Source organism: Candidatus Proelusimicrobium excrementi, from assembly GCF_937881865.1.
Lineage (GTDB): Bacteria > Elusimicrobiota > Elusimicrobia > Elusimicrobiales > Elusimicrobiaceae > Proelusimicrobium > Proelusimicrobium excrementi.
The window spans coordinates 1-55,549 of record NZ_CALGEO010000007.1; the positions used below are offsets into that span (position 1 = coordinate 1).

The 55,549-nt window shown below is 45.6% G+C and carries 56 protein-coding genes and 2 tRNA genes (1 of these 58 cut by a window edge); 21 read left to right on the forward strand and 37 right to left on the reverse strand.

The genetic code is table 11. The features are described from left to right. Positions 1–207: 207 nt before the first annotated feature. From jag to rpmH, 5 genes are read right to left on the reverse strand one after another with little or no spacing between them, the layout of a single operon-like run. Positions 208–1,587, reverse strand: coding sequence for an RNA-binding cell elongation regulator Jag/EloR (gene jag / locus ACQY26_RS00120; protein ID WP_428047054.1), 1,380 nt, complete (start codon positions 1,585–1,587; stop codon positions 208–210). 9 nt (positions 1,588–1,596) lie between these two features. Next, positions 1,597–3,204, reverse strand: coding sequence for a membrane protein insertase YidC (gene yidC, locus ACQY26_RS00125; protein WP_428047055.1), 1,608 nt, complete (start codon positions 3,202–3,204; stop codon positions 1,597–1,599). 56 nt (positions 3,205–3,260) lie between these two features. Further along, the gene (gene yidD, locus ACQY26_RS00130; RefSeq protein ID WP_428047056.1) at positions 3,261–3,476 is read right to left on the reverse strand and encodes a membrane protein insertion efficiency factor YidD; all 216 of its coding nucleotides are present in this window, start codon (positions 3,474–3,476) and stop codon (positions 3,261–3,263) included. A 45-nt stretch (positions 3,477–3,521) separates the two neighbouring features. Beyond that, on the reverse strand, positions 3,522–3,983 hold the full coding sequence (rnpA, locus tag ACQY26_RS00135) for a ribonuclease P protein component (protein WP_428047057.1): 462 nt from the start codon (positions 3,981–3,983) through the stop codon (positions 3,522–3,524). Continuing rightward, a complete protein-coding gene (gene rpmH, locus ACQY26_RS00140) occupies positions 3,922–4,059 on the reverse strand; it encodes a 50S ribosomal protein L34 (protein ID WP_428047058.1) in 138 nt (45 codons plus the stop codon). The genes rnpA and rpmH overlap by 62 nt, the downstream gene beginning before the upstream one ends. 437 nt (positions 4,060–4,496) lie before the next feature. Here rpmH and recO point away from each other — a divergent pair, with 437 nt between their 5' ends. Then, positions 4,497–5,192, forward strand: a complete 696-nt coding sequence (gene recO, locus ACQY26_RS00145; RefSeq protein WP_428047059.1) for a DNA repair protein RecO — start codon at positions 4,497–4,499, stop codon at positions 5,190–5,192. Between the two features lie 50 nt (positions 5,193–5,242). Beyond that, complete coding sequence (locus ACQY26_RS00150) at positions 5,243–6,151, forward strand: alpha/beta hydrolase (protein WP_428047060.1); 909 nt, start codon at positions 5,243–5,245, stop codon at positions 6,149–6,151. Here the strand turns inward: ACQY26_RS00150 and ACQY26_RS00155 are convergent. Genes ACQY26_RS00155 through ACQY26_RS00165 form a run of 3 tightly spaced genes read right to left on the reverse strand, consistent with a single transcriptional unit; the run spans position 6,052 to position 7,766 of the window. Next, the gene (locus tag ACQY26_RS00155) at positions 6,052–6,738 is read right to left on the reverse strand and encodes a hypothetical protein (RefSeq protein WP_428047061.1); all 687 of its coding nucleotides are present in this window, start codon (positions 6,736–6,738) and stop codon (positions 6,052–6,054) included. The genes ACQY26_RS00150 and ACQY26_RS00155 overlap by 100 nt on opposite strands. Beyond that, a complete protein-coding gene (locus ACQY26_RS00160) occupies positions 6,725–7,102 on the reverse strand; it encodes a DUF805 domain-containing protein (protein WP_428047062.1) in 378 nt (125 codons plus the stop codon). Before ACQY26_RS00160 ends, ACQY26_RS00155 begins: the two co-directional genes overlap by 14 nt. Before the next feature lie 13 nt (positions 7,103–7,115). Further along, on the reverse strand, positions 7,116–7,766 hold the full coding sequence (locus ACQY26_RS00165) for an HAD family hydrolase (protein ID WP_428047063.1): 651 nt from the start codon (positions 7,764–7,766) through the stop codon (positions 7,116–7,118). A gap of 32 nt (positions 7,767–7,798) precedes the next feature. On the opposite strand from ACQY26_RS00165, the gene ACQY26_RS00170 reads away from it, so the two are divergent. From ACQY26_RS00170 to ACQY26_RS00180, 3 genes are all read left to right on the forward strand, one after another. Further along, positions 7,799–8,248 (forward strand): C-GCAxxG-C-C family protein, encoded by a 450-nt coding sequence (locus tag ACQY26_RS00170; RefSeq protein ID WP_428047064.1) that lies wholly within the window; start codon positions 7,799–7,801, stop codon positions 8,246–8,248. 109 nt (positions 8,249–8,357) lie between these two features. Beyond that, a complete protein-coding gene (locus tag ACQY26_RS00175) occupies positions 8,358–10,610 on the forward strand; it encodes a ribonucleoside-diphosphate reductase subunit alpha (protein WP_428047065.1) in 2,253 nt (750 codons plus the stop codon). Between the two features lie 12 nt (positions 10,611–10,622). After that, positions 10,623–11,657: a ribonucleotide-diphosphate reductase subunit beta gene (locus tag ACQY26_RS00180; RefSeq protein ID WP_428047066.1), complete on the forward strand. Its 1,035-nt coding sequence runs from the start codon at positions 10,623–10,625 to the stop codon at positions 11,655–11,657. A 133-nt stretch (positions 11,658–11,790) separates the two neighbouring features. On the opposite strand, the gene ACQY26_RS00185 is transcribed toward ACQY26_RS00180, so the two are convergent. From ACQY26_RS00185 to ileS, 6 genes are read right to left on the reverse strand one after another with little or no spacing between them, the layout of a single operon-like run. Further along, positions 11,791–12,525 (reverse strand): hypothetical protein, encoded by a 735-nt coding sequence (locus ACQY26_RS00185; RefSeq protein WP_428047067.1) that lies wholly within the window; start codon positions 12,523–12,525, stop codon positions 11,791–11,793. Then, positions 12,522–12,932: a preQ(1) synthase gene (gene queF / locus ACQY26_RS00190; RefSeq protein ID WP_428047068.1), complete on the reverse strand. Its 411-nt coding sequence runs from the start codon at positions 12,930–12,932 to the stop codon at positions 12,522–12,524. The genes ACQY26_RS00185 and queF overlap by 4 nt, the downstream gene beginning before the upstream one ends. After that, positions 12,916–14,841, reverse strand: a complete 1,926-nt coding sequence (locus tag ACQY26_RS00195) for an HAD-IC family P-type ATPase (RefSeq protein ID WP_428047069.1) — start codon at positions 14,839–14,841, stop codon at positions 12,916–12,918. Before ACQY26_RS00195 ends, queF begins: the two co-directional genes overlap by 17 nt. A 12-nt stretch (positions 14,842–14,853) precedes the next feature. After that, positions 14,854–15,810 carry a tetratricopeptide repeat protein gene (locus tag ACQY26_RS00200; protein ID WP_428047070.1) on the reverse strand — a complete coding sequence of 319 codons (957 nt, stop codon included), beginning with the start codon at positions 15,808–15,810 and terminating at the stop codon, positions 14,854–14,856. Continuing rightward, positions 15,807–16,298 carry a signal peptidase II gene (lspA, locus tag ACQY26_RS00205; RefSeq protein WP_428047071.1) on the reverse strand — a complete coding sequence of 164 codons (492 nt, stop codon included), beginning with the start codon at positions 16,296–16,298 and terminating at the stop codon, positions 15,807–15,809. Before lspA ends, ACQY26_RS00200 begins: the two co-directional genes overlap by 4 nt. Continuing rightward, a complete protein-coding gene (ileS, locus tag ACQY26_RS00210) occupies positions 16,279–19,095 on the reverse strand; it encodes an isoleucine--tRNA ligase (protein WP_428047072.1) in 2,817 nt (938 codons plus the stop codon). Before ileS ends, lspA begins: the two co-directional genes overlap by 20 nt. A 43-nt stretch (positions 19,096–19,138) precedes the next feature. Between ileS and ACQY26_RS00215 the strand changes: the two genes are divergently transcribed. Beyond that, complete coding sequence (locus ACQY26_RS00215) at positions 19,139–19,594, forward strand: metal-dependent transcriptional regulator (protein ID WP_428047073.1); 456 nt, start codon at positions 19,139–19,141, stop codon at positions 19,592–19,594. 81 nt (positions 19,595–19,675) lie between these two features. On the opposite strand, the gene ACQY26_RS00220 is transcribed toward ACQY26_RS00215, so the two are convergent. Further along, complete coding sequence (locus ACQY26_RS00220; protein ID WP_428047074.1) at positions 19,676–19,924, reverse strand: TM2 domain-containing protein; 249 nt, start codon at positions 19,922–19,924, stop codon at positions 19,676–19,678. A 116-nt stretch (positions 19,925–20,040) separates the two neighbouring features. Between ACQY26_RS00220 and gdhA the strand changes: the two genes are divergently transcribed. Then, positions 20,041–21,390, forward strand: a complete 1,350-nt coding sequence (gene gdhA, locus ACQY26_RS00225; protein ID WP_428047075.1) for an NADP-specific glutamate dehydrogenase — start codon at positions 20,041–20,043, stop codon at positions 21,388–21,390. 269 nt (positions 21,391–21,659) lie between these two features. On the opposite strand, the gene ACQY26_RS00230 is transcribed toward gdhA, so the two are convergent. From ACQY26_RS00230 to rsmI, 3 genes are read right to left on the reverse strand one after another with little or no spacing between them, the layout of a single operon-like run. Next, positions 21,660–22,547, reverse strand: a complete 888-nt coding sequence (locus tag ACQY26_RS00230; RefSeq protein WP_428047076.1) for a sensor histidine kinase — start codon at positions 22,545–22,547, stop codon at positions 21,660–21,662. Between the two features lie 20 nt (positions 22,548–22,567). After that, a complete protein-coding gene (locus ACQY26_RS00235) occupies positions 22,568–23,185 on the reverse strand; it encodes an L-threonylcarbamoyladenylate synthase (RefSeq protein ID WP_428047077.1) in 618 nt (205 codons plus the stop codon). Next, positions 23,172–23,876, reverse strand: coding sequence for a 16S rRNA (cytidine(1402)-2'-O)-methyltransferase (gene rsmI / locus ACQY26_RS00240; RefSeq protein ID WP_428047078.1), 705 nt, complete (start codon positions 23,874–23,876; stop codon positions 23,172–23,174). Before rsmI ends, ACQY26_RS00235 begins: the two co-directional genes overlap by 14 nt. An 85-nt stretch (positions 23,877–23,961) precedes the next feature. Between rsmI and ACQY26_RS00245 the strand changes: the two genes are divergently transcribed. Genes ACQY26_RS00245 through ACQY26_RS00255 form a run of 3 tightly spaced genes read left to right on the forward strand, consistent with a single transcriptional unit; the run spans position 23,962 to position 27,405 of the window. Further along, a complete protein-coding gene (locus ACQY26_RS00245; RefSeq protein ID WP_428047079.1) occupies positions 23,962–25,353 on the forward strand; it encodes a YfcC family protein in 1,392 nt (463 codons plus the stop codon). Between the two features lie 32 nt (positions 25,354–25,385). After that, positions 25,386–26,816, forward strand: a complete 1,431-nt coding sequence (locus ACQY26_RS00250; protein ID WP_428047080.1) for a sodium:solute symporter family protein — start codon at positions 25,386–25,388, stop codon at positions 26,814–26,816. Then, a complete protein-coding gene (locus tag ACQY26_RS00255; protein ID WP_428047081.1) occupies positions 26,776–27,405 on the forward strand; it encodes a thiamine diphosphokinase in 630 nt (209 codons plus the stop codon). Before ACQY26_RS00250 ends, ACQY26_RS00255 begins: the two co-directional genes overlap by 41 nt. A 234-nt stretch (positions 27,406–27,639) precedes the next feature. Here the strand turns inward: ACQY26_RS00255 and ACQY26_RS00260 are convergent, their stop codons facing one another. The 6 genes from ACQY26_RS00260 to ACQY26_RS00285 form a co-directional block, all read right to left on the reverse strand. Then, positions 27,640–28,290: an ankyrin repeat domain-containing protein gene (locus ACQY26_RS00260; RefSeq protein ID WP_428047082.1), complete on the reverse strand. Its 651-nt coding sequence runs from the start codon at positions 28,288–28,290 to the stop codon at positions 27,640–27,642. Between the two features lie 100 nt (positions 28,291–28,390). After that, positions 28,391–30,079 carry a hypothetical protein gene (locus ACQY26_RS00265; protein ID WP_428047083.1) on the reverse strand — a complete coding sequence of 563 codons (1,689 nt, stop codon included), beginning with the start codon at positions 30,077–30,079 and terminating at the stop codon, positions 28,391–28,393. A 90-nt stretch (positions 30,080–30,169) separates the two neighbouring features. Then, positions 30,170–31,747 carry a 4-alpha-glucanotransferase gene (gene malQ, locus ACQY26_RS00270; RefSeq protein WP_428047084.1) on the reverse strand — a complete coding sequence of 526 codons (1,578 nt, stop codon included), beginning with the start codon at positions 31,745–31,747 and terminating at the stop codon, positions 30,170–30,172. 55 nt (positions 31,748–31,802) lie between these two features. Next, positions 31,803–32,183 (reverse strand): RidA family protein, encoded by a 381-nt coding sequence (locus ACQY26_RS00275; RefSeq protein ID WP_428047085.1) that lies wholly within the window; start codon positions 32,181–32,183, stop codon positions 31,803–31,805. 323 nt (positions 32,184–32,506) lie between these two features. After that, a tRNA-Glu gene (locus tag ACQY26_RS00280) sits at positions 32,507–32,578 on the reverse strand. 34 nt (positions 32,579–32,612) lie between these two features. Further along, a tRNA-Lys gene (locus tag ACQY26_RS00285) sits at positions 32,613–32,684 on the reverse strand. Between the two features lie 302 nt (positions 32,685–32,986). On the opposite strand from ACQY26_RS00285, the gene ACQY26_RS00290 reads away from it, so the two are divergent. The 7 genes from ACQY26_RS00290 to ACQY26_RS00320 all read left to right on the forward strand — a co-directional run bounded on the left by ACQY26_RS00290 (position 32,987) and on the right by ACQY26_RS00320 (position 39,812). Further along, positions 32,987–33,454: a type IV pilin protein gene (locus ACQY26_RS00290; protein WP_428047086.1), complete on the forward strand. Its 468-nt coding sequence runs from the start codon at positions 32,987–32,989 to the stop codon at positions 33,452–33,454. A gap of 81 nt (positions 33,455–33,535) precedes the next feature. Continuing rightward, positions 33,536–34,141 carry a MarC family protein gene (locus tag ACQY26_RS00295; protein WP_428047087.1) on the forward strand — a complete coding sequence of 202 codons (606 nt, stop codon included), beginning with the start codon at positions 33,536–33,538 and terminating at the stop codon, positions 34,139–34,141. Beyond that, the gene (locus ACQY26_RS00300; RefSeq protein ID WP_428047088.1) at positions 34,141–35,700 is read left to right on the forward strand and encodes a chloride channel protein; all 1,560 of its coding nucleotides are present in this window, start codon (positions 34,141–34,143) and stop codon (positions 35,698–35,700) included. The genes ACQY26_RS00295 and ACQY26_RS00300 overlap by 1 nt, the downstream gene beginning before the upstream one ends. Next, entirely contained in the window at positions 35,693–36,154 is a 462-nt protein-coding gene (locus tag ACQY26_RS00305) for a GtrA family protein (RefSeq protein ID WP_428047089.1), read from the forward strand. Before ACQY26_RS00300 ends, ACQY26_RS00305 begins: the two co-directional genes overlap by 8 nt. Continuing rightward, the gene (locus ACQY26_RS00310; protein ID WP_428047090.1) at positions 36,151–37,080 is read left to right on the forward strand and encodes a glycosyltransferase family 2 protein; all 930 of its coding nucleotides are present in this window, start codon (positions 36,151–36,153) and stop codon (positions 37,078–37,080) included. Before ACQY26_RS00305 ends, ACQY26_RS00310 begins: the two co-directional genes overlap by 4 nt. Next, positions 37,073–38,458, forward strand: a complete 1,386-nt coding sequence (locus ACQY26_RS00315) for a DUF6056 family protein (protein ID WP_428047091.1) — start codon at positions 37,073–37,075, stop codon at positions 38,456–38,458. The genes ACQY26_RS00310 and ACQY26_RS00315 overlap by 8 nt, the downstream gene beginning before the upstream one ends. Position 38,459: 1 nt before the next feature. Then, positions 38,460–39,812 carry a DUF6056 family protein gene (locus ACQY26_RS00320; protein WP_428047092.1) on the forward strand — a complete coding sequence of 451 codons (1,353 nt, stop codon included), beginning with the start codon at positions 38,460–38,462 and terminating at the stop codon, positions 39,810–39,812. Between the two features lie 116 nt (positions 39,813–39,928). On the opposite strand, the gene ACQY26_RS00325 is transcribed toward ACQY26_RS00320, so the two are convergent. The 10 genes from ACQY26_RS00325 to ACQY26_RS00370 form a co-directional block, all read right to left on the reverse strand. Next, positions 39,929–41,140, reverse strand: coding sequence for an adenosine deaminase family protein (locus ACQY26_RS00325; RefSeq protein ID WP_428047093.1), 1,212 nt, complete (start codon positions 41,138–41,140; stop codon positions 39,929–39,931). Continuing rightward, on the reverse strand, positions 41,140–42,531 hold the full coding sequence (cysS, locus tag ACQY26_RS00330; protein ID WP_428047094.1) for a cysteine--tRNA ligase: 1,392 nt from the start codon (positions 42,529–42,531) through the stop codon (positions 41,140–41,142). Before cysS ends, ACQY26_RS00325 begins: the two co-directional genes overlap by 1 nt. Then, on the reverse strand, positions 42,515–43,078 hold the full coding sequence (locus ACQY26_RS00335) for a hypothetical protein (protein ID WP_428047095.1): 564 nt from the start codon (positions 43,076–43,078) through the stop codon (positions 42,515–42,517). Before ACQY26_RS00335 ends, cysS begins: the two co-directional genes overlap by 17 nt. Next, the gene (gene ispF / locus ACQY26_RS00340; RefSeq protein ID WP_428047096.1) at positions 43,078–43,572 is read right to left on the reverse strand and encodes a 2-C-methyl-D-erythritol 2,4-cyclodiphosphate synthase; all 495 of its coding nucleotides are present in this window, start codon (positions 43,570–43,572) and stop codon (positions 43,078–43,080) included. The genes ACQY26_RS00335 and ispF overlap by 1 nt, the downstream gene beginning before the upstream one ends. Continuing rightward, on the reverse strand, positions 43,557–44,213 hold the full coding sequence (ispD, locus tag ACQY26_RS00345; protein ID WP_428047097.1) for a 2-C-methyl-D-erythritol 4-phosphate cytidylyltransferase: 657 nt from the start codon (positions 44,211–44,213) through the stop codon (positions 43,557–43,559). The genes ispF and ispD overlap by 16 nt, the downstream gene beginning before the upstream one ends. 1 nt (position 44,214) lies before the next feature. Then, positions 44,215–45,168: a PIN/TRAM domain-containing protein gene (locus ACQY26_RS00350; protein ID WP_428047098.1), complete on the reverse strand. Its 954-nt coding sequence runs from the start codon at positions 45,166–45,168 to the stop codon at positions 44,215–44,217. A gap of 291 nt (positions 45,169–45,459) precedes the next feature. Continuing rightward, positions 45,460–45,642, reverse strand: a complete 183-nt coding sequence (locus ACQY26_RS00355; protein ID WP_428047099.1) for a hypothetical protein — start codon at positions 45,640–45,642, stop codon at positions 45,460–45,462. A 59-nt stretch (positions 45,643–45,701) separates the two neighbouring features. Continuing rightward, a complete protein-coding gene (gene pyrR / locus ACQY26_RS00360) occupies positions 45,702–46,244 on the reverse strand; it encodes a bifunctional pyr operon transcriptional regulator/uracil phosphoribosyltransferase PyrR (RefSeq protein ID WP_428047100.1) in 543 nt (180 codons plus the stop codon). Positions 46,245–46,381: 137 nt separating this feature from the next. Then, on the reverse strand, positions 46,382–47,866 hold the full coding sequence (gene dacB, locus ACQY26_RS00365; protein WP_428047101.1) for a D-alanyl-D-alanine carboxypeptidase/D-alanyl-D-alanine endopeptidase: 1,485 nt from the start codon (positions 47,864–47,866) through the stop codon (positions 46,382–46,384). 16 nt (positions 47,867–47,882) lie between these two features. Further along, positions 47,883–49,448, reverse strand: coding sequence for a hypothetical protein (locus ACQY26_RS00370; protein ID WP_428047102.1), 1,566 nt, complete (start codon positions 49,446–49,448; stop codon positions 47,883–47,885). A 57-nt stretch (positions 49,449–49,505) separates the two neighbouring features. Here ACQY26_RS00370 and ACQY26_RS00375 point away from each other — a divergent pair, with 57 nt between their 5' ends. Next, on the forward strand, positions 49,506–50,012 hold the full coding sequence (locus tag ACQY26_RS00375) for a biotin transporter BioY (RefSeq protein ID WP_428047103.1): 507 nt from the start codon (positions 49,506–49,508) through the stop codon (positions 50,010–50,012). A 70-nt stretch (positions 50,013–50,082) separates the two neighbouring features. Here the strand turns inward: ACQY26_RS00375 and ACQY26_RS00380 are convergent, their stop codons facing one another. After that, a complete protein-coding gene (locus tag ACQY26_RS00380; RefSeq protein ID WP_428047104.1) occupies positions 50,083–51,462 on the reverse strand; it encodes an MATE family efflux transporter in 1,380 nt (459 codons plus the stop codon). A gap of 74 nt (positions 51,463–51,536) precedes the next feature. Beyond that, on the reverse strand, positions 51,537–51,740 hold the full coding sequence (locus ACQY26_RS00385; protein ID WP_428047105.1) for a cold-shock protein: 204 nt from the start codon (positions 51,738–51,740) through the stop codon (positions 51,537–51,539). Positions 51,741–51,850: 110 nt separating this feature from the next. Here ACQY26_RS00385 and ACQY26_RS00390 point away from each other — a divergent pair, with 110 nt between their 5' ends. The 3 genes from ACQY26_RS00390 to ACQY26_RS00400 are packed head-to-tail and all read left to right on the forward strand — an operon-like array spanning position 51,851 to position 54,953. Further along, complete coding sequence (locus tag ACQY26_RS00390; protein ID WP_428047106.1) at positions 51,851–52,747, forward strand: class I SAM-dependent methyltransferase; 897 nt, start codon at positions 51,851–51,853, stop codon at positions 52,745–52,747. Positions 52,748–52,792: 45 nt separating this feature from the next. Beyond that, entirely contained in the window at positions 52,793–53,797 is a 1,005-nt protein-coding gene (ftcD, locus tag ACQY26_RS00395; RefSeq protein WP_428047107.1) for a glutamate formimidoyltransferase, read from the forward strand. A gap of 1 nt (position 53,798) precedes the next feature. Next, complete coding sequence (locus ACQY26_RS00400) at positions 53,799–54,953, forward strand: aminotransferase class V-fold PLP-dependent enzyme (protein ID WP_428047108.1); 1,155 nt, start codon at positions 53,799–53,801, stop codon at positions 54,951–54,953. Here the strand turns inward: ACQY26_RS00400 and rsmA are convergent. Then, positions 54,943–55,549 carry the 3' portion of a 16S rRNA (adenine(1518)-N(6)/adenine(1519)-N(6))-dimethyltransferase RsmA gene (rsmA, locus tag ACQY26_RS00405; protein ID WP_428047109.1) on the reverse strand. It continues 182 nt past the right edge of the window, so 607 of the gene's 789 nt are visible here — the last part of the coding sequence; its start codon lies beyond the right edge, outside the window; it ends in the stop codon at positions 54,943–54,945. The genes ACQY26_RS00400 and rsmA overlap by 11 nt on opposite strands.

A 55,549-nucleotide genomic window follows, 5' to 3' on the forward strand; every position in this document is an offset into this window, starting at 1 on the left:
ATGGCGGCTTTGCCGCCGCGGTATTTAAGCGAAGAAAAAATTAAAAGACGCCCAAAAGCGGCAAAGTGCTAGCTATGAGAATTTAACAACTCGCGAGCAAAAAAGACGAGCTCTTAACTTAGACCGAGTAAAAATATCAAAACAAAACCCCCGTAAATATTATACGGGGGTTTTTAATCGCTTTATTATAAAGTTTTATTTGTTTTATTAAGCGTTCGTTTTTGCTTCGTCAGCCGTAGTTTGCTGGGCATAAGCGCATTTGCCGCAAGAAGCGTTCGCATTGGAAGCAAAAGCGCAACTTTCTTCCGCTTTAACCGTATCGGCCACGCAAGTGCAAGAAGTGCTCTCCGCCGTTAATACGCAAGAGCAGGCGGCGTTATCGGCTGATACCGCACAAACCGCTTCTTCTTTTGCTTCTACCGCTTTAGGTTCCTCGGCTTTTACTTCCGCTTCGGGAGCGGCACTCGCGCTTTCCGCCGGGGCTTCCACGGGCAAAGCTTCGGCTTTAGCGTTAACTTCGGCGTTTTCAATCTGTTCTTTGCATTCGGCATTGGTATCGGCCACGCAAGCGCAGGAGGTGCTTTCCGCAGTCAGCACGCAGTCGCAGGAGGCGTTATCGGCGGAAACAACAGCGCATTCTTCCGGCTTTGAAGCGTCGGAGGAATGTTTGGCGATATCGCACGCGCTGGCTTCCTGTTCCACAAAAGTCTGAACCGGTTTCGTTTCCGCTTGTACGGCGGGGCGGGCTTCGGGTTTAATTACAACTTTTCTCCATTTGCCTTCGCCTTCGGAAACCGTGGTAATTTCCAAATTATCGGCGAGGAAGCGGTGTATGTATCTCCTCATCTGCGCGGACATCGGGCGGAAGCGGTAAACGCGTTTGGTCCTCTTTACCATGCTGAGGGCTTTGCCGATTTCATTATTGATTTTGTCTTCAAGCTTTCTCCAGTAATTCTGCGTATCGGCCATTACGGAAATGGGCGTATTAAAACGCCTGCTGACGACCAAAGTTACTATATACTGCATAGATTCAAGCGTTTTGCCCTCTTTGCCGATTACTATCGCGGGGTGATCGCAATCAAAGGTAAGCAAAATTCTCTGCTGTTTGTCGTCCCACCAAACATTTAAGTTTTCGGCTTTGACGCCCATGGAAGATATCATGGTGTCCAAAGTTTCTTTGGCGCACTGCAAAGCGGGTTTCATATCTTCCGGGACGACGGCGTTTTGTATCTCGGCAGAGGGGAGCTTTTGCGGTTCGTTCTCTTTAGGGGTTTTGATTCTTTCGGCTTTGGCTTTTCTGCCGCCTTTTTTAAAGTCTTTGCCGCCCTTTCTTCCGCCGCGGCCTTTGCCGGAGGAGGAAGCTTTAACCGCGCTTCTGGGCTTCATGGGGGTGGAATGCTCGCTGTCCCATTTCTTTTCTATAATCCTGACTATGGCAGGCCTGCCGCCTATACCCAAAAAGCCGGATTTTTCTTCTTGGATGACGGTTACTTCGACTTGGTCGCGTCTGCGGCCGAGTTCGTTTAAACCGCGTATTATTGCGGTTGCTACGTCTTTACCTTCTGATTGAATTTCTCTTCTTGACATACAAATCTCCTAAAAAGCTTTTGCAAGCCTTTTCTTTAAAATTAAATTTATAACAAAACTGATACAGTTGCTGACGAACCAATACAGCGTAAGACCGGCCGGGAAGTTTAAGAATATCAAAGTCATGAATATCGGCATCCACTTCATCATAGCCATGGAAGGGTTATCCTTGGCGATGTCGGGCATGGTCATTTTCTGCTGGACGAACATCATCGCGCCCATGGCCAAAGGCAGTACATAATAAGGGTCTTTGGCGGAAAGATCTTGTATCCACCATATAAACGGCGCGCCGTGCAAAGCCCAAGAAGTTCTTAAAGCGTTGAACAAAGCCAAGAATATCGGCAGCTGGATAAACAAAGGCAGGCAGCCGCTTAACGGGTTTGCGCCGTACTTTTTATAAAGCGACATCATTTCGCGCTGGGCGGTCATCGGGTCGTTTTTATACTTTTCCTGAATACGTTTCATTTCCGGCTGGATCTTTTGCATAACCGCGGAAGATTTAAGCTGTTTATACGTAAGCGGGAACATAACGGCCTGAATCATTACGGTCATTATGATTATCGCCCAGCCGTAGTTATGGGTATAGCCGTTCAGCCATTCAAGCAAATTTCTGGCCCATTTGCCGAACTGGCCGAAAAAGCCGAACTGTATGGAACGCTGTAAATCAAAAGGAAGTTCCAAAAGGCGGTTGTAATCTTTGGGGCCGATATAGAAATCGGCGTCAAAGGAAATTTCCCCGCCGGCTTCCACCGCCATAGGCAGTTTTACGGCAAGATTGGGGCCCATTACGGCCTTTTCGCCGAAAAGCCCGTAAAAGCTGGGCTGATTGTAAATAAATTGTTTGGTAAACTTCAAATCGGAAGCTTCGGGCTTCCAGCTGCGCGGAATAAAAGCGGTAAGGAAGTAGCGGTTATCAATACCGGCCCATTCCCAGCCGCCGCATTCGGCTTCCAGCTTTGCGGGCTTGGACATCATCTTTTCCGTGACGGAATTTACGGTGGCCTTCTTTTTGCCTTCTTCCCTTATAAGGCATACGGCGCGCAAATTGGCGGAATTTTCGCTCATTTCGCTCTTAACGGTGGCCAAACCGGGCCCCATATTGACGAAAACGTCGGAAATTTCAAGGTTTTTATCGCTTAAGTTCTTTACCTTAAGGCTCATTTGGTTCAGCCCGCCGTCCCTGCTGAAAGTATACTCTTTGCGAACTTTAAGAGATCCGGGAACGGAAGCTTCAAAAACCATATCGGCGGAAGCGTCGTCCACGCGTTTAAAGTTAAGTTCCGGCATCGTGGCGAAATAACCTTCCCGCCCGTAAGGCATAAGATTAAGCGGTGCAACGACGTCTTTATAATCAAAAGTTTTAATCGCCGCGCCTTTGGAAGAAAAAGTTATATCCGCGTCTTTTACGGAAAGAGTATAAAAACGTTCCTCTTCCTGAGCCGCGTTTTCTTTTACTGAAGTTTTTACTTTTATTTTCGGAGCCGGGGAAGAGGCCTGCTCTTCAACTGCGGCTGTTTCCTGCTGGGGTATCGGGTGCTGATTTTGGGGGAAAAAGTAGGAATAACCGACATAAACTAAAGCGGTTATGCCTAATGCTATAAAAAAATCCTTATTCATCTGTCTCCTTCGGCAATGCGAAAAATCCGCCAAAGCCGAGGCCTTCAGCAAACAGACTACGGAACAGGGTCAAATCCGCCCGGATGAAAAGGGTGGCATTTAAGCACTCTTTTCACGGCCAAATAAGAGCCTTTAAAAGCTCCGTACTTATTAATGGCCTCAAAAGCGTAAGCCGTACAAGTAGGATAAAACCGGCAAACGCCCATGGGCCCCAAAAACGGCCTTACGTAACGGCTGAAGAGCCGCAACAAGCAAAGCAAAAACGTTTTCATCAAAATTTAATGAAACCTAAGGTAAGGGTATAAGAAAAAGGGTCCTTATGGTTCTTTAAAAATTCCAGCTTTTTTTGCCAACCGCAAAAAAGCCGCACCGGCCGCTTCCATATCGGGGAATTTATCCGCGTTCTTTACGGAAACCAAGCAATCGGCGCCGTCTGTCAATAAATGTCTGTTAAGCCGAAAGGCCTCTCTGAAAAGCCTTTTACAGCGGTTTCTTACAACCGCATTGCCTAACTTTTTTGAAACTATCACGCCTATCCGCCCTTTAACTTTCTCGCCGGAGGGTTTTTGTTCCCCCCCGGCGGTTAAATGGGGATTGGGCCTATGCCATAAGACGCAACCGTCACCGTATATCTTGACGCCTTCTTTTAAGATATACTTAAAATCATTTTCAAGATAGACTCTGTCCGTCTTAGCAAGGCCGAATTTCTTCACAATATTACTTGCGAATAAGCTCTTTGCGCCCTTTAGCCCTTCTGGCACTAAGCACTTTTCTGCCACCCGCGGTGGCCATTCTAGCCCTAAAACCAATGGTTTTAGCTCTTTTTCTGTTGTTTGGTCTATATGTAGGTAACATAGTGATAATATTATATTACATTTTTGAAGTTTTGGAAAGATTTTAAGGATTTGTTCTTTGGCACTATCGCGGCTAACATTTTCCCATATTTGGGTAAATTTTAATTTTTTTCTCGTTCGCGTAGCGAGAGTCGCTTCGCTCCCGTTCTTCGTGCTACGCCGCACTTGAAATAAAATTAAAATTTCCTCCAAATCTGAAAAAACACGCAACTTATATTAATACATCTCAAAATCAAAAAATCACGTAACTTGAAGTTACAGAAGGAAAAAACACGCAACTTATATTATTACATCTCAAAATCAAAAAATCACGTAACTTGAAGTTACAGCATGTAACTTATAGGTTAAAACATGTTTACTTGTAAGCCGACGGCTTGAGTTCTTTCGTCTAAATAAATCAAACGGAACAAAAGCTTATTTATATTGTATCATTTAGATATGAATTTTACCGACCGAATGATTGTACTTCTCCGCCAAAACTTCAGAGAGCGCGACCGCATGATTTGCGCCTATACTTTGGAACACGGCAGAGTGGCGCTAAGGTTCCCGGGCGTAAACCGCGCCGATTCCAAGCTGAAAGCTTTGAGCGAGCCTTTCGCCCAGTCCTGCGCGCGCATTTATATAAGGAGGAACGCCTCGGTCGGCTGTGTTACCGGCGGGAAATTGGAAACGGTCTACCCCGAAATAAGAAAGGACTTCAACAAAACGCAGACCGCGGCTTATTTCTGCGAGCTTTTCTATCGCTTAACACCGGATTACAACCCCAACCCGGAAAAGTTCCGTTTGCTGGAAAACGCTCTTTCGGAAATTAACTCCGCCCCGCTGAACCAAGCCGTAGCGCCGGCTTTCCTTTTAAGATTAATGCAGCTGAGCGGTTTCGGTTTGGCCGGCAGAACCGTGCTGGGCATAGACGAAGAATTTTGGAACGCCATGCACGAACTGCCTTTAAGTTCGCTGAACTTCCTTACAAGCCGCGACGTAATAAACTTAAACAAAACCAGGTACGTCTGCAAAAGATTTTTAAACCGCTATTTGGCTTATCCTTTGCATACGATAGACCAGCTGGAACTTACCGCCCCTATAACAATAGAAGAAGCCATGCAGGAAACGGCCCTTGAACCCGTTTTAGCCTAAACTTGGCCTTATTTTAAGAATTTACCTTTCATATAAGTTAAAATATCTTTATGAAAAAATTTTCCTTTATCACAATTGCTCTGGCGGCGGTTTTTATCGCCGTAAATTACGTCGCGGGCTACTTAATATACCGCCCTCTTAAAGAGGTCGCCCCCATGCCGGAAAATTTTAAAGAAACCGTTATCGCCAAAACTTCAGGCGAAACTTTATACGCAGCCTTAAGCCCCGCAAAGCCCGGAAAAGAAACTATAATACTCTTTCACGGCAATGCCGGGAATATAAGTTATTACATACAATTTGCGGAAATATATTCCGCCCAAGGCTTCGGCGTTTTTATGTTTGATTACGGCGGCTTCGGCAAAAGTGAAGGCGGTTTAAATCAGGAAAGTTTTTTTGAGGACGCAAAAGCCGCTCTCGATTACCTTATAACGAAAGAAAATATCCCCCCTCAAAAACTTATACTTTTTGCCCATTCTTTAGGAAACGCGGCCTTGTTGGAAACGGCCCTTGCTTATAACGGCCTGCCGTTTAAAGCTTTAATAATGCAAAGCCCTTTTACAAATACGCCCGATATGGCGGCTTCTTTCCTGATGCGCGGCGGATATCGTCATAATTCCGTTTTAAGGAAAACGGCTTCCGCCCTTGCTTATCCGTTTTTATTTAACAAGCTGTTTAACAATATAGATAAAATAAGGGACTTAAAAAACCCGGTTTTTATAATTTACAGCCGCCAAGATATGCTTATTCCGTGGGAAATGTCCGACGCTTTGTTTAAAGCCGCGCCGGCGGGAAGCAGAAATTTCATTTCCCCGCACGGCGGGCATAATAATTTTGAATGGAGCGAAAAAGCCGTATCGGATTATTTGGAATCTTTGCCGGAGGCCGCAGCTTCTTCCGCGCAAACACCTTTAAAAACGGAACATAAATCCGGCGCGGAATCTTCTTTAGGCAGAGAATAGAGAAAGACTCCGTCGGTAAAAATCTTACCGTCTTTTAATGTCCATTCCCCGTTTGCTTCGCCCATGTCGTTCCCGCCGGGATATCTTACATAAGGCTTGCCCGCGCGGAAATAGAATTTATCGATAATATTTCCTTTAACGCCTGAAATGTTCAGCCTTGTTTGAGAAGCGTCCAGCCATACCTTATAAACAAGCCCGGCTTTATAATCATATTCGGTAAAACGGGCCAATTTGCCGTAAGCGTAGTAAGCTTCTTTCAAGGGCAGACCTTCCGCGTTTTCCTCGTTTTGCGTCAGGGAAGAACCCCAGCGGTTAAGAACATAAGAAACGCAGCCGGAATTATCCTTTTTTTCGCAATAAAAAAAGCGTCCGTTCTCAAAAAAAGCGCAATAAGAAGAATCAACTGTATTTTCTTTGCAGTAAAGGCCTTCAAATTTATTTTCAGGCAGGTTTAATTTTGAGCAGTCGGCTTCAAGCCATTGCGGCTGAGCCGTTTCCGGCAAAGAGCCGCCCGGCATTTCATAAGCGCAGGCGGCAAAAGCAAAACAAACAAAAAACAAAAGGCGGGCAAGATTACTGTGCATCATACTGATTCGGCCCTTCCGTCGGAGGCAGCAAACCGAAAATAATCAAAATCGGGGAAAATATTAAAGCCACCAAAATCAGCCAGCCACTAAGCCCCGCATCGTGCAGACGCCTGACGCTCAAAGCTATGCACGGCACCAGCATGACCAAATACAAAAGCCCTATCACCAAGCCTAAAAAAGCCAAAAACAAACCTACGACGGTATTATCGGAGGGCACGGCAAACATTAAAAAGAAAAATACCATGCTCAAAACAAGCATTATTAAAAAATAAAACAAGTTAAACAGCCAAAATTCCGTACGGGAAGCCCTGCCGGAAAAATCCGCATATTTGTGTATGATAACGTCAAAAAAATATTTTTTCATTTGTATCTCCTGTTTATAATTTTTCAATCAAATCCAAAATTTGCGCCGGGGTATGCGCGAAAAACTTCGCCCCCAATTTTTCAAGTTCGGCCCTGTCCCTAAAACCCCAAGTTACGCAAATACAGGGCAGGCCGGAATTTAAAGCTGTATTGTAATCGACTTCGCTGTCGCCTATATAAACGGCGTCTTCTTTGCGGGCTTTAAGTTCTTTTAAAGCTTTAAAAACGCTGTCGGGCGCGGGTTTTTTACGGACTTCCGGGCTTTCGCCTATAGCAATATCAAAAACGTCTTTAAAATAAATGCCGCACAGTTCTTTTACGGCCGAATCAAATTTATTTGAAACCACCGCCAAGCGGCACCCGCGTTCTTTTAAAGACTTAAAAAGCTCTTTAATACCCGGATAAGGCGCTGTCTTTACGTACATATGTTTGGAATAATAAGCCTTAAATTTCTCCAGACATTTTAAGGTTTCTTCCTCTGACGCGCCCTGCGGAACCGACTTTTCTATAAGAGCCTTAACGCCGTTGCCCAAAGCTTTGCGGATTTCATCCTCCCCCCGCTCGGGCCAGCCGCAGAGTTTAAGCGCGTAATTGACGGAATCGGCCAAATCGCCCAAAGTGTTCAAAATGGTTCCGTCCATATCAAAGATAATTATGCTCTTCATAGTTTCTTCCGTTTAAATTGTATAATATTTTTATGAATGACAAAGCTAAACGCGCTAAAGAACTGTTTTTGGAAGGCTATGGATGCGCACAATCCGTTTTACTGGCCTTTCGGGAAGAACTTAATATAGATAAGGATACGGCTGTTTTGATAGCATCATCTTTCGGCGGAGGTATGGGCCGATTAAGAGAAGTCTGCGGCTGCGTAAGCGGTATGTTTATGGTCGCAGGGCTTAAAAAGGGGCCTTTGAATCCGAAAGATTTTAAAGCCAAGGAAGGGCATTACCGCCTTATACAATCCCTGGCAGAAGATTTTAAGAAAGAAACCGGCTCCATAATCTGCAGGGAACTTTTGGGCCTGCCGGCGAACTCCAAATCCGCGCCCGCGCCTCAGCCGCGTACGCAGGAATACTATAAAAAACGCCCCTGCCCCGATATGGTGGCCTTGGCCGCGGATATTTTGGAAAAAAGGCTGTTTTCTTAAATAAAATTTATAAGCCGCCAAACACTTTAAAGCCGCCCTTTAACCGGGGCGATTTTTTTGATTTAATATAATGTAGCTTCAAAAAAAACGATTTTTTTAGGATAGACAAATGCCATCAACTTTATTTAATTCCACAGAAATTGAACTTATCTCCGTGGAGCTGCCGGCGGTGCTCGCCAAGGCGGCCCAAGGGCTTGACGTCGACGTGAAAGAAATTGAGCAAAGAGCCCTGCCTTTAATCAAAGAAAACACCACGTACGCGCAAATGTTGGAACACCTTATAATAACCGCGTTAAGCCTTACATCCATCAACGCGCCGGACTGGAAATATTTTGCCGGACGTTTAAGGATTTTAAGCCTTTACAAAACCTGCGGAAGAAAAGAACTTTACGATTATCCCGCAACCCTCGCGCAAAACGTAAAAAACGGCGTATATACGGATTTGATACTGCAGTATTATACACCGCAGGATATAGAAACGGCGGCCTCTTTTATCAATCCCGATTTTGATTTTATTTACGACTATGCCGGCGCAAGCCTGCTGATAAAAAGATATCTTTGCGAATATGAGGACAAACCCGCCGAACTGCCGCAGGATATGTTCCTGACGATAGCCCTTTTGGCGGAAATGAACAACCCTAAAGAAACGCGCATGGAATGCGTCAAAGACACCTACGAAAAACTGGCCAACCGCAAAATATCGCTGGCCACCCCGCTTTTAATGAATTTAAGAAGGCCCAACGGCAATTTAAGTTCGTGCTTCATAACCATGGCCGACGATAACAGGGATTCAATTTTCTATATAGTCGACCAAATAGCCGCCATAAGCAAATTCGGCGGAGGGGTGGGCGTCAACATATCCCGCTTAAGAGCCAAAGGCGCCAGAATAAAAGGCGTAAAAAACGCCGGCGGCGGAGTTATACCGTGGATACGCATAATCAACGATACCGCCGTGGCCGTAAACCAGCAGGGCAAACGCAAAGGCGCGGTAACCGTCGCGCTTGATATGTGGCATTTGGATATTGAAGACTTCCTTGAGCTCCGCACCGAAAACGGCGATCAGCGCATGAAAGCCTATGACATCTTCCCGCAAGTGGTAATCCCAGATTTATTTATGAGAAAAGTGCAAAGCGCAGAAGAATGGCTTATGGTGGACCCAGGCGAAATCCGCTCCAAATATAATACCGAAATTACCGATTTGTGGGGAGAAGAGTTTGAAGCTTTCTACGAAAATCTTTATAAAGACGCCAAGGACGGCAAACTGGAACTGTTTAAATTCCTGCCGGCAAAGGAACTGATTAAAAAAGTAATGAAGTCCCAAATAGAAACCGGGATGCCTTATATAGCTTTTAAAGATACTTTAAACAAATACAATCCAAACAAACACGACGGGCTTATAGTTTCAACCAATTTATGCACGGAATCGCACAGCAATGTCCGCCCGGCCAAATTCTCCCCCAAAAGGCTGGAAAACGGCAGAATCATATCGGAGGTTTACGACGGACTGGTCCACGTATGCAATTTGATTTCAATAAACTTGGCAAATATTTTCAGCGACGAAGAGCTTGAAAGCTGCTGCAAAGCTTCCGTCAGATTTTTGGACAACGCCATAGATTTGACCGAAGTGCCCGTGCCGGAAGGCACCCTGCACAACCGCCGCTACCGCACGATAGGCGTCGGCGCGATGGGTTTGGCGGACCATTTGGCTTACAGGAATATAACTTATACGGCCTCGGCCGATTACGCAGACGAACTATTTGAGAAGTTCGCCCTTTACTGCACAAAAGCCAGCATAGCCATAGCGGCTAAAAAAGGCCCCTTTGAAGCTTATAAAGGCTCAGACTGGGACAAAGGCCTCATAATCGGCAAAAACGAAGAATGGTTCAAACAGAACTCAAAATATTACGCACAATGGAAACAGGTTTTTGAAGATTTGAAAAAATACGGCGTAAGAAATTCCCAAATAACCGCTATCGCCCCGAATACGAGTTCTTCCCTGATACAAGGCTGTTCTGCGTCGATACTGCCGGTTTACAGCAAGTTCTTTGTGGAAACCCACGCCAAAGGCAGTATACCCAACTGCCCCATGTATATTAAAGAAAAATTTTGGTATTACCAAGAAAATAAAAATATCAGCCAGCAAAAAGTGGTGGATATAATATCCCGCATAAACAAATGGATAGACACGGGCATATCTTTCGAGCTTATTTACAACTTAAATATGGACATAAAAGCCAAAGATATTTTTGACACCATTATGCTGGCTTGGAAAAAGGAAATCAAAACGCTTTATTACACCCGCAGCATACAAAAAGACGGCAGCTCCGCAAAAAAAGCGGAGTGCATAAGCTGCGCCGGTTAAAAAGAGGACGATATGCAAAGCAAAAAAATATTCAACGTAGAAGGCGACGACAGTATACAAAACCGCAGAATAATCGGCGGAAACGTTACCAATTTATTTAATTTGAACAATGTCAAATACAATTGGGCAAATAAACTTTACCGCGTTATGATGGAAAACTTTTGGATACCGGAAAAGGTTTCCCTCACCGACGACAAACGCTGTTACAGCGAGCTTTCCCCCCACGAAAAAGAAAGCTACGACGGAATTTTATCTTTTTTGGTTTTCCTAGACAGCATACAAACAAATAATCTGCCCAATATAAGCCAATATATAACCGCGCCGGAAATAAACCTTATTTTGGCCATACAAACCTATCAGGAAGCGGTGCATTCCCAAAGCTACGCTTATATTATAGAAAGCATAGTGCCCGCGGATAAAAGAAACGACATTTACGAACGCTGGCGCGAGGATAAAATCCTTCTTGAGCGCAATAAATACATAGCGGCCATATATCAGGATTTCTTAGACAACCGCACGGACGCCAATTTTGCGCGCGTGCTTATAGCCAATTTCCTTTTGGAAGGCATTTATTTTTACAACGGTTTTAACTTCTTCTACAATTTGGCCGCAAGAAGCCTGATGATAGGCACGGCCGACGAAATAAAATACATCAACCGCGACGAGCTTACGCACTGCGTGATATTCTCCCAAATGATTAAACAGATATGGAAGGATAACCCCGGCTTTTTTAGCGAGCAGGAAGTTTACGAAATGTTCAATAAAGCCGCGGAACAGGAAATGGCCTGGAGCAATGCGATAATAGGCGATAATATCGTCGGCATAAATAAAGACACTACGGAAAAATACACCAAGTTTATAACGAACCAGCGTCTTAAGGAAATAGGCCTTAACCCCATATTTAAAGGGTTCGACGTTACCCCCTACCCGCATTTGGAAAAAATCGCCGACACCAACGGGGAAGGCAGCGTAAAAGGGAACTTTTTTGAGGCTAACGTATCAGCCTACAACCAAAGTTCCGCAGTCGAAGGCTGGGACGATATTTAATACATTAAATATCCGTAAAATCAATCAGCCCCCGCTTTTAATGCGGGGGCTTATAATTATATAGGGAGGAAAGCCAATCGCTCCCCTCCCTATGGAAAATAGTAACCCGTACTTCGGCCCTTAACGACCGCTTTTACTTAACCTGCTTAAGAACGACGGGCTTTCCAAGGGGTATTATTACGTAAGGCGCTTCTTCCGGCCTTTTGGCGGCCCCCAAGATATTAACTTTATAATTGACGGTTACGTCGTTCTCGTTTTCCGTATAGTCCCTAATTTCAAAAAATCCGTTGGAAAGCGCGCTGTCCGATTCCACAAAAACTATTCTGTCTTTTTTGAAATTGACTTCGGGATAATCGCCCGGGTTCGCCTTTTTGTAAGCCGTATAATCTTTACCTGAAGAAATTTCCGTAAATTTAACCGGCGCGCTTATCATGGTTATACGGTTTGGCAAATCGGCGGAATCAAATTCCTCGGAGGGCTGAACCTTCGATATGGAATCAGGGTGCATTACGGGGGCGTCATTTTCAATAATGATTTTGCTTTCCTTGGGCTCGGGGCGTGAAGCCTGCTCAAAAAAATCAGGCTCGCGGTTGGCCGTGCTGTGGAACTCAAACTCTTCTTCCCCGCCGGAGGAATTATTGATAATATCGTTTTTAAACTCCGCGTTTTCGCCGTAATCTTTAAAAAGCACCTCGCCTTCAATCTCGGCGGTGGCTTCGTTTAAAGCGGCGATATCCGCCATCTGTATTGCGGAAAGGGCTTCCTCATCCCCGCTTTTTATAAGATATTTGGGCCTAAGATAATACTGCCACAAAAGCCCGGCGACGAATACGCCCAGCAAAAACGCGGTTATATTTTTATATTTCATTTTGAAGGCCACTTGCCGTGTTCGGCGATAATTACGGATTTTAATCCGCCGCGCGGCGTAAATTCGCCGGTAATGCGGGCCACTTTGGGCTTGCAGGCTTTGACGACGTCATCCAAAATTTTATTGGCGATGTTTTCCATAAAAATGCCCATATCGCGGTACTCAAGCAAATAATATTTTAAAGATTTAAGCTCAAGGCAAAGTTCGTTCGGGATATATTCTATCGTTATTGCGCCGAAATCCGGCAGCCCGGTTTTAGGGCATACGGAAGTAAATTCCGGCAGAACGATTTTTATGACGTAATCCCTTTTATATTGGTTTTCCCAGCATTGTATCGCCGGGAGTTCAGTATTTGCGCCTTTACGCGCGTGGTCTTTAGTGTATCCGAAATCAATATCTCTGTCCATGGTTAATCCTCGCAGAATTTATAGCTATTATAAGTAAAGTCAAAAGCGCAGCCAAAAGATTTTCATACCAGGCGAGGGCTTTCCCGCCGATAAGAACTTCCCAGAACATAAACACGGAAACAAAAACCGATATGTAAACGTTCTGTTTTATCACGTTGGCGCGGCAAGCTTCAAAATCAAAAACCCGCCTGAAAGCGGCAAAGTCCCTGTCTTTAATGATGATATCCACCCAGCTGGAAAACACATTGTTCGCCGCGCTGAAAGCAACACCCGCGCCCGCTTGCAAAAGCGCGAGGATATCGTTAAAACCGTCCCCGAGCATTACCGTTTTTTGCCCCATATTGGAAGCCGCGGATATCTTCGCCGCCTTATCCTGGGGATACATAGCCGAATAATACTCTTCAATGCCGGCCATTTGCGCCGCGGCCGCAACCGCGCCGTTATTATCGCCCGAAATCAGGCATATTTTTTTACCGGCGGCTTTAAGGAAGGATATAGTGCTTTTCGCATTTGCGCGGAGTCTGTCCTTAAAATAAACCGCGCCTAAATACTTGCCGTTTTTGGCGACGTAAAATACCGTTCTTTTGACGTCTTCCGCCGCGGGGAGGCCTTCTATCCCTTTGTCCTCCAGCCAGTTTTTGCGCCCGGCTATTATAATATTTTTGCCTTCTTTTACCACGGTGCCGAAACTTGGATGAAGTTCTATCGAACTCAGCTTCGGCGCGGAAAGTTTGTTCTTTCTGGCGTATTCTTTTAAAGCGCAGGCAAAGATATTATCCGCCGAAGACTGCGCCGTATAAGCGGCTTTCAGCACGTCCGCCGCTTTTACGCCTTCCGCCGGTTCGGCTGAGGCCACTTCCAAACGGCCGGAAGTCAAAGTGCCGGTTTTGTCTATAAAAATAATATCGCTTAAACGCAGCAGATTCAAGGCCTGCCCGTTTTGAATGAAAATGCCGCTTTTGCGCGCGTTTCTTACGGTAAAAAACACCGGCAGCAAAACCGCCGCCATATAAGTTACCGGGCCGCTTAAAGCCAATATAAGCAGAAAAGCCAAAAACCAATGAAAGACTTTGGAAGGTTCTATAAGCGCGCCGCAAATAAACTGCAAAGAAGCAAAAACAAAAAAGAAGAGCAGCACTCTGCCCGCGTAAAGTTCCAGCATACTCGGCGAAAGCATTTTTTTTGTTTCGCTTTTTTTGACTTCTTCCAAAATTCTGGCTATTTTGGAAGAATTTTTTAAGCTTTCCGCAGTCGCTCTGACTTCCGTGCCCTTGTTTACGCTGCCCGCCGGCAGGATATCGCCGGTTTGTTTCGCCGCCAAAGTTATATTGCCGGTAAGCAGCGATTCGTCCACTATCGTGGAACCTTTTATTATTTTGCAGTCGACGGCCAGCCTTTCCCCGTTTTTAACCAAAAGGACGTCGCCTATTTCCACTTCGGAAGCGAAGACTTTTTTAACGGAACCGTCATCTTGAACTTTAAAAACCGATTTGGAAATAAAAGCGTCCAAACTCTTTATAAATCTGCGGCTGCTGCCTATATGTCTAAGTTCAAAATATTTAATAAAGTTCGCGCAGATAAAAATAAAAGGCATTAACGCCGCCGCGCCCGAAACGGGGAAGCCGGTCCCCTCGCGCAAAGCGTTCAGCACGGCAAACAAAAAAGCGGCGCCCGCGCTTACCAGCGCAAAAGCGTTAAAACCGACGTAAAGATTTTTAAGCTCCAGCAGACATCCCCTTATAAAAAGCTCTCCGCCCCAAAAAAACGTTATCAGTACTATAAAGAGCCTCATCGTGGGGGATAAGTCCGCCGCGTAAGCCATCAAGAGCAGCGCGCCGGCGCATACGCTGACCCAACCGCGCAGACAGTAAGAATCCGGCGCAAAAAGGATAAGTTTTTTATTCTGCATTTATCCGCCCCTTTAAATATCGTCGACCGTTCTCTTTATAACTTTGCGGCGGCCGGCGTCGGTCCTCATTAAAGCGATTTTGGCGTTGTAGCGTTTATAATTTTTGGGATCGAGCTTCTTGGCCACCATATAGTTTGAAGTGGCGGTAACCGGGTCCTCAATAGCCATAATGTCGCCGGTAAATTCATAGGCGGGAACAAACTTGTTGTTTATCGTTTTTATTTTATTGAGATCCGCCAAAGCGGATTCGTAATCGCCGCTTTTAAACAGCATTTTTGCGCGTTCGTAAAGCGCGGGGACGTAAGAAGGCTTCAAATTGACGGCCATATTAAAATCCGCCAAAGCGTTGCCGTATCTGTTAACCGCTTTAAAAGCCATTCCGCGGCGATAGAAGTTTTGGGCGTTTTTGGGATCATTGTAAAGGGCGTGCGTATAGCCGGAAATAGCGTCGTCGTAGTTGAAAAGATCATAATCAAGAATGGCCTTGTTTACTATTGCAAGCTGGCTTTCCGGATAAATTTCAAGCGCGTGTTCCAAATCTTCAAGCGCGCGGCGTTTATAGCCCAAGCTTTGATATGCAGACGCACGGTTGACCAAGGCCAAAAAGTTGTTAGGATCGACTTCCAAAGCGACGTTGAAGTTGCTTATGGCGTCCAAAGGAAAGTTACGCCCCAAATAAAAAGAGCCCAAATTCGTAAGCACGTTGGGATGATACGGGTTAAGTTTTGCGGCCCTTCTGTAATCTTCTTCCGCGCGGTCGAAATCGCCGAGCTTTTCCCAAATAACGCCCCTGTTGACCAAAGCGGAAATATAGTCCGGGTCATCCTTTAAAATTCTGTTATAGGTTTTTAACGCGGCTTCCGTCTTGCCGGCTTTTGAATACGCCACTGCCTTTTTAAACAGCCTGTCATTGCCGCATCCCGCAAAAACAAAACATAAAGCCAAAGCAAATAAAAGATACTTTTTCATTTAGCCTCCGATTTCTTTTTTCTTCCGTCTTTAACTGCCGCCAGTATAATAAGGCCCGCCCCTATACATATAAAAGAATCGGCCACATTAAATACCGGCCACACTATAAAATCAAAATAGTCAACCACAAAGCCGAGCGCAACCCTGTCGTACATATTGCCGAGCGCGCCTGCCGCTATAAAAACAAAACCCCACCGCGCCGCCGCGCCAAGGCGGTCAAGCTCGGGCTTCCACTTAAACATCATAAATAAAACCGCGGCGGAAATCAACGCCAAATAGATATTGCCGTTTTTAAAACTTCCGAAAGCCGCGCCCGTATTTTCCACATAAGTAAGGCGGAAAAACGGCGCGACGGCCAAAGACCCCGCCGGCGCCAAGAACTTCAGCGCCAAGATTTTGCTTATTCTGTCCAGCGCGAAGATAAGGGCCCCTATAAACAGCGGGCCCTTTATCCCCGCCTGAAATTTTTTAAGCCGCGACGTCGACATTAACCTTTTCTTCTTCAAGGACTTTCGCGCAGCGTCCGCACAAATCGGCGTATTTGCCGTTTGAGCCTATATCCTCTTTCCACTGCCAGCAGCGCGGGCATTTATGCCCTGCGGCGTGGAGGACTTCCACTTCAAGCTTTTCCTTGCCTTCCGCTTCCGCCACTTCCGCTTGGGAAACTATCGCCACTTCCGGCCACAAAGGCAAAGTTTCCTTAAGGAAATCTTTGGTTTGTTTATCGGAAGAATTAAAGATTATCTTGGCTTCCAAAGGCGCGCCGATAAGCCCTTTCTGGCGGGCTTCTTCCAAAGCTTTAAGCACGGAAGAGCGAATTTCGCGGATTTTATTCCATTTATTTTCCACCTCGGCGGAAGTTACAAAGCTTGCGCCTTCGGGCATATCGGAAAGGAAAATGCTCTCTTCCAAGTCTTTCCCGCACGGCAATTTTTTAACTTCCTGCCAGGCTTCTTCGCACGTAAAGCAAAGAACCGGGGCCAAGAGCCTTAAAAGGGCCGTAACGATTTCAAACAAAGCCGTCTGAGCCGAACGTCTTGCGGGCGAAGCCGCGCCCAAAGTATAAAGTCTGTCTTTGGAAGCGTCCAACATTAAGGAAGACAAATCCAAAATGCAGAAATCCGTTATGGCGCGGGCTGCTTTTCTGAAGCGGAAATTCTTATAATCGTCCCTGACGTTTTTAATAAGATCGTCAAGGCGTTTGAGCATATATTGGTCAAGCTCGGTCATGTCCTTGCCGGCCACTTTATGCTCGGCGGGGTTATAGTCCGAAAGATTGCCCAAAGCGTATCTTACCGTGTTTCTGATTTTGCGGTAAGAATCCACCGGGCCTTCCAAAATTTCGGAAGATAATCTAACGTCGTCGGAATAGTCCGTAAAGCTTACCCAAAGCCTTAAGATATCCGCGCCGAATTTTTCCGTAATATCATCGGGCTCGACGCTGTTTCCGGCGGATTTATGCATGGCCCTGCCCTGCTGATCCAAAATCATACCGTGCGTTATTACGTTTTTAAAAGGAGCTTTGCCTTCCAAAACCGTGCCGGCTATAAGAGAGGTTTGGAACCAGCCTCTGTGCTGATCCGAACCTTCCAAATATACCTCGGCGGGGAAGCCCAGCCCTCTGTATTTAAGCACTTCTTCCCACGATACGCCGGAATCAAACCAAACGTCCAGGATGTCTTTTTCTTTGGTAAATTCTTCGCCGCCGCATTCGCATTTATAGCCTGCGGGCAGAATGTCCTTGGCTTCCTGCTCGAACCAAAAATCGCTGCCTTCTTTCATGGCGCGCGCTTTTACGTGTTCAAAAAGGTCGTGATTAATCTGTACTTTGCCGCATTTTTTGCAATAGAAAACCATCAGCGGCACGCCCCAGAAGCGCTGGCGGCTAAGGCACCAGTCCGGGCGCAGCTGCACCATGGATTTTATGCGGTTTTCGCCGCTGGGCGGGAACCATTTCGTCTGTTCTATTTCTTTGACGAGGCGGTTTCTTAAATCAAATTTGTCGACTCCCAAGAACCATTGTTCCGTGGCGCGGAAGATAATCGGCTTTTTACATCTCCAGCAATGCGGATAGCTGTGGCTGATGTCGGCCTGTTTGATAAGGCTGCCTATCTCCTTAAGTTTTTCAATTATCAGGGGATTGGCTTTAAAAATGCTTTGTCCTTCAAACTCGCCTGCGTCTTTGGTAAAAACGCCTTTTTCGTCGACGGGGCAGAAAGCGTCTATATTCCATTTAAGGCCGGCGTAAAAATCTTCCTCGCCGTGTCCCGGGGCTATATGCACTATGCCGACGCCGGCGTCCATAGTTACGAAATCGGTATGGATTACCGGGTTGAGTTTATGATTTAAAGGATGTTCGTACTTTACGCCGACGAGGTTTTCCCCCTTAACTTTACCGAAAGCCTCGGCGGAAAATCCGCATTCTTTGGCGAAAGCGTCTGCCAATTTATCGGCGGCTATTATATAGCTTCCGTCGTTTAACTTCATTATGCGGTAGTCTTCGTCAAAGTTGACGGCGGCGGCCATGTTCGCCGGGATCGTCCAAGGGGTGGTCGTCCAAACGGCCAAATAAACGTCTTTGGAGGAATCAATCCCGCCAAAAAGCCCTTCCTTCGCCTCTTTAATTTTAAAACGCAGGTAAATTGAGGTGGAAGTCTTATCGTGATATTCGGTTTCCGCGTCGGCCAAAGCCGTTTCGCAGTTAGGGCACCAATAAATCGCTTTTTTGCCTTTGTAAACATAGCCCTTTTCCAAAGCTTCAAAGAAAGCCCCTACGGTAAGGCCTTCGTAAACATTGGACATCGTAAGATAAGGATTATCCCAATCGCCGGTAATACCCAGGCGTTTAAAACCTTCCCTTTGCAAATTGACGAAATTCTGCGCGAAAGCGCGGGCTTTCTTCCTGAAAGCCGGAATATCTTTAATTTCCTTTTTGTCAATTTTCATTTCTTTGATAAGGGCTTGCTCGATAGGCAGGCCGTGGCAGTCCCAGCCGGGCACGTAAGGAGTATAATAGCCCATAAGAGCATGGGATTTGTTTACTATGTCTTTAAGAACTTTATTTAATGCGTGCCCCATGTGAATGCGCCCGTTTGCGTAAGGGGGACCGTCGGCCAAGATGAATTTTTCTTTGCCGCTGGCTTTGGCCATCATTTTTTTATAAAGTTCCATATCCTGCCAGAACTTAAGGAGAACCGGCTCTTTTTTAGGAAGGCCCGCTCTCATCGGGAAATCAGTTTTAGGAAGTAAAACCGTAGCTGAATATTTATTTTTGTTTTCTTTCATCTTTCGTATTCCTGCGTTTGAATATATATATTTATTATATAATATGCGGGCGCGCCTTCCAAACCTTAAATCGCTTGACAACAAGCCCAAAGTTAGGCAGACTAATATCATGAACAGCGTTACAAGCAGTATGGAAGATTATCTTGAAGCCATTTCAATCGCCTGCGAAGGCGAAAAAGGCGCGCGCGTAACCGATATAAAAATCCTGATGAACGTAAAAACGCCCAGCGTCAGCGGAGCCCTGAAAGCTTTGGAAGCGCGCGGGCTTATCACTCACGAGAAATACGGCCGCGTGCAGCTGACAAAAGATGGGCAGGCGATAGCCAGAGAGGTTAAGAAAAAGCATTCCGTCATATCGGAATTTTTAAGGGATATCGTAGGCGTAAGGCCCGCCACGGCGGAAATAGACGCCTGCAAAATAGAACACGTGCTAAGTAAAGAAACTTTTGTAAAACTTATGGAATTCGTCGGCAAACATACCGGCAAAAAGCAGTCTTAAACCGCAAAATATCAATTAAACGTAAAAACCGCCCCGTTAAGAGCGGTTTTTATTTTTCCTTATAAAATCATCAGGCAAAAGTCATCTGTTGTATTTTGCGTCGAATTCCTCATCCGTCATAAGCAAATAGAGTATACCTTCAATGAAGCCCACTATGGCCGGGATAACCGTCCAGGAAAGCAACAAATAAATAATACCGGCAAACACTCTTCCGTTATAAAATTTATGCAGCCCGAACCAGCCGCCGATTATGCCCATAATGCCCGCCGCAACGCGGTCCTTAATTCTTTTTAATTCTCCGTCAACTTCTATATAATGTTTTATCTGCATAACTTTCCCCCTTTCAACGTTTATATTATAGTATAAGATTATTGACTTTTACAGTGCTTAATTATATTCTTAACTTACAAGAAGTTAATTACTTTCTTTACGAAGAGGATTTAACAATGCAAACCAAAGAATATCTGCAAGCCCTGATGCAGAATATCATTAAAAAAGATCCGGCGGAAAAGTTGTTTCATCAGGCGGCGAGCGAAGTGCTGACCTCGCTTGAGCCTATCCTTGAAGCCGATCCCAAATACATAAAATACGCGGTGCTGGACAGAATGGTCGAACCCGAACGCGTAATTTACTTCCGCGTTCCCTGGAACGACGACAAAGGCCTCACTCACGTAAACCGCGGTTTCCGCATACAATTTAACAGCGCAATCGGCCCTTTTAAGGGCGGAATAAGATTTCATGAAAGCGTAACTTTAAGTTCGCTTAAATTTTTGGCTTTCGAGCAGACTTTCAAAAACAGCCTTACGGGCCTGCCTTTGGGCGGCGCGAAAGGCGGTTCCGACTTTGACCCCAGAGGCAAAAGCGAAGGCGAAGTGATGCGCTTCTGCCAAGCGTTTATGGACGAACTTTACCGCCACATAGGCGAACGCACCGACGTCCCCGCCGGCGACTTGGGCGTAGGCGCGCGGGAAATAGGTTTTATGTTCGGGCACTATAAAAAGATAACCAATAAATTTGTAGGCGTATTTACCGGAAAGGGGCCCTCCTTCGGCGGAAGTTTGATCCGCCCGGAAGCTACCGGGTACGGGGTAGTATTCTTTGCGGAAGAAATGCTTAAATGCAAAAGCGAAGGCATACGCGGCAAAACCTGCATAATTTCAGGCACGGGCAATGTGGGCATACACACGGCCGAAAAAATCCTGCAAATGGGCGGGAAAGTCGTCGGATTTAACGATTATGACGGTGCCGTTTACGACAAAGAGGGCCTGGACCAGGAGAAACTGGCTTTCCTTAAAGATTTGGTGTTTGTAAAAAGAGGAAGCCTTAAGGAATACGTAAAAAAATTCAAATCGGCGGAGTTTCACCCCGGTAAAAAATCTTGGTTTATACCGTGCTATGCGGCTTTCCCCACCGCCTGCGAAAACGAACTTACGCTTGAAGACGCAAAAACTTTAGTAAACAACGGCGTCAAAATCGTCTGCGAAGGGGCCAATATGCCATGCACGCCGGAAGCCGTAGATTTATTTCAAAGCAAAGGCGTACTTTACGCGCCGGGCAAAGCGGCCAATGCCGGCGGCGTAGCGGTATCGGGCTTGGAAATGACGCAAAATACCATAAGGCTTTCTTGGACTCGCGAAGAAGTGGAAACACAGCTTAAGAAAATCATGCGCAACATCCATTCCGCCTGCGTTGAGGAAGCCTGCCTCTATAATAAACCCGGCGATTACTTGCTGGGCGCGAACATAGCCGGCTTTAAAAAAGTGGCCGACGCAATGATAGCGCAAGGCGTAATATAAAAAAACGATATTAACACAAGCCCCCCGATTTACGGGGGGCTTTTTTACATTAAAACTAAGCATGATGCCGCCGAAGGCGGCGCAGTATCCGACTGACGAAAAAAGGCAAATACGGCCAAATATGGAAAACTCTAGCCGTAAGAATGTAGCAACTTGAGAGTAATTATTAAAGCTTGCCAGCCGCAAGAATAGAACTTAACACGAGTTGGCTGTATTTGCCTAAATGTTAAAGTTTGCTAGCATAGAGAATACAACTTAACACGAGAGAATTACTTATGCTCCAAAGGCAGCACAACCCAAAAAGTAGATCCCGCCCCCCTGTCCGCACTGTCCGCGCCGATAACGCCGCCGTGGCCGGTAACGATTTCATCGGCTATCGCAAGGCCCAAGCCCCAGCCCTGGCGCTTAAAGTCATCTTCAATAAAATCAGACTGCTGGAACTTGTCAAAAATTTTTATTCTGTCGGCGTGCGTAATGCCAAGGCCGTCATCTTTAATCAAAATTTTAACGGAATCGCCTTCCAATGAATACTTTATATCCACCGCGCCGCCCGGGCCGGTAAATTTAAGAGCATTGCTGAGCAGATTGTTAAACACCTGTTCAAGACGGAAACGATCGGCTTCTATAACAATGTCTTCCGGGTAGTCTATAAGCGTAAGGTTTATTTCTTTTTGTTCCGCCACGGCTTGATATTGCTTAAATATGCCGGCAATAAGATCGTTAAAAACAAAATATGAAAACATAAGGCGGACTTTTCCGCGTTCCGAGGCGGAAACATCGGCCAAATCATTGGTAAGCTTTTCTATGTTTCTTGAAGCTTTGTCTATATTATCAAGGATTTTCAAATCATCCGCGCCGAGGTTCTCCCTCAAAAGGGAAGAATAGCCGTTAATTAACGTAAGAGGCTGTTTTAAGTCATGCGCAACCACGGATATAAATTTTGAACGCATTTCATTGACGCGCTCCAAATCTTCTTTTTTCTGGATAAGGCTCATCAAATTTCGCGTTAAAGATTTTATGCGCTTGCTCAAATCGCCGGAATTAACCTTTTCCGAATGCAGACAAAGCTGCGTCCTTATTAAAACAACAATAAGGAAACAGGAAAGGAAAAAGAAAAACAAAGCCGAAATTAAAGCGACCGCGGTATATATATCCATAATCTTATATTAACAAATTATCAGGATTTAGAAAGCAATATTTCCAATTCTTCGTCTTTAAGCGCGCCGCGCCGGAGCATTTTCGGCGGGCAGCAGGTAAAATCTATCACGGAAGAAGGCCCCGCCTTTAAAAAACCGCCTTTTATTATTATATCGGCTTTGCCTTCAAAAACGGAAAGGACTTCCTCCTCTTTTTCCAAAGTAGGCAAGCTGTGCATATTTGCGCTGCTGGCGTATAAGGGGCAATTTGTCAGTTTAAAAAGTTCCGCAGTAAGCGCGCCGCCCGGCACTCGCAGGCCGATGGTATCAAGGCCGCTTAACTTCTTTCCGGCGCAAGAAGCGGGCAATATCGCCGTCAATGCACCAGGCCAAAATTTGAAAGCCGCTTTAAGGCCGGGGCAGTCTTCGGACAAAAGCAAGGCCTGCTCCGCAGAGCAAAGTATCTGCGCGGGTTTTTCAGGCGGATTTTTTTTAACCTCGTTTAGCCCCCGCAAAAATCCGGGCTTGCCGCAAACGACCAATCCGTAAACGGTATCTGTGGGAATAACTGCCGACGCGCCGTTTAAAAGAGCCTTTGCGATATATGAAAGTTCTTCCGTTTTAAGAGATGACAAAGCGAATATTTCAGTCTTCTTCATTATCTTCTTCCGTCAGATTTTCCGCGCCGGAGGGCGCAAGGATAAGCACAAATTCCCCCAAAATCTTCTTGCGCGCGGAAAGATTTTCGGCAACTTCCGAAACCGTGCCGATTATATATTCCTCAAAAGTTTTGCTAAGTTCGCGCGCCGCCGCCGCTTTTACATCCGGGCCGATGCCGGCTTTGATTATTCCCAACAGTTTTACTATTCTGTACGGCGATTCGTAAATTATTACAGGCCTTTCAAGGGCCAAAGCCGCCTTAATCATTTTAAGGATTTTGCCGGGTTTTCTTGGCATGAATCCCAAAAAAGTAAATCCGCCGCCGCCGAACCCCGCACCGCTTAAAGCGCAGGCCGCGGCCGTAGGGCCGGGCAAAGCCGTAACCTTTACGCCTGCTTCCCGCGCGGCTTTCACCAGCCGCCAGCCCGGGTCGGAAACGCACGGCGTACCGGCGTCGGAAACCAAAGCGCAGTTCTTGCCGCTTTTTAAGACTTCAAGCAAGCGCGAAACGGCGGAAGAATCGTTTTCGTTATAGCGCAAAGTTTTTGCGCTTATGCCGTAAGCGGAAAGGAGCTTTCCACTCTGGCGGGTGTCCTCGCAAAGTATATAATCCGCGCTTTTTAAAACGTCAAGCGCGCGCAAAGTAATATCCTGCAAATTGCCTATTGGGGTGGGTACTATGTAAAGCATAATTTATTATATCAAACGCTCGGGCTAATTTTATAAAATATATAGATACGGAAAGTCCAACTTAACGGAGGAAGAAGTTAATTAAATGAAAATAAAAATCAACACCACGGTAATCTTGGCCGTCATCATAACGCTTACGGCCGTATGCACCTGGTTTATACCGGCGGGCTCTTACGAAAAGCAGCTCGTTGACGGAAAGGACGTGCTTGTAGAAGGCTCTTTCCACTATATAGAAAATTCGCCGCAGTCGGTTTTTGAAGTTTTAAAAGCGCCGATGCAGTCGTTTGCGCGTTCCACCACGGCCGAAATTATGGCTTTTCTTTTAATCATCGGCGGCGCATTTATGATTATTGAAAAAACGGGCGCGATTACCGCCGCAATTACGCGGGCCAGCGCGATATTTATGAAGCACCCCGGCCTGAGAAGTTTATATATACCCGTCAGCATGACGTTATTTTCCTTAGGCGGGGCGACTTTCGGGATGTCCGAGGAAGTGTTGATTTTTATACCGATATTTATCCCCCTGTCGATATCTTTAAAGTATGACTCCCTTATCGGCATATCGGTGCCGTTTTTGGGAGCCTCGGCGGGTTTCGCGGGCGCTTTCATGAATCCTTTTACGCTGGGCATAGCGCAGGGCATAGCCCAACTGCCTTTATATTCAGGATTGGGATTAAGGACGATAATCTGGGTGTGCGCCACGGCGGCGGCGATAGTATTCGTAATGCTTTACGCCAGAAAGATAGAAAAAAATCCCAAAGCCAGCCTTACTTATGAATTTGACCGCCAAAAAATCAAAGAGCTGGATCTTAACAATAAAACCGAAGCCGTTTTTACTTTAAAGCACAAATTGGTTTTGGCCGCTTTCGCCGCAACGATGATTTGGCTTGTGGTCGGCGTGCTTAAATACGAGTGGTACATCGTGGAAATCGGCGCGCTGTTCTTGGGGCTGGCCATAGTCGCTTCCGTCTTGGGCGGGCTTAAAGTGAGCGAAGCCACTTCCGCTTTCTACGAAGGCGTAAAAAGCATGGCGGAAATAGTGTTCCTGCTGGCTTTGGCGACGGCAATAATAATAGTTGCGGAAAACGGCCATATATTAGACACCATTTTGCATTATATGGCGGGTGTAATTTCCCACTTAAATTCCACGTTGGCTTCCTGGGCGGCGTTTATTATGCAGGCTGTAATAAACTTTTTTATACCCTCGGGCTCCAGCAAGGCCGTACTTACCATGCCGATACTCGCGCCGCTTTCCGATCTTATCGGTATATCCAGGCAGACCATGATTTTGGCCTATCAGTTCGGCGACGGCTGGACGAACGTCTGCATACCGACAAGCGCGGTGGTGCTCGGCGTAATCGGTATGGCGAAGCTGCCTTTCCAAAAATGGTTCCGCTTCGTAATGCCGCTTGTAGGATTTTGGTTTGCGATGTCTTTCGTGTTTCTGGCGATAGCAAACTATATACATTGGCAATAGCTTAATCCGGGGGCTTCGGCCCCCGCATTTTTATGTTCACAGCGCAAATTAACATCCTTGATTTCATCAACGCCGCGGATATAGCCGTATTCGCGGCGGTGCTTGCGCTTACCGCCGGCATGGTGATTTACGGGCAGACTCTCCGCAAAAAAAACGCCGGAGGACTGCTTGATTATATGCTTATGGGCCGGCAGCTTACCCTGCCGCTTTTCGTAGCGACTTTGGCCGCCAGCTGGTACGGCGGCATCTTCGGCGTGAACGAAATTACATTCAACTACGGCATACACAATTTTGTAATTCAAGGGGCCTTTTGGTATGTGGCTTATATAATATTCGCGCTGTTTTTGGTAAATAAAGTAAAACGGCACCAAAGCATGACCTTGCCCGATTTGGCGCATAAAATGTTCGGCCCGAAATCCGCAAAGACTTCCGCCGTATTCACCTTTTTCAACATACTGCCTATAAGTTATGTATTAAGTTTGGGGATATTTCTTAATTTGGTTTTCGGTATGCCGGTTGTATGGGGCATGATAACAGGCACTTTGTTTGTGGCTTTATATTCCGCCTGGGGCGGGCTGAGGGCGGTGGTCTTTTCCGACATAGTGCAATTTGCTGTAATGTGCCTTGCCGTATTTATAGTACTGATTTTTTCCTTGGCGAACTTCGGCGGATTGGAATTTTTAAAGGCCAATTTGCCGGCTTCGCACTTTTCAATTACCGGCGGCAACGGCTGGCTTAACACTTTAATTTGGGGCGCGATAGCGCTGGCGACTTTGGTTGACCCTGCGTTTTACCAAAGATGCTTTGCCGCTAAAGACGTAAAAACCGCCCGCAGCGGCATTTTGATTTGCACTTTAATATGGTTTTGCTTTGACGTTTGCACCACCTCCGGCGCGCTGTATGCGCGGGCTTTGCTGCCGGATGCTCTTCCGGCCCACGCGTATTTTATATACGCGGTTCAGCTGCTGCCGCACGGACTGCGCGGATTTTTTATAGCCGGCGTTTTAGCCGTAATACTTTCCACGCTGGATTCTTTTTTGTTTATAGCCTCAAACACAGTAGCTTACGACTTGCTTAAAAACAAATTCAAAAACAAACTGCTGATTAACCAAATTTCATTTTTTATAATATCGGCTTTGGCTATTTTGCTTGCCGTGTTTTTTGAGGGAAACTTCAAAAAGATTTGGTTTACGCTGGGCTCTTATATGTCGGCCTGCCTTTTGATACCCATGCTCGGCGGATATATTTGGCCGGGCAAAATAAAAGACGGCGTTTTTACTTTTTCCGCGCTGTTTTCCGCCGCGCTTATTACCGTATGGGATATCCTGCCGAGAAGCGGCCTCGCCGGGCAAATAGACGGATTTTATATAGGTTTGGCCGTAAGCTTAATCATAATAGGCTCAAATATTTTAAAAACGAAATATGAAGAAAATAAACTCCGTGCTGGTAATAGCCGGCGCTAAAGGCGAAAATAAAACTTTTTTAAAAGCGGAAGCCAAAAAGCATGATTTTATCCTGGCTTTGGATTCCGGCGCGGACACCGCTTTAAGCGCGGGCTTGGAGCCGGATTTGGCTTTGGGCGATTTGGATTCCGTTTCCGAAGAAGCCAAAGCGAAACTCGGCAAAGAAAAACTCTTCAAAATAAACCGGCAGGACAATACCGATTTGGAAAAGGGCCTTTCCTTCTGCAAAATTATAAAACCGCAAAAAGTTACCATAGTCTGCCTTGCCGGAGGGCGGCTTGATTTTACTTTGAGCAATTTCCTTACTCTGTTTAACTTCGTCAAAAATTTTGAGATTGAAGTAAAATCCGCCGGCTGGCGCGTATACCCTTTGCAAAAAAGCGGAGTTTTTAAAGCCGAGAAAGGCGCGACGGTCAGCCTTATACCTTTGACCGCCGTCAAGGAAATAACACTCAAAGGGCTTAAATACGGCTTAAAAAACGACGTTTTAAAAGTCGGCCAGCTGGCCGTAAGCAATACCGCGGTTAAAGAAGAGCTTTCCGTGGAATTTAAAACCGGCAAACTGCTTTTGATGATTTATAATCTTTAATTATTTGGTAAACCGTAAGGCAAAATCTCCGCCGATAGCACGCATTTCTGTGCCGCGCCGTAACGCCGGGGCAAGTGCAAGCGCCGCCCGAAGCATTCCTTAGAAAATATCAAACCAACGGCGCAAAAAGCGATAAATACCCCAGAAACAACTTTTTAACAATACACAATAAAGACAAACAAAAATCCCCCGGATTTTTAATACGGGGGATTTTATTTTTATTTCGGTTTAAAATTAAGCTCTGTTTATGCCCCAAAAAGAATTGGCGTTGAACGAACCTAAATTATGCATACGTTTGAACTTTTCATAATCGTTCATGTTTACGTTCTTAATTTCTTTCTTGTATTCTTCGGTCCTGGCGGCGGCCAAACCTTTCCATTTGCGCCAAGCCGCACCTACCAAATCTATAACTCTCTGACTTCCGCCTTGTTTGGCATAGTCATAAGCGTCATATTTATTGCGGGTGTCTTTTTTTATCGGGCTTGCGCCTTTATCAAGCAAATATTTGGCTACATTATAGTTTCCCTTTTCGGAGGCCAGCTGCAAAGGAGTCTTTTGAAGGCGGAAGTCATGAGCATAGGCGTCATCAAGGCGGAAACCTTCATTTATAAAAAACTTAAGGGCTTCAAGCCTGCCGAACTTGGCGGCGGAATTAGGTATATAATACCCTAATTCTTCAGTGTCTCTATTAATTTCTTTGTTAAAGCCTTCTTTATAACAAAATTTAATAAATTCCACATCATTGCCGCGTTTGCCTTCAAAAATATCATAAAAAGTGAAATAATACTCATTTCCCTCATACCAGCATTGAGAGAAAGCCTCAACCGCGGAAAAGACAAATGCGCAAGATAAAATTAAAGCTAAAGATAAATTTTTAAACTTCATGGTTTAAAACTCCTTAAATAATATTCCTATAGTTTAATGTTATTATAAATCACCTTATTTTACAAGGGAATTTAGACCTATTTTTTATAGGTCTTTCGGCCTATATTCCCCTAACGCCGACCCTGGCGTTGGAAACATCGGACATCTTCGCCAAAACCTCTTTCTTTTTGTCCGCGCCCTCTTTTTTTGCCTGAGCCATATCTTCCACCGCTAAAAGAGCGTTTACGTAAAAAGCTTCGGTGTCTTTAGGCGTAATGGCATATTTGTTAAATAAAACGGCATTATAGCCGGCGGCTTTTAACTGAGCCAAACTCGCTTTATCAGGAACTATCAGCAGAGTATCGGCCTTTTCATAAGGTTTCACATTGATTTCTTCGCCGGAATTATCAGTTCCTTTTAAGAAAGATTGCACCACCTGATAATGAAAAGTGTTTTTGTTGACGGCTTTTACTTTGTTGTGTTCGTCAATGCCGTCAACCATAGCGATTTTCAACTTCAAATTATTATCTTTAACGATGTTTTGTATCATTTCTCTGTTTTTAGTATAAAGTTCATCGCTTGTATAAAAAATACTATTATCAATTTTCCCCTTAAAAAAAGGCTCATTCGCACTATAAAAATAGCTCCCGGGTTTGTCATCTTTAAAGGTCTCAGGGTATACCCACATATATTCGCTTTCCACTCCATCTGTTCCTTTTACAGAAAGGGATTGTATATTCATAGTTTCGGCCATATAATTATTAACGCTTTTATCCGCCAAAGCAAGCGTTTTTACCGATGCAGGCGCAGCGGCAGAGGCAGAGGATTTAAAAGATTTGCCGGAAGACGCAGTCTTGACATCAATCGTCTCATTACCGATAACAATGTTATTATTGATAAGCTCGGCCAAAGTTCTTTCATTATTGTTGGCGGCGGGTTCGTTCTTTTTTGCTTCTACATATTTATTTCTTACGCTGCCGCTTACCCCGCCTTTGCCGGAGGATGCCGTCAATGTTACGCTGTTTTTGGAAATACTTTCATTAAGTTTGCGTTCGTCATATATTTCGTCGTTTGCGCCGGAGCGTCCGCTGCGCACGCCGAAAAGCCTGCTTCCTTCTTTGCCGCCTCTGTCGTAATATCCGGGGGTGCCGTCCTTATAAAAAACATTGTTGCCGCCGCTGGCCAAATAAGCCGGCAGGCCGCCCGGGCTTCTTAGAGCTTCAAAAATCTCCCAGTCTTCAAGGTGCGGGGCCTGGGCGCGGGCGGCGTCGAATTCTTCTTGGGAAACGGTATCAGCCATAAGTTTCTCATACGGGACAAAGCCGTCCGGCATAGCTACGAATTTGCGCCCGGAGGGATCGGTAACCACTTCATAAGTGTCGCCGTCCATACGGATATACTCTTTAACCTGCGGCAATTTGGGCGAACGTCCGGCCGAAACGGAAGCGCCGCCGGCCGCCGAAGAAGATGAGGATGAAACATCGCCGAAAGGCATATCGGGCAAAGAATCATTTTCCGCGCGCAGTACGCCTGCCGAGGGAGCGGGCAGCCCCTTTTCAGCGCGTTTGACGGAAGCCAAAGTTTGGCCTTTTTTATTAAAAGAAGCGCGCGCGGGCTTCTTTTTAAAACCGTAAAAAGAGCCTATGCGGTCTATAATCTTAGAAAGAGGATTGGCCGAGCTTTCCATCGGAATGCTTAGGCTGCCGCCTTTTACTCCGTCGGAGCTTTCCACAAAGATAAACGGAATCGCCATAAAAATTATGAAGCACGCTATTACTATTCTTGTAGTGTTACTCTTAAAAACCCGCATTTTTATCCTCCTGATTTTAATCTTCTAAGACGCTTAAAAACATTATTATCTTTTTTTGACAATATTGCAACTGTTTTTTTAACCGCAAAATTAAAGCCGTCCGCTCTCGGCGGCAAGCTCTTTAAACATACGCATTTTTTCCAAATAGGCGGAGTTAAATTCCGCCGTTTCTAAAGGTACGCGGTAGCTCCAGTTTTCCTCTCCGACGGTGCCGGGCGTGTTTATGCGTTCCTTTTCCCCGATAATATCCTGTATGGGGAAAATTACAAAGCAGGAACCCGCGCCCATTACGCGTTTAAATATCGCGCGGTGAACTTCGTCCGTAAAAGGCACTTTGCCGTCTGTTTTTACGGCGGAAATCATTTCCCACACGTTGGCGCGCTGCCAATCGGGCATAATATCCCACCATTCGCGCAGAGTTTCCGTATCGTGCGTGGCCGTGGTGGCCAAAGACACCAAAGGATAGTTGCGCGGTTCGCGGAAGACTTCATTATCCTTTTCCCACCTGATAACTTTATATCCGGGCATGGAAATTTCCTTCATATAAGCCCTTACGAAATCCGGTATTACGCCCAAATCTTCCCCTATAGGAAGTTTGCCTGCGGAGGCTTCGCAGACGGCGGTAAGGAAGGCTTCGCCGCGTTTCTTTTGGGCGGATTCGTCTTCTATATCAAAGCGGCCGACGTCGTCGCCCGGGCCGAAAATCCAAGTCCTGAAGAAGCCGACCAAATGATCCAAACGGAAAAGATCGTAAATCTCGCACGCGCGGGCTATTTTAGAACGCCATAAATTAAAGTTGTTCTGCTCTATCGCCGGCCAATTATATGCGGGCAAACCCCACTTTTGACCGCCTTCGGAAAATTGATCCTTGGGCGCGCCTATCTCATAGCCTTCCAAATACTTGCTTTGGTTGGACCAAACGTCCGCGCTGTCAAAATTAACGCCGAAAGGAATATCGCCGAATATCAATACGCCGCACTCAGCCGCAGTCCTGCGCACGGAAGCAAGCTGAAGCTGAAGCTGCCACTGCAAATAGCTGAAGAACATCATCTGCTTATAATTGTTTACGGAATATTCCCTGAGGAAAGGCAAATCAAGTTCTTTAAGTTTCTTTTCCCAATGTTTCCAACTCGTCCAGCCCAAATTATCTTTTGCACTCCTGAAAATGCAATAAGGCACCAGCCATGAAGCGTGCTTTTGATGAAAATCCAAAAACTGTTCGTAACGCGCGGTGGAGGCTTCTTTCTCGTTCTTTAAAAAGTGCTCGTACGCCGCCCAAAGCACTTTGTATTTGGCGGATTTGATAAATTTGTAATAGACCTTTTTCTCCCCGCGCCAAAAATTGATTTCGTCCTTATACTGGTTGATTAAGGATTGGGCTTCCTCGCTTGCGGCGGCGTCGGAAACGTCTTTTATACTTATATATATGGGATCTATAGCATACGCGCTTAAAGCCGAATAAGGGCAATTTTGGCCCGGTTCGGTTTCATGTATAGGCAAAATCTGTAAAATTTTTACGCCGTAACCGCTTAAATATTCTATCCATTCCTTGAAAGACGCCATATCGCCGCAGCCCCAATCGCCGGCGCTACGCATTGAAAATAAAGGCAGCAGCACCCCCGCCTTCTTGCTTTGCAACAGACTGTTATCCTTAAGATTTAAAGACATTTTTCCCTCTTACCCTCTCTAATATAAAAAAGGCGCATTTTACCGCGCCTGAAATTTACTTCCTGGCAACCGCCTCTATTTCCACAAGCGCGCCTTTTGGCAAAGCCGATACTTGGACGGTGCTTCTGGCCGGGGGATTATCCTTAAAGAAAGAGGCGTAAACTTCGTTCATATCCGCAAAGCAGGAAAGATCCGTCATAAAAACCGTGGTTTTGAGAACATGTTTAAAATCCATTTTGCAGGCTTTGATTATTTCCCCCAAATTCTCAAGCACGCGCTGAGTTTGCGCGCGGACGTCGCCGCCGGCGAGTTCGCCCGTAACGGGGTCAACCGGCAAACAGCCGGAAATAAAAGCCCAACTGCCGTTCCTTACGGCCTGAGAGTAAGGCCCTATGGCCTTAGGCGCATTAGCGGCGGATATAGTTTTCTTTCCCATAAAAATCTCCTTATAAAAAAATCCAAACGGCGGCAAAACCGCCTTATTAATAATTAAAAGCAAAATGCGTTCACTAAAACTTTATTATATATAATTTTAAGCTTTTGCCGCTTTTAAGTCTGCGGAAGATTAAAATAAGCAAAGGCAATCTTTAATCAAAAAAAACGGACAGCCTGCCGCTAAGGCATTGCGGAATGGATTTAGATTAGGGATATTTAGATATTTTAGGCAATAAAAAACGCCTATTGGGGTATTTTTAAACAGAAAATAAAAAAGTGCCTCAATTTGGGCACAATAAAGAGTGTTTTACGTCTAAAAAAATACGCCCCCTAGGAGAATCGAACTCCTCTCACCAGATTGAAAATCTGGTGTCCTAACCGATAGACGAAGGGGGCGTATGACGCAGCTTTTAAACCGCGTTTTAAATCTTGCGCTCGGTGAGGCTCGAACTCACGACCCCCCGCTTAAAAGGCGGATGCTCTACCACTGAGCTACGAGCGCTTGAAAATCTGTTTTAAAAATCAAATAACTTCGGGATTAATCCCAACAAAAATATTTTAGCAAAATTAAATCCGCTTGTCTACAAATTTCTTAAACAATTTAATTTTGTATCGCCTGCACGGCTCTGCCGTTTTACTGGCGTATAAATATTATAGCAAAAAAACGGACGATGTAAAACTTTTTTGCAAAAATATTTTTTTATTGCGGCAAAGCGCAAACGATAAATCGGAAAAAGCAAAAATTTGACTGTCCCCCCTTAATATTGATAAATTATATTTATATATTAAATAGGGGGACCTATTATGAATAACAGAGGTTTTACTCTTTTGGAATTATTGGTGGTCGTGTTGTTGGTCGGCATACTCGGCGCGATAGCACTGCCGCAGTATTTTAACGTAGTTGAAAGGCAAAGAGCCATGGAAGCCACGGGCATTTTGTCCGCGATAGAAAAAGCCCAGGTGCGCTACTACGCCGTGAACGATTCTTATTCCACGGATTTTTCCAATATTGATTTCGACTTAAGAAGCAATAAAGGCAACGGCAACGAAAACGTAACCGGCAGCAGCTTTGATACGGAATATTTCACATATACTTTGTCAGGCGATAAAGTTGAGGCGAAAAGGGTAAACAATAATTTTACCATTACCACGACCTACGCCGTAGGCGATGACGGCGCTACCGAAACCTGCTGCACCGCCACCGGCGACAGAGCAGATATTTGCGAAATTATAAATATTAAAGAATGCGGCAGCAGCAGTTCAGGGGATTAATATATCTCTAAACCGCGCCGAACTATTCAGGTGCGGGAATCCGCCTAAAAGCGGACCGATATTTTTTTGAAGGTGTTTTTTATGGAATTTATTTTATCCGCCGTAGTGACTCTGATTTTGATTATGGATCCCTTCGGCAATATCCCGCTGTTTATAACTTCTCTTAAAAAAGTTTCGCCCGAAAGGCGGCGATTCGTTTTGCTCAGGGAGCTGGCCATCGCCACCGCCATTATGGTAACGTTTCTTTTCGCCGGCGGCAAAGCTTTGGATTTGCTGGGAATAAAGCAGTATTCCATGGGTATTTCCGGCGGTATAATTCTTTTTATTATGTCTTTAAAGCTGGTTTTCAATTCTTTGGAAGACGAATCGACCAAAAACAACCCCAAAGAAGAAGAACCTTTCATCGTGCCGCTGGCCATACCGCTTATCGCCGGGCCGGCCACGCTGAGCATGCTTTTGATTTTCTCGGCGACTCCGGGCGGGAATATCTGGCAGATTTTAATAGCGCTTTTGATAGCTTCAATAATCAACTCGGCCATACTTTTGCTGTCCTTCCCTATAAGCAATATGCTTGGCAAACGCGGGCTTATTGCCGTAGAAAGGCTGACGGGCATGTTGCTGGTGCTGATGTCCGTAAACATGGTTATGAACGGCATAGCGGAGTTTTTAAAATCATATAATTTATAATGAAAACCGAATTTGTTTTAAGGCGCAAAATAGCCTTCTTTAATATTTTTAAATGGTTTTTGGCCTCGGTTTTTATAGGCGCGGTCGTCGGCGTTTTTAACGCGATGTTTTTAAAACTGCTTTCCGCCGCGGTGGATTACACCACTTCGCATAAATATTATTTCTTCGCTTTGCCGATAGCTTTGTTTGTAGTAAACCATTTGGCGCGCAAAGTTTATCCGCACGACAAAGATTTTACCACCAACGACGCAATCGCCGCCATTAACGAAAAGCGGCCTGTATCGCTGATTTCCGCGGCGAAGGCGTTTTTCCTGCCGATAATTACAATCGCCGCCGGCGGTTCAGCCGGAAAAGAATCCCCCTGCGCCGACGTAGGCGCCGGAGTGGCTTCGTTTTGCTCGGGGCTGCTCTCTTTCAACAAACAGGAAAGACGCAAACTTATGATTTGCGGCGTAAGCGCGGGCTTTGCGGGTGTTTTCGGCGTGCCTATATCGGGAGCGCTGTTCGGCATGGAAGTTTTAAGCGTAGGCACGGTTTTCTATGAAGTTATGTTCCCGGCTTTTATTTCCGGCATAACGGCGTTTCAGGTAACGCATCTTTTCGGCGTGGAATACATATATCACCCGATGAATCTGCAGACTTTAAACATAGACAGTTCCCTCCTGCACGTTTTTTTATCCGGAATGTTTTTCGGTGCCGTAGGATTGGTGCTGATTGAAGCTTTAAAAGTTACGCAAATAATTTTCCGTTTTTTGGCCGTAAGATTCTCAAATTTTTGGCGTTGTTTTATAGCCGCCGCGCTTTTAATACTTTTGGCATTGCTGACTTCCCCCGCTTATTTGGGCCTCAGCATGGAAAGGGTCGAGGCTATTTTAGCCGGAGAGCAGGCATTGACATTCGGTTTCCTCTACAAAATATTTGCGACTTCGCTGACTTTTGCCGGCGGAGGCGTAGGCGGCCTGATTACGCCGGTGCTTTTTATCGGCGCGAACGCGGGTTATTTCTTTGCGCATATACTCGGCCTTAATACTATAACCTTTGCGGCTTTGGGCATGGTCAGCGTACTTGCAGGCGTGGCAAACACTCCGCTTGCCGCAAGCGTAATGGCGATAGAGCTTTTCGGCGCGACGATAGCGCCTTACGCCGCGGTTTCATGCATAGTAAGTTTTTTGGTTACCGGGCGCAGAAGCATTTTTTCAAAACAGCATTTTACTTTTGACAAAAACCTCTCCGAGGACGATGAAACTTCCTGCGAACGCCAAAGCGTGGCCCAGTTGGAAACGACCCTCAAGAAAAAGAATTTTATCCTTTCCAGCGTAAGGCATTTGATCCCGGATATGAAGAATTTTGAAATTCCCCTCCCGGAAAGCAAGAAAAAGCGGAAAAAGAACAAGCGCGCCTTACCCCGGGAAAATCAGACACCGTCCGCCCCAAAACGCCAAGAAGCCGAAATAAAACCGCAAGAAGACGCGGCAAAAACAAAAAAGCGTTTTTCTTTCCTCAGCCATTTAACGCTGAACCCGGGCGGCAATGAAGAAGACAAAACGAAACATGAGTAATTTTAAAGAGTTGGACGAATTTAAAAAACTTGAAGAGGTTAAAGAACTTTCCGCGCTTTGGTTTTCTTTGCCGCAGGCGGTAAGATTTATAATAACCGGCGGATACAACACCGCCGTGGGTTATATATTGTTTATTGCGGCCTTGTATGTTTGCGGCAAAAGCCAAACGGGCGTTCAGGCGGCTTTGCTGATTTCTTATATTTTATCTTCCTTTAACTCTTATTTGGCGCAAAAATTTTTGGTTTTCAGGACGAGAGGCAATTACGTAAAAGAATATTTTAAAGCCTTAAGCGTATGGGCGGCGGGATATGTTATAAACGCCGTTTTGCTCTACCTGCTTACAAAACAGCTGAATATACACCCATACGCCGCGCAGGCTTTAAGCGTTTGCTGCGTTACGATTTTTACTTATATACTTTTTAAATATTATTCCTTCAGGAGGTCGGCCGAATGAAAGACTTGACGATTTTAGTTCCCCTTTTAAACGAAGAAGAAGCCATAGAGTTGTTTATCCATGCGACGCGCCCGGTGCTTGACGGGCTTAATTTAAGCTACAAATACCTTTTTGTTGACGACGGCTCAACCGACAAGACTTTGGACATTATAAAATCTTACGCCGCCAAGGAAGAAAACATAGATTATATAAGCCTTTCAAGAAATTTCGGCAAGGAAGCCGCTTTGCTCTGCGGCATAAAAAAGGCCGGCACAAAAGCCGTTATCCCAATGGATATAGATTTGCAGGATCCGCCGGATTTAATACCGGCCTTCGTCGAGAAATGGAAAGAGGGATATAATATGGTCTTAGGCGTAAGGAAAAACCGCGACAGCGACTCTTTCCTTAAAAGATTTTTTTCCACCTGGTTTTATAAAGTGCATAACTTTTTTGCCAGAAGGCCAATCCCGGAAAACACCGGGGACTTCCGCCTTCTGGATGAAAACGTCGCCCAAGCCATACGGCAAATAAACGAAAGCACTTTATTTATGAAAGGGCTTTTCAACTGGACGGGATTTAAGACGGCTTCCGTCGAATACGTCCGCCCGGAAAGAAGCGCGGGGCAGACAAAATGGTCTTACTGGAAATTATGGAACTTCGCTTTAGACGGTATTTTTAACGCAAGCACCATTCCGTTAAGGCTGTGGACATACTTCGGCGCGGCGGCGGCTTTGCTTTCGTTTTTATATGCGTCATTCATAGTGCTAAAAGTGCTGATATTCGGCAAAGACGCGCCCGGCTACGCATCTTTGGCCGTGCTGATTTTGTTCTTCGGCGGGGTTCAGCTTATGTCCATAGGGATTTTAGGCGAATATATCGGCAGAATATTCTCAGAAGTAAAACACCGCCCGGCTTATATTATAAAAGAGGAAAAACTTAATGATTAACCGTTTTAAAAATATTCCAAAAAAAGTTTGGACCGCGTGGGGGCTTCTCTTTTTGGTTTATATGCTGTTTATATTCATATGTTCTTATTTATATCCGTACGGCGCGGACGAATATATTTTAAAGCAGGATAATATTTTTGACGCTTTGCGCCATTACGGCCTTTCCTATATGACGGAAAACGCCCGCATAGGCCTTATCGCCAACAATATAATACTCTGCTTGGGCAAATGGAGTTTTTTACTGCTTAATCCTATGATGCAGGTTTTGTGGGTTCTTTCCTTTTTCTTTCTTATATATTTGCGCGCGCCGGATTTTAAAACCTTAAAAGATTTCCCCGCCGTTTTGCTTATAGCGGTACTTTCGGTATTTGCCGTCGCCCAGCCCGACAATACCCTTTTTTGGATAGGCGGAGCCTGCAATTACAGCTGGAGTTTTCTGCCTTTTCTTTGGATTACGGCTTGGCTTCGTTTGGAATATAAAAGCAAAGGCGCGCTTGATTTAAGCCGAAAAGGAATATTTTTTCTGTTTATTTCGGCTTTCGCGCTCGGCATGGGCAGCGAAAACGCCGGCCCGCTTACCATGGGCCTTACGGTTTGTTTTGCCGCCGCCGCGCCTTTTATGAAAATCAAACTAAAAACTCATTTTTATTTTATCGCCTTTGGATTGGTTTTGGGGCTGGCGGCTTTATTCGGCGCGCCCGCCATGTGGAACAGATTAAACAGTGATATTTTTGCCTATTTTACAAATTCCTCTCTGCAGGAAAAACTGCTTTGGCACATATCGCATATACATTTTTATATTAAAGCCGTATTTATGATACCCGCTCTCTTATTTTTGGCTTTGCTTATCTGCGCCTTGGACAAGGACAAACCTCTTGTTTTTAAGAATGAAAATTATATGCTCAGCCTTATATTTTTTCTTTCCTCATGGCTGCTAGCCTTTGTGCTTTTTGCCGTGCCTTTTATAACGGGCAGATGCTTTTATACGGCTTCCGCGGCGGCTTTGATTTCTTTAATGTTCATGCTGGAATACTTGCGGGAAACATATAAATTTAAAGCCGTGAAATACGCTTCCATGCTGGCTTTAGGCGCGGCTTTGGCCTTTACGCCCGTTTTTATTTATCCTTACGTTCATCTGCACAAGCAAGACGTTCAAAGGCTGTCCGCCATTGAAAAAGCTCAAAAGCAAAACAAAAAAAGCATATTTATAATGCCTTATAAATATTTAAAAGGCCCAAACGCCAACCTTACCATAATGTATTATGACCCGGTCTTCGGCTTTTTGGGTTACCCGGCTTATATCGGCATGGCGATACAAACCGACGAAAGCAAAGAAATTTCTGCGGTTTATATGTTTTCAAACCCGAATATAATCTGATATGAAAAATATAAATAAAAATATTATCTGCTGGTGCGCGGCCTTGGGGCTCTACGCCTTGTTTATTTTTATATTCTCATATTTGTATCCTTACGGCGCGGACGAATACCAATATGCTCATAACAACTTTAATCTGCTGACGGCTTTTAAAGCTTACGCGGAATCTTATGTTACCAATAACCCAAGAATAGGCTTCTTAATTTATTCCGTTTTATTGGCTTTGGGGCGGTGGAGTTTTTTACTGTTAAATCCGCTCTTGCAGCTTACATTGGTTTTATCCGTTTTCGGCCTTATATATATGCGCGCGCCGGATTTTAAAACGCTTAAAGATTTGCCGGCGTTTATTCTTATTTCCGTAATGAGCGTACTTTTTATCGCCAAGCCGGATAATACGCTTTTTTGGCCGGGCGGAGCCTGCAATTACAGCTGGGCGGTCATACCGTTTATATGGCTGATGATTTTCCTAAAATATATTTACGAAAACCGGCGCGTTCCGAAAGTAAGCAAAGCAGGATATCTGTTAATAGTTTTTACAGCCTTTATTTTGGGCATGACGAACGAAAATAACGCCCCCGCCGCTTTGCTGACGCTGTGCGTTTTCACGCTGTTATGCTTTAAAGCAAAAATAAAAATAACCGCTCCGCTTAAGATAATCTTCCCCGCGCTGATTGCCGGTATGGCGGTAATGTTCCTTGCGCCGGGTTCTTATAAAAGAATGGATATATCCCTAATAAGCTTTTTTAAGCAAGCGCCTTTGCTTACAAAAATAATTTGGCATATCCCCAAAATGCACGATATAACGGTCAGTATGCTGCTGCTGCCGGTGTTCATACCGCTTGTTATGTTCATTGAAGTATTGGCGAAAAAAACTCAGGCGTTTAAAAACAATGATTTTATTTACGCCGCCCTCAGCTGGGCCTTGGCGTTTATTTTGGCCTCAGTGCTCTGCATGGCCCCAATTATGAGGACAACAAGGCCTTTCTATTCGGCTTCGGTTATGGTAATGATCTCTTTTATATTCCTGCTTAAATATTTTGACGCGGTTTATAAAACGAAACTGATACGCTGCGCGGCTTGGCTCTCCGCCGTCGTTTTTGCCCTTATGCTGCCGCTTTTTGCCCAGCCTTATATTTCCCTTTACAAACAAGATAAAATAAGAGCCCGCTATATAGAAAAAGCCAAAGCGAAAGGCGCGGACAAATTGTATCTTAATCTTTATATTCCGACGGGCGGGCCGTGTTCAAACCTCCAGCTGCTGTATTATGATTTGGCAAAGCATTGGAAGGCTTCGGAGTATCTCGGCGCGGAAGTGATTATAATCAAGCCGGAAAAAGAAGGCCTTAAAATATTATAAAAACCGGCTTTGATTGCCCGGGCTCCTCAATCCATACGGCCCGGCGGAATTTAAACCGACGCAAAAAATCCCCCTTCAAAAAATGAAGAGGGATTTTTAAATCGCATCTGGCGCGGTTATTTTAAATACTCATTTTCAAGTTTATTGTACTTTTGAACCACGGCCCTGATAAACTTCCGTTTATTGTTATAAGGCCCGTGGAAGAAGCTTCCCTTAAACCCGGCGATGACTATATTTCTCAGTTCGCGTTTGGTAAGGCTGATATTGCTGCATAAAAGTTCCAGCTCTTTAGTAACGGTGGTATTGGAAACCAATCTGTTATCCGTGCAAATGCTTACGGAAAGCCCGTTCTTAATCATCTGTTTTACGGGGTGATTGGAAACTTCCTTAATAAAAGGCAGGGTTTGCAAATTGCTGGTAATGCAGACTTCCACGCCTATACGCTCGTTGGCGATATAGGCCGCCAAATCTTCCACATACTGTTTTTTGTTTTTTACGTTTTTATCCTGTATCGCTTTATAATCAAACATCAAAGTGCCGTGGCCGATGCGGTTGGCGTGGCATTCCGTAATAGCCTGGAAAATGCTTTCCGGGCCGTAAGCTTCGCCGGCGTGCACCGTTTTGCGGATAAAAGCTTCATGGACGTGCTGATAAGCCTTCCAGTGATGTTCCGCCGGGAAACCGGCTTCCTGCCCGGCCAAATCAAACCCGACTATCGGCAGGCCCTCTTTTTTCAGCAGGACAGCTATGCGCGCCAGTTCAAGGCTGGCTATGGCAAAGACTTCATCGTCTTTTGCGTGCGCCAAAACCTGAAACATATACCCGTAATAAGGGGACATATCTTTATTGAAACTCCTCATCGCGCAAACTATTATGCCGAAGTGAAATTCCACATCCGCCCCGGATTTTACGGCGGAGGAATTATTGTGTTCCGCCGCGGCGCGGGCCAAACATTTTACGGTGGCGCGGACGGCGTCTTCCGGCCTTAAATTTTTGGAGCAATGCTGCTGCGGCGCAAAGCGCACTTCTATATATCTTACGCCTTCGGCGATATTATCCTGCGCAAGTTCATAGGCTATACGCTCTATATTTTCGGCGTTTTGCATTACCGCCACGGTATAAGAAAAGCCTTTAAGATATTCGCCCAAGTTTTTATACTTATCCTTAAAGACGGCCTTTCTAAGCCCGTCTTCCGTATAAGCCGGGAGGGTTACTTTTTCTTTTTTGGCAAGTTCTATAAGCGTTTTAAGCCTTAAAGAACCGTCCAAATGCAGATGCAAATCCGATTTGGGTATTTTAAGCAAAAATTCTTTGGGGAAAGCCGTCATTACTTCCACCTCCACTCCTGGCCTTTGGGCGTATCTTTAACCGCTATGCCCAAAGCCGAAAGTTTATCTCTGAGTTCGTCCGAAGTTTTAAAATCTTTTTTTGCTCTGGCTTCTTTACGCAAAGCCAAAAGTTCTTCCGCCTCTTTGGGAAGCGGCTTTTGCGCTTCTTCCTCCAGCAAAGAAAGCCCTAAAAAGCCGTCGGCGTATTTAAGGAAATCCAGCTTATCCGCGGCTGCGGCGCGGCTTTTTACAAACTCCCACAAAACGGCCAAAGCCTTGGAAGTGTTCAAGTCGTCGTCCATAGCTTCTTTGAAAGCCGTCTTTGCGGCGTTAAGACCGGCTTCGTCCTGTATTTTGCCGTCCGTTTCGGCTTTAAGCGCGGCTATCCTTTCCATAAGGCCAAGACGCGTATTGCGCGCAAAAGTCAAAGCCTCGTAGGAAAATTCCAGCTGAGTTCTGTAATGCGCGCCCAAGCATAAATATCTATAATCAAGCGGGCTGTAACCCTTTTCCTTAAGAGTTTGAACGGTAACAAACCCGCCGGAAGATTTGGACATTTTCCCGTTTGTCATTATCAAAAATTCCCCGTGCACCCAATAGCGCACGTATTTTTTGCCGGTAGCGCCCTCAGCCTGGGCTATTTCATTGGTGTGGTGGATGGCCACGTGGTCTATGCCTCCGCAATGAATGTCAAGCGTGTCGCCCAAATATTTCATCGCCATGGCGGAACATTCTATATGCCAGCCCGGGAATCCGACGCCCCAAGGGCTGTCCCACTGCATTTGACGCTGTTTATCCGTAGGGGAGAACTTCCAAAGGGCGAAATCGCTGGCATTGCGTTTTTCGTCGTTAAAATCCACGCGCGCGCCGGTTTTAAGCCCGTCGATATGTGCGCGCCCTACCAAATTGTGATAAGAAGGGAATTTTGAAGTATCGTAATAAATTCCGTCGGAAGTTTTATAAGTGTAACCCTTTTCTTCCAATTTTTTTACAAGGGCTATCATCTCCTTGATATGTTCCGTCGCGCGCGCCGTAACGGTGGGGCGCCTGCAGTTTAGGGAGTCGAAATCCTCAAAGAATTTGCCTTCGTAGAACTTGGCGATGTCCCACGCGCTTTTGCCTTCGCGCGCCGCGCCGAGCTCCATTTTATCTTCCCCGCTGTCCGCGTCGGAAGTCAAATGCCCTACGTCGGTTACGTTCATAACATGCTTAACGGGCATATCGGCTGATAAAGTTCTTACAAGCAAATCTTCAAAAATGTAAGTGCGCAAATTGCCGATATGCGCGTAATTGTAGACGGTCGGCCCGCAGCAGTACATCGTGGCGAAATCCTTATTTAAAGACGTAAAAGCGTCTTTGTTTTTGGTAAGTGTATTATAAATTTTTAGCATTTTCTTTTTCCTTGGCGTACTCTACAGGTATTTGGCTGAAGAAATAATCGCAAACCGCTTTGCCTTTGGCGGTGGCGAAACTCTCGCTCAAAATACATTGTACGTCCATAACGGAAAGCGGATTGACCGTTCCGGCCGGGCTCATGGCGTAAGTAAAACCGTCCGCCCTGTAATGGGAAAACGCCGTCCCGTAAGCGGAATCCAAAGCGGTTTGGAACATTTCCATTTCTTTATAGCCGGCGTCTTTGCCCAAAGAAATTTTCTTTGAAGCCATAACCACCACGGCTTCCCCGTAGGAACTGTTTACGCTTTCAACAACGTCTTCTTCCGTTATTTCCAACGGTGTGGCGTAAGGATCTTCTATATCTTCTTCCCCGACGGTTTCATCAATATATTCAATCTGGGTTTGATTTTGCTGCTCTTTGCGCTGCTTTTCGTATTCTTCGTAGCTTATGCCGTTGTATTTTTTATAATTTTTTTGGTTATAGCTGGTACATGCGCCCAAAAGCACCGCCGCGCAAAGTAAAGACAAGATTGTTTTAATCATTAGTTTTGGCTCCTTAAGTTTACTGTTACCGCGGCATAGCAGGCGATAGCCTCCCCGCGGCCTATTTCGCCCAAGCCTTCATGGCTTTTGGCTTTAAAGCTGATGTTTTCCAAACCTATGGCGAAAATCTCGTTAAGGGATTTCCTGACGGCGTCATAATGCGGACGCATTTTAGGTTCTTCCGCCACGACAGTGGCGTCAATGTGGGTTATTTCCGCGCCCTTTTCTTTAAGCACTTCCAAAACCCTTTTGGCTATTACTACGCTTGATATCCCCGCGATTGAAACATCCGTCGGCGGATAAAATACGCCTATTTCGCCCGCGGCTATTGCGCCCAAAGCCGCGTCGCATATGGCGTGAAGCACGACGTCCCCGTCGCTGTGGCCCAAAAGGCCTTTGTTGTGTTTTATTTCGATGCCGCCCATTATCAACTTGCGGCCTTCGGCCAAGCGGTGTATGTCAAAACCGAAGCCGAATTTTATTTTTGTCTGCATAATAAAGCCTCTGCGATAATTAAATCTTCCGGAGTGGTTATTTTAATGTTTTCATACTCGGAAGGAACCACTCTCACTTTTACGCCCAGCTTTTCAACCAGCTGGGATTCATCCGTGGCGTCTTTAAAAGAGCCGTATTTTTCCATGGCGAGCCTTAACGTCGCGCCGTCATAGCACTGCGGAGTCTGCGCCGCCCAAAGCAGGCTTCTGTCAAGCGTTTTTTCTACAAAACCGTCTTTGACTTGTTTTATAGTGTCTTTAACGGGGACGCAAAGCACGGCCGCGCGATATGTTTTAGCCGCGGCAAGGCAGGCTTTGACGCTCTGCGGGCTTACCAAGGGGCGCGCGCCGTCGTGGACGGCTATCAAATCGGCCCCACCCAAAGCTTTAAGCCCGTTTTGAAGGGAAAGTATTCTGCTTTCCCCCGGCAAAGCGTGTATAAGGCCGGGGAAAAGCGAGGAAACTTCCTTAAAATTTTCTTCCGTAGTAACTACGACTATTTTGCTTACGGAAGCGACGGCGCGCAAAGCCTCTATACTGCGGACTAATACCGCCTTGCCCGCTATAGGAAGCATTTGTTTTGGGCGGCCCATTCTGCTGCCTTGGCCGCCGGCCAATATAATCGCGCCGGTAATATCCATTTTAGTCCTGTTTTATTTTGGCGAAAATCATTCTTCCGGCCGAAGTCTGCAAAATGGAGTAAACGGAAACTTCCGCCCTTTTGCCGATCCATTTCCTGCCGTCTTCCACAACGACCATTGTTCCGTCGTCAAGGTAAGCTATGCCCTGTTCCTTTTCCTTGCCTTCTTTCATAACGAAGAGGGACATGTTTTCCCCCGGCAAGACAACCGGTTTAAGGGCCGTAGTCAAATCGCAAATATTAAGCACGGGGATATTGTCTATCGCGGCTTCCTTGTTGACGTTAAAATCTATCGTAACGATTTCCCCTTTAAAATATCCGGCCAAAGAAACAAGCTTTTCCGGGGTGGTTTCGCCTTCCGGCGCTTTGGAAGTAATCTTTACGGGAACGGATTTTAATTCCTTTAAGCGGGTTACGATATCAAGCCCGCGTCTGCCTTTGGCTTTCTGCAAAGGATCTTTTGAAGAAGCCGCGGCGTTTAATTTTTCCAGCACGAACTGGGGGATTACTATAACTCCGCCCAAAAAGCCGGTTTCGCAAAGGTCAACGATTCTTCCGTCGATAAGCGCGCTCATGTCGGCTATTTTTATATGGCGGCCTTTTTTGGCAAGGCCTTCAAGTTCGGTTGCGCGGATAATGGTTAAGAAACCGCCCATTACCGTCAGCACCGCGGCAAAAATTATATGATACTTCTGCCAGTATTCAATGATATCGGGCACGGTCATGTGAGCCACGGTATAATCCATAAGGATATACAGCATATAACCTACCAGCGCGCCGAAAATGCCTATCATCGCGCTTAAGAACCTGATACTGCTTAAAAAATGCTCCGCCATTACGAGTATAACTCCGCAAAGAAAGCCCATAAAAATACTGTGGGCGTCCTGAGCGATAAAAGCGTACATCAAGAAAGGGCAGCCTATCAAAGCCGAAACCCTAAATATCCACAACGGCATAAAATAATCTCCTCGGAGAGTTAAAATCCCCTTTACGCCCCCTCTCCATAAGGCATAAGGGTATACAAATATATTTTACTATTTTTTATAGGGAAAATACGTCTAAAAACAGACGCGGCGCAAAACGCTTTTTTATTAAACCGGACGCCGTAAATCCAAAGTTTATAAAACGCGCGCCGAAATGTTAAAAATTCCCCGCCTTTTAAGACGGGGAAAAATTAAAATAAAATGCGGCGGGCTTAATTAAACTTTCATTTTTTTGATATCATTTACCATTTTTAATCTTAAAGATTAATCTTCTTCTCCAGCCTCTTCGTCATCAAAGCAGAACAGCGAAAAATATTCACCGCCGGCTTCTTCCAAATAAGCGTAATAGGCGTCATCATCCGGGCATAAATCGGCCGAGCCGTACTCCTCTTTCATACGCGCGTCCGCATATGCTCTGCACCAAGCGTCAAAATCAGGCTTTTTCATAAAATCACCTCTCCTTTAATATAAAAAAGGCTGACGGCAAGCCGCCAGCCTTCCAAAACCTACTTCCTCTGCCCGCCGATATTGTGCACAATTCTGTCGTCGCCGTCATGTTCCTTAATATGAACATGGATAATATCGTCATCAGCTGTAACTACGGTTTTGCCGATATAATCAGCCATTACCGGGATTTCTCTGTGGCCTCTGTCCACCAAAACCATAAGTTCAACTTTGCGCGGACGACCGCAGTCCATAATGGCGTCAAGCGCGCAGCGCACCGTGCGCCCGGTATAAAGGACGTCGTCAACTATAACTATGTTTTTGCCGTTAATGTCAAAACCGATATTGGCGGCTTTCATTTGAGGATCGGCCGCGACGGTGGTAAGATCGTCGCGGTAGAGGGTAATATCAAGTTCGCCCAAGGGCAGTTTAATACCGGAAAATTTTTCGATTTTATCCTGAAGTCTCTTGGCTATATGCACGCCGCGCGTTTTTATGCCGACGAGGCACAAGTCTTTGGTGTCTTCGTATCTTTCGAGGATTTCATTGGCGATTCTATCCAAAATACGGCTCATCAAAGCTTCACTTACGATATCTTTTTGCATGGTTAAATCTCCTGAACATAAAAAAACCGCACCTGTAAAGCGCGGATTATATAAATAAAAAGGCGGCCGTTTTCATACGGAACACATAACAAAGCGTTTTAAGTTTCATGGCTCGCCTCCGATATTTTATTATATCATTATTTTTTGACTTGGCGCGCGGCGGGCTTCTTATTAAGGCCGATATCGGAAAGCCCGCTTATAAAAGCGTCGTGAACTTCGTCCACTTGGCGCATTCTTCCGTAATAGTTGTTTACCAGCGAACAAAAAACTATTCTGCGCCCGGCGTAATCGCTTGTATAACCGGCCACCGCGCGGACCCTGTCCAAAGAACCAGTTTTAACAAAAGCTCCGTAAGCCGCGCTGCTGTACTTAAGCCGCCTGGACATCGTCCCGGCGTCTTCAGGATCGCCTGCGACGGGTAAAGTGTGCATAAAAGTTTCGCCGTAAGGTTTTTCCAAAACCTTTTCCAGCATTTCAACCGTCATTTTACAATCGATTATATCGTCTCTGGAAAGGCCGCTCCCGTCAAAAACGTCAAAGTTGGAAAAATCTATTTCCATACTTTCAAGGAATTCTTTTACCTTCCTTACACCCTCACCCGCACTGCCGGAGCCGCCCCCGTAAGCGCTTAAGCTCCTTAAAATAGTATCCGCGTACAGATTAAAACTGCGTTTATTGGTGTACTCCACAATTTCTTTTAAAGAGGGCGAAAAATAACTGAAAAGCAAAGTTTTATCTTCATAAGTTTCGGGCGAATTTAATAGGGCGGCCCCTTTTACCTGGATTTCGTTTTCCTCCAAAGCGCGCTTAAAATAATCCGCCATAAAAGCAGCCGGGCTTGGCATTGCGGCCGATATTTTTACTGGAGCCGAAGTTAAAGGGACGGAGCCGAATATCTGCACTTCCGCGCTGGCCGGAACAAAATTTACGAAAGTGTTTTCCCCTCTGACCGCCGCACTGCCTTTTACGTAACTTTGCAAACTTAAATTGGACATTTCCGGCTCGGTCTTAAGTATTTCGGCTTTAGCGCCGTCTTCGGAAACGGGGGCGAAATAAATCTCGTAAGAATTATCGCGTACGCTGAGGCCGTCGCTCGGGGCGGCGTAATAGTTGCCTATGTTTTGATAACTGGTTCGCCAAGGCAGAAGCACGCCGCTGAAAACGGAATTATCAACGTAAATATTGCCTTGTATTTTGCTTATGCCGGCTTCCTTAAACCGATCGGCCCAGCTTTTGGCCAAAACGGGCAAATCGGGCACGGACGATAAACGCGCGGAGCCCAGCGTCGGATCGCCGGAACCTTTAATATAGACGTCGCCAACAAGTTTTTTGCCTTTGATTTCCCCGCTGTAGTAAATTTTGGTTTCAAAGGTAAAATCGGGGCCGAGCAAATCAAAAGCCGCGGCGGTGGTAAAAAGCTTAAGTACGCTTGCGGGGGAAAGGCGCAAAGACGGATTTATGCTGACGATTTCCTCCCCGCCGGCATATTTTGCATATGCGGAAAACTGCGCGTTTTTTAAAGTTTCGCTTCCGTCAAAAACGGAAGATATTTCCGGGAAAGTTTCGGCAAAAAGACACAACGGCGCAAAAAGAAGGCTTAAAAGCAGAAAGGCGGTTTTCATAACACCTCCGCAAGATTTAGTTTACCCAAGGATACCATTTATCCCTGTCGCGCATCGATATGACGGCGCAGGCGATTATGAGTATTTTGCTGTCGATTGCTTCGGGCTTGTCGATTTCGCAGGTAAGTTTGGTAAAAATGTTCTTTTCATACTTGACCCCGCCGGAAGATTCCACCCGCCCTTTAATGACGTATTCCGTCCTTAAAAATCCGCACAGGTGCCCGCAGCATTTGCGAAGCAAAGCTTTAATAAGGGAAGCTTCCCTGATAAGCGCGATTATTTCCTCCCCGGAGTAGACCGTCCAGCGGCGGGTAAGGCGGAAACGGTCGCGGCTGATGCGGAAGATTATGGCGTTCTTGGCGTTGGCGACGGCGTATTCCTCTTTAAATACAGAAAATCCCTGCCGCACGCAGCGGAAAGCCAGGGAGCCTCTGTCGCTGTAAAAATAAAATTTTGAGGCGAAAAGGAAAGTCGTCAAAACGCCGGCGCAAAATATCAGCAAACCGAAAACGGAAAACAAAGAACACAAAGAAAGCGCGGTGTTTATAAGCACGGGATGAAGTTTTACGTAATTACCCGTTATCAGGAAAATAAACAAAACTTTCAGCAGGAAAAAGAACAAAGCCGAAGCCAGCCCGAGCCCGGTAAAAATCCCGCCCCAGCGCGGAGAAGTCGTTATAAAATTATTTCCCTGATTATCATAAAACCTGAAGAACAAATCCGGCGAACCGTAAAATCTTTTGCCGCGTACCGGGTAAACGGAGCGCGGATTTGAATGCGCGCGAACGGGCTTCGCCGGGAAAAATAACCGCAGGGCGAAAAGGCACACCAACAGCAAAACGTAAACCATTACCGCAACCAGCAACCCCCCGGCCCAGCCGGCGGATTTTAAATTAATTTTTACTTTTGCTTCCTTGGCTTGGAGTTTCGGCGTTTCTTTAATGTTTTTGGGGGCTTCGCCCAAGGAGGAATCTTCGTCGTTTAAAATGGCGGAGACTTCTTCCTCAACCAAAGGCTGTTCGTCGATTGAGATATCCCCCATTTGCAAATCGGTCATTTCCGCGGCGGTATCCGCGCCGGCAAACTCAACCGGCTTGGGCGCGGGAGAAATAAAAGAAAGTATCAAATCCGCTTCAACATAAGGCAGGCCTTTTATTTCCACTTTGTAAGCTTTGGAATCGGCCAAAAAATATCCGTAAGTAAAATCCGATCCGCCGCCGGTAAAATTGAATGAAAGCAAAGGATCGGAAGTGGAAAACTCCGTCCTTTTTATAGTTTCGCCGGTATAAGTGTTTACCAGTATTTTAAACTTTTTGGATTTTGTGGAAGATATGTCCTTTTTTATCGCGCTTTCAAGGCAGGCCAAATCCGAGCATTTTTTTAAAGCGTCTATTTGAAAAGTCGCCTTTCCGTTTTTCGCGTAGAGAACCGCGCCTTTTTTGGAAGACGTCTTCCAATCGGAAGGAAGATCTATCGTAAAGGCTTTGTCAGGCGCGGAAAACAAGGCCGCGTCCGCCGCAGAAGAACACGGCAAAAGCAAACACGCGCACAAAAACAGTTTTAAAAGGCGCTTACTTACCATATCTATATTTATTATATAATATACTAAAGAGCATTTACACAAGAGGAAAGTCATAAAATGGAACTTGTACAGAAGATAAAAAATGTAATTTCAAAGGAACTTTCCGCTATAATCGGCGGGGCCCTGTTTATAGCTTTACTTTCCAAAATAGCTATGTTTTTGCCTTTTAACCCTGTGCCCGTAACAATGCAGACGCTGGCCACACTTTTGGTGGCGGCCGCACTCGGCAGAAAAAGCGCGCTTTCCGTGCTTACTTATATAGCCATGGGCCTTATGGGCCTGCCGGTGCTGAACGCCGGTATGTTTACGGCCGGCTATCTTTTGGGCTTTGTGATAGCGGCTTATTTTATAGGTTATTTGTTTGAAGCGAAAATAGTAAAGAACGTTTATACCGCTTTCCTGGCTTTTACCGCCGGCGAACTTATAATCCTTACCACCGGCAGCCTTTGGCTTATGATGCTTACCGAACACGCCTTCGCTTTGGGTTTCTATCCCTTCCTGCTCGGAGGACTTTTTAAAGTTTGTTTGGCTACTTACATAACCAAAAAAATCAAAAAGTGGTAAACAGCCTAATTTAAAAAATATCCCCCGGTTTCAGGCCGGGGGTTTTTGTTTGTATAAAAGGAGCAAGAGCTTATTTAGTTATGTCGATATTGCGCCATTTTCCGCTGAAGAACCTCCAGCCCATAATTATGCCTGTAAGCCACGCGTAAGTTGTAATCCAACTCCACGCCGCGATTATTCCCCCGCCGAAAACGCCTACTATCAGCCAGCTGCCCAATACAAGCAATATTCCGCAAAAAGTCATGGCTTTCATATGGAATTTGGTGTCGCCCGCGCCTCTTATCGCGTCGCCGAAGCAAAGATAAGTCAAATCGCCCCAAGTGAAAATGCAAAGCAAATGCAAAAGCGGAACCGTTTGCCGCTGGATAAGGCGCATATCTTCGGTAATTACATTACCCTCAAAAAAGCCCGTAAAGAAGTGCGGGAAAAAGTAAAAAGCCGCGGTTATGCAAATAACGTAAAACGCCCCGGTTTTTAAAGCGGTCTTTGTGGTTTTTACGCCGAAATCCGGCTGTTTGCGCCCTACATACTGCCCCATAAGTATCTGCGTGGCTATAGCCAGCCCCATAAGGGGCATAAACACTATGGACTGCAAAGTCATCACGATATTGCTGGCCGCCAAAGATATTTTGTCGATATTGCCGACAAAGAAAGCAAACACCGAAAAGGAAAAAATATCCATGGCAAAGCCAAAGCCGTTAGGCAAGCCGTATTTAATCAGCCTCCAAGCGGCCTGCTTATTAAAGCCGAACAACCGCCCCAACTTAAATTTGGAGTTAATCTTCGGGCTGAATAAAATGCAAAAGAAAATAACCGTTACGCTGACGCCGCTTATCACGGTAGACCACGCCGCCCCTTTTATACCCATTTCCGCAAAGCCGTACTTGCCGAATATCATTACGTAGGAGAGCAATATATTAAGGATATTTCCTATAATATTGACCGTCATCGTAACCGCCGTTCTGCCCTGCCCGCTGAAAAACCCTGCCAAAGCGTTGTTTACTATAGTAATGCCGCCAAACAAAGTTAAAATGGTAAAGTACTGCTTTTCCAAAATTTTAACTTCCGGCGCATGGTCGGAAAGCCCTATAAGGAACAGGCCCAGCGGCACCAAAGCCGCTATAATCACGCCGAAAAACGCCCCGACCAAAACGCCCTGCCACAAAGCCACGCTGAGCCTGGCGTAACGTTTTTGCCCGTAATAATTCGCCACGAATACGCTGGTGTATCCGCAGGTGCCCATAAAAAAAGACACCATTGAAAAAGAAATCAAACCCGCCGGCAGACATGCGGCCAAAGCGTCGGCGGAATACCAAGAAAGGAACATTCTGTCCGTAAACTGCATTAAGCTGGCCGACGAGGTTGTTATTATCAAAGGGATTGCAATCCTAAGCAGCAAACCGACGGAACCGGGTTTATCGCTTTTCAAAATTTTAAATACGTTAGACACCTTTTCACATCCTCGGCAAACGCAAAAAAACCTCAGCAACCAAAGGCTGCTGAGGTTTTAGTCAAAAAAGTGTTTTATTTCTTTGAGACTTTTACAGCCTTAGGACCCTTTTCGGATTCTACGACTTCAAAGGTTACTTCCTGACCTTCAGCTAAGGTTTTGAAACCGTCGCCTTGAATTTCCTGATAGTGTACAAAAAGATCTTTTGAACCGTCTTCAGGGGTTATGAAGCCATAACCTTTTTGATCATTAAACCACTTTACTTTTCCGTTTGCCATTACATTTACTTCCTTGTTTATTAACTTTAAGTCTCAAAGAGACGTAGAGGATTTTATCCTCCCTTAAATTATACAATAAATAATATAATTTTGCGCTTATTTGGAAAAATATGAAAACAAAAAAACTTTTTAAACGCGCCGCGCAAGGCTGCGCCACCGTCTTAAAACAGCTGGGGCTGCCCGGCAAAAAATACGGATATTACACGCCGTATCCCTACGCAAACGACAATTGCCGCAGGCCGGATTTATATCCGCTTAAATCCGTAAAAGCCGTTTTGGAAAAAAACATTAACGCATTTGAAGCTCTCTGCCGCGAAGCCGAAAATTACAATCAAATTTTTGAAACTTTCAAAAAAAGTTCAAAGCTGACTCCGCTTGCGCCGCGTTTTAATCAAGACTGGTTCTGCGGCGTCGACGGCGCAATGGCTTACACTTTGGTAAGGAAACTAAAACCGGCAAAAATAGTGGAAGTCGGCACCGGGTTTTCCACCCGTTTTTTGGCGCAGGCCGTCAAAGACGAAGGTTTGAACACGCTTTTATATTCCGTCAATCCAAAAGAACTGCACGGGGAATCAAAACTCTGCAGTAAGTTTTTTAACTGCACTTTGGATAAAGTGCCCCTGCCTTTGCTTTGCGATTTAAAAGCCGGGGATATTTTATTTATTGACGCATCCCACCTGTTTATGCCCGGAACGGATTTGGAAGTTCTGCTCCTTCAGGTTTTGCCGGCTCTGCCCAACGGGGTTTATATACACTTTCATGATATCTTCCTGCCGGATGATTACCCCCAAGACGAAGACTGGCTTTGGTGGGCTTTTAACGAGCAGGCCTGTTTGGCGATTCTGCTTACCTCTGGCGGTTATAAGCCCGTCTTCCCGAGCGCGTATTTAAGGAAAGAACACCCCGAACTGTTAAATAAAATCTTTGCGCCGTGCCACCCGCGCGGACATGAAAGCAGTTTTTGGATAGTCAAAAGCCAAGCGGCCGATATTCAGCAAAAGCCGTAAATTATATATAATTTAGAATTAAGTTAAGTAACAGAGGTAAAAAAGATGTCAACGATAGCATGCGTCCCCAACATTTCGGAAGGACGCGATAAAAAAGTCATTAAAGCCATAGTCGACGCCGTAAAAAACAGCGCCGATATTCAACTTTTGGGCGCCGAAAGCGGTTATGACGTAAACCGCACGGTAATAACTTTTGCCGGCACCCCGCAGGAAGTAAAAAAGGCGGCCTTTGCCTGCATTAAAAAAAGTTATGAGCTTATTGATATGTCCAAACATCACGGCAAGCATATGCGCCTTGGCTGCGTTGACGTCTGCCCTTTCATACCGATAGCCAAAGCCGATATACAAGAATGCGTGGAAATAGCGCAGGATTTGGGGGCGCAAGTCGGCGCGGAGCTGGGCGTACCGGTTTATTTATACGGCTATGCGGCAAGCACTTTGGCGCGCAAAGATTTATCTTATATACGCAGCGGAGAGTATGAACACCTGGCCATAAAACTGCAGAACACTCCGCCGGACTTCGGCCCGAACGCATATAACGCCACGGTAAAAAAATCCGGCGCGATATCAATAGGCGCAAGGAACTGCCTTATAGCCTATAACGTCAATTTGGATACCAAAGACGTGTCAATCGCCAAAGAAATAGCCGCCGTAATCCGCGAAAGCGGCAAGAATCACAGCGGCACCGGCATTTTAAAAGCCGTAAAAGCAATAGGCTGGTATATAGAAGAATACGGCAAATGCCAAATTTCAATGAATTTGGAAGACTATAAAAGAACGCCTTTATACGTGGTTTACGAAACTTGCGTCGCCGAAGCAAAAAAACGCGGCGTTAAAGTAACCGGCAGCGAAATCATCGGCCTTGTAACCAAGGACCTTATGCTGGATACGGCCAAGTTCTACCTTAACAAAAAAGGCAAAATAACCATGGGAATGCCGATGAAGGACGTTATCAACGAAGCCGTGGTCAACCTCGGGTTGGACGAACTTCGCCCTTTCAACATGAACGAGCGCATTCTTGAGTTCAAACTTAAATCAATGAACGCCTGATATGAAAATACCGCAAAGCTTTTTACCCTCTTCCACCTTTGCCGCCGGCCCGGCGCAAGGCTTGGAAGAGGTGCGCGAAACTGCGCTTGCGGAAACTTTTTTTGAAAGACGCCACAGAACTCCGTTTATAACGCAGGAACTATACAAAAAGACCGCGCTTGATTTAAAAAAATTATTCAAGCTGCCAAAAGATTATTTGGTAATTTTCTTTCCGGGCGGAGCGACGGCCGCCATGGACGCCGTGGCGTGGAGCTTAAACGAAGGAAGCGTATCGGGCTTAAATTTGGGGGCGTTTTCGGAATTATGGAACAAAAAAATATGCGGGGCCTTGCCGCCCGACGTAAAAAAAGATTTCGTAGATTTTGATTATAAAAACCCGGAAAGCGCAAACAAACTGAATGCAAAGTCCTCTTTGGTTTTGCTTACCCCTAATGAAACTTCCACAGGCCTTGCTTTGCCGGATATATTATTAAAAGAAATATATGCGCGCAAAGGTAAAAACACTCTCGTCGCCTGGGACGCGACCTCCTGCGCCGGGGCAAGAGCTCTGCCCGTGTGCTTTGACGTAATGCTCTTTGCCGGGCAAAAAGCTTTCGGCGCGCCGGGCGGAACCTGCGTGATTTTTTTAAGCCCCGCGGCCGTAAAACGCGCTTTGGCCGCCGAGCGCAAAAAAGAAATCCCGTATTTTTTAAATTTGTCCCGCGCGGTGCAAAAAGCCTTAATATTTCAGCCTTTTAACACTCCTTGCAATACTACGATTTGGGCGATAGGGAAAGCCTGCGCTTATATGTTAAAGCGCGGCGGACTGAAAAATATGCAGGCGCTGACGCTTGAACACGCGGAAACGGTTTTAAATTATGCTCAAAAAAGCCGGTGGCTTAAACCGCTTATAGAAGAAGAAAAATACCGCTCTTTTACCACTCTGACCTTAAAAATAGCCGACCCTGACATTAAAGACTCGCAAATAAACAAAGCCTTAGCCGCAATGAAGCGGGCGAACCTTATCGACGGGATAGAAAAATATTCTTCCGTAAAAGAAAATTCTTTAAGGATAGGCTGCTTTCCATTTATCGACGCAAAGGGCTGTACTCAATTTAAGAAGCTGTGCCGCACTTTGGACTTTATTTATAAGGAACTTAAAAAAGTTAAAAAATAATGCCGTCCAAAGCCAAAGCCAAGTCGGCGTATTTGCGGGGGCTGAGTTCTTCGGCGCGGGCGGATATTTTAACTCCGGCTTTTTGCAAAGCCGCCCCAAGCAAATCTTTATCTTTTTTGAAGACTTCGCATAAAGCGTTAAGTACTGTTTTGCGCCTGTAAGCGAAAACGGATTTCACCAACTCCGTAAAATCTTTTTTATGCTTTGCGGATTTAAATTCTATTTGGCCCTTGGGCATAATAAGCAGGACTTCGCTGTCTACTTTCGGCGGAGGATTGAAACTGCCCGGGCTTACGCGGCATATGCTCCTTGCCGAAGCCGAAGCCTGAAACAAAACCGATAAAGGCCCGTAATGTTTGCTTTCCGGCTTAGCCGTTAAACGCTGAGCCTGTTCGCGCTGGAACATAAAAACGGCCGCGTGCAAGCCGGGCGCGGACAAAACTTTAAGCAGTATTTCCGCCGCGTCTATATAAGGCAAATTGCTGACAAATGTTACCGGGCTTTCGGGAAGGAACGATAAATCCTCTTTCAAAAAATCATTGTTTTTTATTTCAACTTCCGCATATTCGGGAAGATTGTTCTTAAGATAATCGGCC

Excerpts from the sequence above, each read along its gene's own strand:
- jag (WP_428047054.1), bottom strand. The coding sequence starts at position 1,587 with ATGTCAAGAAGAGAAATTCAATCAGAAGGTAAAGACGTAGCAACCGCA.
- yidC (WP_428047055.1), bottom strand. The coding sequence starts at position 3,204 with ATGAATAAGGATTTTTTTATAGCATTAGGCATAACCGCTTTAGTTTAT.
- yidD (WP_428047056.1), bottom strand. The coding sequence starts at position 3,476 with ATGAAAACGTTTTTGCTTTGCTTGTTGCGGCTCTTCAGCCGTTACGTA.
- rpmH (WP_428047058.1), bottom strand. The coding sequence starts at position 4,059 with ATGTTACCTACATATAGACCAAACAACAGAAAAAGAGCTAAAACCATT.
- recO (WP_428047059.1), top strand. The coding sequence starts at position 4,497 with ATGAATTTTACCGACCGAATGATTGTACTTCTCCGCCAAAACTTCAGA.
- ACQY26_RS00150 (WP_428047060.1), top strand. The coding sequence starts at position 5,243 with ATGAAAAAATTTTCCTTTATCACAATTGCTCTGGCGGCGGTTTTTATC.
- ACQY26_RS00155 (WP_428047061.1), bottom strand. The coding sequence starts at position 6,738 with ATGATGCACAGTAATCTTGCCCGCCTTTTGTTTTTTGTTTGTTTTGCT.
- ACQY26_RS00160 (WP_428047062.1), bottom strand. The coding sequence starts at position 7,102 with ATGAAAAAATATTTTTTTGACGTTATCATACACAAATATGCGGATTTT.
- ACQY26_RS00165 (WP_428047063.1), bottom strand. The coding sequence starts at position 7,766 with ATGAAGAGCATAATTATCTTTGATATGGACGGAACCATTTTGAACACT.
- ACQY26_RS00170 (WP_428047064.1), top strand. The coding sequence starts at position 7,799 with ATGAATGACAAAGCTAAACGCGCTAAAGAACTGTTTTTGGAAGGCTAT.
- ACQY26_RS00175 (WP_428047065.1), top strand. The coding sequence starts at position 8,358 with ATGCCATCAACTTTATTTAATTCCACAGAAATTGAACTTATCTCCGTG.
- ACQY26_RS00180 (WP_428047066.1), top strand. The coding sequence starts at position 10,623 with ATGCAAAGCAAAAAAATATTCAACGTAGAAGGCGACGACAGTATACAA.
- ACQY26_RS00185 (WP_428047067.1), bottom strand. The coding sequence starts at position 12,525 with ATGAAATATAAAAATATAACCGCGTTTTTGCTGGGCGTATTCGTCGCC.
- queF (WP_428047068.1), bottom strand. The coding sequence starts at position 12,932 with ATGGACAGAGATATTGATTTCGGATACACTAAAGACCACGCGCGTAAA.
- ACQY26_RS00195 (WP_428047069.1), bottom strand. The coding sequence starts at position 14,841 with ATGCAGAATAAAAAACTTATCCTTTTTGCGCCGGATTCTTACTGTCTG.
- ACQY26_RS00200 (WP_428047070.1), bottom strand. The coding sequence starts at position 15,810 with ATGAAAAAGTATCTTTTATTTGCTTTGGCTTTATGTTTTGTTTTTGCG.
- lspA (WP_428047071.1), bottom strand. The coding sequence starts at position 16,298 with ATGTCGACGTCGCGGCTTAAAAAATTTCAGGCGGGGATAAAGGGCCCG.
- ileS (WP_428047072.1), bottom strand. The coding sequence starts at position 19,095 with ATGAAAGAAAACAAAAATAAATATTCAGCTACGGTTTTACTTCCTAAA.
- ACQY26_RS00215 (WP_428047073.1), top strand. The coding sequence starts at position 19,139 with ATGCGGGCGCGCCTTCCAAACCTTAAATCGCTTGACAACAAGCCCAAA.
- ACQY26_RS00220 (WP_428047074.1), bottom strand. The coding sequence starts at position 19,924 with ATGCAGATAAAACATTATATAGAAGTTGACGGAGAATTAAAAAGAATT.
- gdhA (WP_428047075.1), top strand. The coding sequence starts at position 20,041 with ATGCAAACCAAAGAATATCTGCAAGCCCTGATGCAGAATATCATTAAA.
- ACQY26_RS00230 (WP_428047076.1), bottom strand. The coding sequence starts at position 22,547 with ATGGATATATATACCGCGGTCGCTTTAATTTCGGCTTTGTTTTTCTTT.
- ACQY26_RS00235 (WP_428047077.1), bottom strand. The coding sequence starts at position 23,185 with ATGAAGAAGACTGAAATATTCGCTTTGTCATCTCTTAAAACGGAAGAA.
- rsmI (WP_428047078.1), bottom strand. The coding sequence starts at position 23,876 with ATGCTTTACATAGTACCCACCCCAATAGGCAATTTGCAGGATATTACT.
- ACQY26_RS00245 (WP_428047079.1), top strand. The coding sequence starts at position 23,962 with ATGAAAATAAAAATCAACACCACGGTAATCTTGGCCGTCATCATAACG.
- ACQY26_RS00250 (WP_428047080.1), top strand. The coding sequence starts at position 25,386 with ATGTTCACAGCGCAAATTAACATCCTTGATTTCATCAACGCCGCGGAT.
- ACQY26_RS00255 (WP_428047081.1), top strand. The coding sequence starts at position 26,776 with ATGAAGAAAATAAACTCCGTGCTGGTAATAGCCGGCGCTAAAGGCGAA.
- ACQY26_RS00260 (WP_428047082.1), bottom strand. The coding sequence starts at position 28,290 with ATGAAGTTTAAAAATTTATCTTTAGCTTTAATTTTATCTTGCGCATTT.
- ACQY26_RS00265 (WP_428047083.1), bottom strand. The coding sequence starts at position 30,079 with ATGCGGGTTTTTAAGAGTAACACTACAAGAATAGTAATAGCGTGCTTC.
- malQ (WP_428047084.1), bottom strand. The coding sequence starts at position 31,747 with ATGTCTTTAAATCTTAAGGATAACAGTCTGTTGCAAAGCAAGAAGGCG.
- ACQY26_RS00275 (WP_428047085.1), bottom strand. The coding sequence starts at position 32,183 with ATGGGAAAGAAAACTATATCCGCCGCTAATGCGCCTAAGGCCATAGGG.
- ACQY26_RS00290 (WP_428047086.1), top strand. The coding sequence starts at position 32,987 with ATGAATAACAGAGGTTTTACTCTTTTGGAATTATTGGTGGTCGTGTTG.
- ACQY26_RS00295 (WP_428047087.1), top strand. The coding sequence starts at position 33,536 with ATGGAATTTATTTTATCCGCCGTAGTGACTCTGATTTTGATTATGGAT.
- ACQY26_RS00300 (WP_428047088.1), top strand. The coding sequence starts at position 34,141 with ATGAAAACCGAATTTGTTTTAAGGCGCAAAATAGCCTTCTTTAATATT.
- ACQY26_RS00305 (WP_428047089.1), top strand. The coding sequence starts at position 35,693 with ATGAGTAATTTTAAAGAGTTGGACGAATTTAAAAAACTTGAAGAGGTT.
- ACQY26_RS00310 (WP_428047090.1), top strand. The coding sequence starts at position 36,151 with ATGAAAGACTTGACGATTTTAGTTCCCCTTTTAAACGAAGAAGAAGCC.
- ACQY26_RS00315 (WP_428047091.1), top strand. The coding sequence starts at position 37,073 with ATGATTAACCGTTTTAAAAATATTCCAAAAAAAGTTTGGACCGCGTGG.
- ACQY26_RS00320 (WP_428047092.1), top strand. The coding sequence starts at position 38,460 with ATGAAAAATATAAATAAAAATATTATCTGCTGGTGCGCGGCCTTGGGG.
- ACQY26_RS00325 (WP_428047093.1), bottom strand. The coding sequence starts at position 41,140 with ATGACGGCTTTCCCCAAAGAATTTTTGCTTAAAATACCCAAATCGGAT.
- cysS (WP_428047094.1), bottom strand. The coding sequence starts at position 42,531 with ATGCTAAAAATTTATAATACACTTACCAAAAACAAAGACGCTTTTACG.
- ACQY26_RS00335 (WP_428047095.1), bottom strand. The coding sequence starts at position 43,078 with ATGATTAAAACAATCTTGTCTTTACTTTGCGCGGCGGTGCTTTTGGGC.
- ispF (WP_428047096.1), bottom strand. The coding sequence starts at position 43,572 with ATGCAGACAAAAATAAAATTCGGCTTCGGTTTTGACATACACCGCTTG.
- ispD (WP_428047097.1), bottom strand. The coding sequence starts at position 44,213 with ATGGATATTACCGGCGCGATTATATTGGCCGGCGGCCAAGGCAGCAGA.
- ACQY26_RS00350 (WP_428047098.1), bottom strand. The coding sequence starts at position 45,168 with ATGCCGTTGTGGATATTTAGGGTTTCGGCTTTGATAGGCTGCCCTTTC.
- ACQY26_RS00355 (WP_428047099.1), bottom strand. The coding sequence starts at position 45,642 with ATGAAAAAGCCTGATTTTGACGCTTGGTGCAGAGCATATGCGGACGCG.
- pyrR (WP_428047100.1), bottom strand. The coding sequence starts at position 46,244 with ATGCAAAAAGATATCGTAAGTGAAGCTTTGATGAGCCGTATTTTGGAT.
- dacB (WP_428047101.1), bottom strand. The coding sequence starts at position 47,866 with ATGAAAACCGCCTTTCTGCTTTTAAGCCTTCTTTTTGCGCCGTTGTGT.
- ACQY26_RS00370 (WP_428047102.1), bottom strand. The coding sequence starts at position 49,448 with ATGGTAAGTAAGCGCCTTTTAAAACTGTTTTTGTGCGCGTGTTTGCTT.
- ACQY26_RS00375 (WP_428047103.1), top strand. The coding sequence starts at position 49,506 with ATGGAACTTGTACAGAAGATAAAAAATGTAATTTCAAAGGAACTTTCC.
- ACQY26_RS00385 (WP_428047105.1), bottom strand. The coding sequence starts at position 51,740 with ATGGCAAACGGAAAAGTAAAGTGGTTTAATGATCAAAAAGGTTATGGC.
- ACQY26_RS00390 (WP_428047106.1), top strand. The coding sequence starts at position 51,851 with ATGAAAACAAAAAAACTTTTTAAACGCGCCGCGCAAGGCTGCGCCACC.
- ftcD (WP_428047107.1), top strand. The coding sequence starts at position 52,793 with ATGTCAACGATAGCATGCGTCCCCAACATTTCGGAAGGACGCGATAAA.
- ACQY26_RS00400 (WP_428047108.1), top strand. The coding sequence starts at position 53,799 with ATGAAAATACCGCAAAGCTTTTTACCCTCTTCCACCTTTGCCGCCGGC.